Annotated in this window: 55 protein-coding genes (1 of these 55 cut by a window edge); 25 read left to right on the top strand and 30 right to left on the bottom strand. The window is 45.9% G+C overall.

Annotation, left to right across the window (positions count from 1 at the left end; all coding sequences use genetic code 11):
- Window positions 1-118: 118 nt before the first annotated feature.
- The 4 genes from HHX48_RS13115 to trmJ form a co-directional block, all read right to left on the bottom strand.
- A complete protein-coding gene (locus HHX48_RS13115; protein ID WP_191025831.1) occupies window positions 119-1,297 on the bottom strand; it encodes an IscS subfamily cysteine desulfurase in 1,179 nt (392 codons plus the stop codon).
- Complete coding sequence (gene iscR, locus HHX48_RS13110) at window positions 1,297-1,773, bottom strand: Fe-S cluster assembly transcriptional regulator IscR (RefSeq protein WP_191025829.1); 477 nt, start codon at window positions 1,771-1,773, stop codon at window positions 1,297-1,299. The genes HHX48_RS13115 and iscR overlap by 1 nt, the downstream gene beginning before the upstream one ends.
- A 103-nt stretch (window positions 1,774-1,876) precedes the next feature.
- Window positions 1,877-2,701, bottom strand: coding sequence for a serine O-acetyltransferase (cysE, locus tag HHX48_RS13105; protein ID WP_191025827.1), 825 nt, complete (start codon window positions 2,699-2,701; stop codon window positions 1,877-1,879).
- A gap of 2 nt (window positions 2,702-2,703) precedes the next feature.
- Window positions 2,704-3,429 (bottom strand): tRNA (cytosine(32)/uridine(32)-2'-O)-methyltransferase TrmJ, encoded by a 726-nt coding sequence (trmJ, locus tag HHX48_RS13100; protein ID WP_191025825.1) that lies wholly within the window; start codon window positions 3,427-3,429, stop codon window positions 2,704-2,706.
- A 199-nt stretch (window positions 3,430-3,628) separates the two neighbouring features.
- On the opposite strand from trmJ, the gene suhB reads away from it, so the two are divergent.
- A complete protein-coding gene (suhB, locus tag HHX48_RS13095; RefSeq protein WP_191025876.1) occupies window positions 3,629-4,405 on the top strand; it encodes an inositol-1-monophosphatase in 777 nt (258 codons plus the stop codon).
- A 61-nt stretch (window positions 4,406-4,466) separates the two neighbouring features.
- Here the strand turns inward: suhB and HHX48_RS13090 are convergent, their stop codons facing one another.
- The 8 genes from HHX48_RS13090 to HHX48_RS13055 form a co-directional block, all read right to left on the bottom strand.
- The gene (locus HHX48_RS13090; RefSeq protein WP_191025822.1) at window positions 4,467-4,721 is read right to left on the bottom strand and encodes a hypothetical protein; all 255 of its coding nucleotides are present in this window, start codon (window positions 4,719-4,721) and stop codon (window positions 4,467-4,469) included.
- A 134-nt stretch (window positions 4,722-4,855) separates the two neighbouring features.
- A complete protein-coding gene (locus tag HHX48_RS13085; protein WP_191025820.1) occupies window positions 4,856-5,755 on the bottom strand; it encodes an aspartyl protease family protein in 900 nt (299 codons plus the stop codon).
- Window positions 5,756-6,637: 882 nt separating this feature from the next.
- Complete coding sequence (secF, locus tag HHX48_RS13080) at window positions 6,638-7,579, bottom strand: protein translocase subunit SecF (protein ID WP_191025818.1); 942 nt, start codon at window positions 7,577-7,579, stop codon at window positions 6,638-6,640.
- A 12-nt stretch (window positions 7,580-7,591) separates the two neighbouring features.
- Window positions 7,592-9,436, bottom strand: coding sequence for a protein translocase subunit SecD (secD, locus tag HHX48_RS13075; protein ID WP_191025816.1), 1,845 nt, complete (start codon window positions 9,434-9,436; stop codon window positions 7,592-7,594).
- A gap of 60 nt (window positions 9,437-9,496) precedes the next feature.
- Window positions 9,497-9,832, bottom strand: coding sequence for a preprotein translocase subunit YajC (gene yajC, locus HHX48_RS13070; protein WP_191025814.1), 336 nt, complete (start codon window positions 9,830-9,832; stop codon window positions 9,497-9,499).
- Between the two features lie 24 nt (window positions 9,833-9,856).
- Window positions 9,857-10,969 (bottom strand): tRNA guanosine(34) transglycosylase Tgt, encoded by a 1,113-nt coding sequence (gene tgt, locus HHX48_RS13065; protein WP_191025812.1) that lies wholly within the window; start codon window positions 10,967-10,969, stop codon window positions 9,857-9,859.
- Between the two features lie 134 nt (window positions 10,970-11,103).
- A complete protein-coding gene (gene queA, locus HHX48_RS13060; protein WP_191025810.1) occupies window positions 11,104-12,138 on the bottom strand; it encodes a tRNA preQ1(34) S-adenosylmethionine ribosyltransferase-isomerase QueA in 1,035 nt (344 codons plus the stop codon).
- A gap of 211 nt (window positions 12,139-12,349) precedes the next feature.
- On the bottom strand, window positions 12,350-12,628 hold the full coding sequence (locus HHX48_RS13055) for a DUF6471 domain-containing protein (protein WP_191025874.1): 279 nt from the start codon (window positions 12,626-12,628) through the stop codon (window positions 12,350-12,352).
- Between the two features lie 169 nt (window positions 12,629-12,797).
- Between HHX48_RS13055 and HHX48_RS13050 the strand changes: the two genes are divergently transcribed.
- The 9 genes from HHX48_RS13050 to HHX48_RS13010 all read left to right on the top strand — a co-directional run bounded on the left by HHX48_RS13050 (window position 12,798) and on the right by HHX48_RS13010 (window position 19,470).
- A complete protein-coding gene (locus HHX48_RS13050) occupies window positions 12,798-13,187 on the top strand; it encodes a DUF2170 family protein (protein WP_191025808.1) in 390 nt (129 codons plus the stop codon).
- Between the two features lie 21 nt (window positions 13,188-13,208).
- On the top strand, window positions 13,209-13,889 hold the full coding sequence (locus tag HHX48_RS13045; RefSeq protein ID WP_191025806.1) for a PspA/IM30 family protein: 681 nt from the start codon (window positions 13,209-13,211) through the stop codon (window positions 13,887-13,889).
- A gap of 246 nt (window positions 13,890-14,135) precedes the next feature.
- Entirely contained in the window at window positions 14,136-15,188 is a 1,053-nt protein-coding gene (locus HHX48_RS13040; protein WP_191025804.1) for a potassium channel protein, read from the top strand.
- Between the two features lies 1 nt (window position 15,189).
- Entirely contained in the window at window positions 15,190-15,840 is a 651-nt protein-coding gene (locus HHX48_RS13035; protein ID WP_191025802.1) for a YjfK family protein, read from the top strand.
- 10 nt (window positions 15,841-15,850) lie between these two features.
- Window positions 15,851-16,267 carry a DUF350 domain-containing protein gene (locus HHX48_RS13030; protein ID WP_191025800.1) on the top strand — a complete coding sequence of 139 codons (417 nt, stop codon included), beginning with the start codon at window positions 15,851-15,853 and terminating at the stop codon, window positions 16,265-16,267.
- Between the two features lie 12 nt (window positions 16,268-16,279).
- Window positions 16,280-16,897: a DUF1190 family protein gene (locus HHX48_RS13025; protein ID WP_191025798.1), complete on the top strand. Its 618-nt coding sequence runs from the start codon at window positions 16,280-16,282 to the stop codon at window positions 16,895-16,897.
- Between the two features lie 5 nt (window positions 16,898-16,902).
- Window positions 16,903-18,066: a glutathionylspermidine synthase family protein gene (locus HHX48_RS13020; RefSeq protein ID WP_191025796.1), complete on the top strand. Its 1,164-nt coding sequence runs from the start codon at window positions 16,903-16,905 to the stop codon at window positions 18,064-18,066.
- On the top strand, window positions 18,063-18,623 hold the full coding sequence (locus tag HHX48_RS13015) for a rhomboid family intramembrane serine protease (RefSeq protein ID WP_191025794.1): 561 nt from the start codon (window positions 18,063-18,065) through the stop codon (window positions 18,621-18,623). The genes HHX48_RS13020 and HHX48_RS13015 overlap by 4 nt, the downstream gene beginning before the upstream one ends.
- 139 nt (window positions 18,624-18,762) lie before the next feature.
- A complete protein-coding gene (locus HHX48_RS13010) occupies window positions 18,763-19,470 on the top strand; it encodes a VC0807 family protein (RefSeq protein WP_191025792.1) in 708 nt (235 codons plus the stop codon).
- Between the two features lie 141 nt (window positions 19,471-19,611).
- Here the strand turns inward: HHX48_RS13010 and HHX48_RS13005 are convergent, their stop codons facing one another.
- Together HHX48_RS13005 and HHX48_RS13000 are read right to left on the bottom strand one after the other, a co-directional pair.
- Complete coding sequence (locus tag HHX48_RS13005) at window positions 19,612-21,042, bottom strand: alkaline phosphatase (RefSeq protein WP_191025790.1); 1,431 nt, start codon at window positions 21,040-21,042, stop codon at window positions 19,612-19,614.
- A 221-nt stretch (window positions 21,043-21,263) separates the two neighbouring features.
- A complete protein-coding gene (locus HHX48_RS13000; RefSeq protein ID WP_191025788.1) occupies window positions 21,264-21,461 on the bottom strand; it encodes a hypothetical protein in 198 nt (65 codons plus the stop codon).
- A gap of 279 nt (window positions 21,462-21,740) precedes the next feature.
- On the opposite strand from HHX48_RS13000, the gene HHX48_RS12995 reads away from it, so the two are divergent.
- The 4 genes from HHX48_RS12995 (at window position 21,741) to HHX48_RS12980 (ending at window position 27,886) form a co-directional block, all read left to right on the top strand.
- Entirely contained in the window at window positions 21,741-23,336 is a 1,596-nt protein-coding gene (locus tag HHX48_RS12995; RefSeq protein ID WP_191025787.1) for an isocitrate lyase, read from the top strand.
- 169 nt (window positions 23,337-23,505) lie between these two features.
- Window positions 23,506-24,462, top strand: a complete 957-nt coding sequence (locus HHX48_RS12990) for a LysR family transcriptional regulator (RefSeq protein ID WP_191025785.1) — start codon at window positions 23,506-23,508, stop codon at window positions 24,460-24,462.
- Between the two features lie 80 nt (window positions 24,463-24,542).
- Window positions 24,543-26,735, top strand: coding sequence for a malate synthase G (locus HHX48_RS12985; protein WP_191025783.1), 2,193 nt, complete (start codon window positions 24,543-24,545; stop codon window positions 26,733-26,735).
- Between the two features lie 263 nt (window positions 26,736-26,998).
- Complete coding sequence (locus tag HHX48_RS12980; protein WP_223858351.1) at window positions 26,999-27,886, top strand: PEP-CTERM/exosortase system-associated acyltransferase; 888 nt, start codon at window positions 26,999-27,001, stop codon at window positions 27,884-27,886.
- A 190-nt stretch (window positions 27,887-28,076) separates the two neighbouring features.
- Here HHX48_RS12980 and HHX48_RS12975 read toward each other — a convergent pair whose 3' ends face one another.
- The 3 genes from HHX48_RS12975 to HHX48_RS12965 form a co-directional block, all read right to left on the bottom strand.
- Complete coding sequence (locus tag HHX48_RS12975; RefSeq protein ID WP_191025781.1) at window positions 28,077-29,093, bottom strand: NAD-dependent epimerase; 1,017 nt, start codon at window positions 29,091-29,093, stop codon at window positions 28,077-28,079.
- 12 nt (window positions 29,094-29,105) lie between these two features.
- Complete coding sequence (gene tviB, locus HHX48_RS12970) at window positions 29,106-30,380, bottom strand: Vi polysaccharide biosynthesis UDP-N-acetylglucosamine C-6 dehydrogenase TviB (RefSeq protein ID WP_191025779.1); 1,275 nt, start codon at window positions 30,378-30,380, stop codon at window positions 29,106-29,108.
- A gap of 80 nt (window positions 30,381-30,460) precedes the next feature.
- Window positions 30,461-31,231, bottom strand: coding sequence for a S1 family peptidase (locus HHX48_RS12965; protein WP_191025777.1), 771 nt, complete (start codon window positions 31,229-31,231; stop codon window positions 30,461-30,463).
- A gap of 190 nt (window positions 31,232-31,421) precedes the next feature.
- On the opposite strand from HHX48_RS12965, the gene HHX48_RS12960 reads away from it, so the two are divergent.
- From HHX48_RS12960 to HHX48_RS12930, 7 genes are all read left to right on the top strand, one after another.
- Complete coding sequence (locus tag HHX48_RS12960; protein ID WP_191025775.1) at window positions 31,422-32,282, top strand: ThiF family adenylyltransferase; 861 nt, start codon at window positions 31,422-31,424, stop codon at window positions 32,280-32,282.
- Window positions 32,283-32,439: 157 nt separating this feature from the next.
- Entirely contained in the window at window positions 32,440-33,186 is a 747-nt protein-coding gene (gene pepA / locus HHX48_RS12955; protein WP_191025773.1) for a flocculation-associated PEP-CTERM protein PepA, read from the top strand.
- 223 nt (window positions 33,187-33,409) lie between these two features.
- A complete protein-coding gene (gene pepA / locus HHX48_RS12950; protein ID WP_191025771.1) occupies window positions 33,410-34,162 on the top strand; it encodes a flocculation-associated PEP-CTERM protein PepA in 753 nt (250 codons plus the stop codon).
- A gap of 223 nt (window positions 34,163-34,385) precedes the next feature.
- A complete protein-coding gene (gene pepA, locus HHX48_RS12945; RefSeq protein WP_191025769.1) occupies window positions 34,386-35,135 on the top strand; it encodes a flocculation-associated PEP-CTERM protein PepA in 750 nt (249 codons plus the stop codon).
- Window positions 35,136-35,277: 142 nt separating this feature from the next.
- Window positions 35,278-37,860: an XrtA/PEP-CTERM system TPR-repeat protein PrsT gene (prsT, locus tag HHX48_RS12940; protein WP_191025767.1), complete on the top strand. Its 2,583-nt coding sequence runs from the start codon at window positions 35,278-35,280 to the stop codon at window positions 37,858-37,860.
- 104 nt (window positions 37,861-37,964) lie between these two features.
- Complete coding sequence (locus HHX48_RS12935) at window positions 37,965-39,026, top strand: acyltransferase family protein (RefSeq protein ID WP_191025765.1); 1,062 nt, start codon at window positions 37,965-37,967, stop codon at window positions 39,024-39,026.
- A gap of 182 nt (window positions 39,027-39,208) precedes the next feature.
- Window positions 39,209-40,189, top strand: a complete 981-nt coding sequence (locus HHX48_RS12930) for a sulfotransferase family protein (protein WP_191025763.1) — start codon at window positions 39,209-39,211, stop codon at window positions 40,187-40,189.
- 26 nt (window positions 40,190-40,215) lie between these two features.
- On the opposite strand, the gene HHX48_RS12925 is transcribed toward HHX48_RS12930, so the two are convergent.
- The 5 genes from HHX48_RS12925 to HHX48_RS12905 are packed head-to-tail and all read right to left on the bottom strand — an operon-like array spanning window position 40,216 to window position 45,694.
- The gene (locus HHX48_RS12925) at window positions 40,216-41,712 is read right to left on the bottom strand and encodes a right-handed parallel beta-helix repeat-containing protein (RefSeq protein WP_191025761.1); all 1,497 of its coding nucleotides are present in this window, start codon (window positions 41,710-41,712) and stop codon (window positions 40,216-40,218) included.
- 37 nt (window positions 41,713-41,749) lie between these two features.
- A complete protein-coding gene (locus HHX48_RS12920; RefSeq protein ID WP_191025759.1) occupies window positions 41,750-42,646 on the bottom strand; it encodes a glycosyltransferase in 897 nt (298 codons plus the stop codon).
- Window positions 42,647-42,686: 40 nt separating this feature from the next.
- On the bottom strand, window positions 42,687-44,015 hold the full coding sequence (locus tag HHX48_RS12915; protein WP_191025757.1) for an O-antigen ligase family protein: 1,329 nt from the start codon (window positions 44,013-44,015) through the stop codon (window positions 42,687-42,689).
- Window positions 44,016-44,021: 6 nt separating this feature from the next.
- Window positions 44,022-44,573, bottom strand: a complete 552-nt coding sequence (locus HHX48_RS12910; protein ID WP_191025755.1) for an arsenate-mycothiol transferase ArsC — start codon at window positions 44,571-44,573, stop codon at window positions 44,022-44,024.
- A complete protein-coding gene (locus tag HHX48_RS12905) occupies window positions 44,570-45,694 on the bottom strand; it encodes a glycosyltransferase (RefSeq protein ID WP_191025753.1) in 1,125 nt (374 codons plus the stop codon). Before HHX48_RS12905 ends, HHX48_RS12910 begins: the two co-directional genes overlap by 4 nt.
- 118 nt (window positions 45,695-45,812) lie before the next feature.
- Here HHX48_RS12905 and HHX48_RS12900 point away from each other — a divergent pair, with 118 nt between their 5' ends.
- The 4 genes from HHX48_RS12900 to HHX48_RS12885 are packed head-to-tail and all read left to right on the top strand — an operon-like array spanning window position 45,813 to window position 49,619.
- Window positions 45,813-46,970, top strand: coding sequence for a carboxylate--amine ligase (locus HHX48_RS12900; RefSeq protein ID WP_191025751.1), 1,158 nt, complete (start codon window positions 45,813-45,815; stop codon window positions 46,968-46,970).
- 5 nt (window positions 46,971-46,975) lie between these two features.
- Window positions 46,976-47,959, top strand: a complete 984-nt coding sequence (locus tag HHX48_RS12895; RefSeq protein WP_191025749.1) for a polysaccharide deacetylase family protein — start codon at window positions 46,976-46,978, stop codon at window positions 47,957-47,959.
- Between the two features lie 34 nt (window positions 47,960-47,993).
- Complete coding sequence (locus HHX48_RS12890) at window positions 47,994-48,836, top strand: hypothetical protein (RefSeq protein WP_191025747.1); 843 nt, start codon at window positions 47,994-47,996, stop codon at window positions 48,834-48,836.
- Window positions 48,837-48,839: 3 nt separating this feature from the next.
- Window positions 48,840-49,619 carry a sulfotransferase family protein gene (locus HHX48_RS12885; RefSeq protein ID WP_191025745.1) on the top strand — a complete coding sequence of 260 codons (780 nt, stop codon included), beginning with the start codon at window positions 48,840-48,842 and terminating at the stop codon, window positions 49,617-49,619.
- Window positions 49,620-49,655: 36 nt separating this feature from the next.
- Here the strand turns inward: HHX48_RS12885 and HHX48_RS12880 are convergent, their stop codons facing one another.
- The 8 genes from HHX48_RS12880 to HHX48_RS12845 form a co-directional block, all read right to left on the bottom strand.
- Window positions 49,656-50,477, bottom strand: a complete 822-nt coding sequence (locus HHX48_RS12880; RefSeq protein ID WP_191025744.1) for a hypothetical protein — start codon at window positions 50,475-50,477, stop codon at window positions 49,656-49,658.
- Between the two features lie 42 nt (window positions 50,478-50,519).
- Complete coding sequence (locus tag HHX48_RS12875; RefSeq protein ID WP_191025742.1) at window positions 50,520-51,425, bottom strand: hypothetical protein; 906 nt, start codon at window positions 51,423-51,425, stop codon at window positions 50,520-50,522.
- Window positions 51,418-52,278 (bottom strand): glycosyltransferase, encoded by an 861-nt coding sequence (locus HHX48_RS12870; RefSeq protein ID WP_191025740.1) that lies wholly within the window; start codon window positions 52,276-52,278, stop codon window positions 51,418-51,420. Before HHX48_RS12870 ends, HHX48_RS12875 begins: the two co-directional genes overlap by 8 nt.
- Before the next feature lie 11 nt (window positions 52,279-52,289).
- Window positions 52,290-54,116 carry an ABC transporter ATP-binding protein gene (locus HHX48_RS12865; protein ID WP_191025738.1) on the bottom strand — a complete coding sequence of 609 codons (1,827 nt, stop codon included), beginning with the start codon at window positions 54,114-54,116 and terminating at the stop codon, window positions 52,290-52,292.
- A gap of 44 nt (window positions 54,117-54,160) precedes the next feature.
- Window positions 54,161-54,910: a glycosyltransferase gene (locus HHX48_RS12860; protein ID WP_191025736.1), complete on the bottom strand. Its 750-nt coding sequence runs from the start codon at window positions 54,908-54,910 to the stop codon at window positions 54,161-54,163.
- Between the two features lie 8 nt (window positions 54,911-54,918).
- Window positions 54,919-55,764, bottom strand: a complete 846-nt coding sequence (locus HHX48_RS12855) for a glycosyltransferase (RefSeq protein WP_191025734.1) — start codon at window positions 55,762-55,764, stop codon at window positions 54,919-54,921.
- 251 nt (window positions 55,765-56,015) lie between these two features.
- Entirely contained in the window at window positions 56,016-57,272 is a 1,257-nt protein-coding gene (locus HHX48_RS12850) for a glycosyltransferase family 4 protein (RefSeq protein ID WP_191025732.1), read from the bottom strand.
- 5 nt (window positions 57,273-57,277) lie between these two features.
- Window positions 57,278-57,671 carry the end of a glycosyltransferase family 4 protein gene (locus HHX48_RS12845; RefSeq protein WP_191025730.1) on the bottom strand. The gene runs 752 nt beyond the window's last position, so only the last 394 of its 1,146 coding nucleotides appear in the window; its start codon lies beyond the right edge, outside the window; it ends in the stop codon at window positions 57,278-57,280.

The following is a 57,671-nucleotide window of genomic DNA, read 5'->3' as shown; positions in this document are numbered from 1 at the left end:
TCAAGTATTTGAATGCCGGCGCTGTTGCAGATACAGGCAGTCTAAACCCTGTCTGCGCAAAGCGCGGCGGATCATGCCCCAACCGCCCTGAATATTCAACGCGCAAGAGGCGTTTGCGCTAATTGTTACCGTCTTTACCCGCCTGGCGAAGCCGTTGAACAACGTCGGTCACTTTATCGATGGTGTATTCCACATCCTCATCGGTGGTAAAGCGCCCGACTGAGAAACGAATACCGCTATGCGCCGTTTCTGCATCACACCCAATGGCTTTTAAAACATAAGACGGTTCAAGACTGGCAGACGTGCACGCTGAGCCGGAGGATACGGCAATATCGTTAAGTGCCATCATCAGACTTTCGCCATCACAGCCAGAAAAGCTGACATTCAGATTACCTGCCACGCGAGCAGTGCTATGGCCGTTTAATTTAACATTATCCAGTTTGCTGAGGCCTGACCACAGTTTGTCACGTAGTGTTGTCAGCCGCGCCTGTTCTGCTTCAAGTTCGCTGGCGGCCAGTTCACATGCCATCCCCAGACCAACAATCTGATGGGTCGCAAGTGTTCCTGAACGCATATTGCGCTCATGCCCACCGCCATGAATCTGCTCTTCAATATGCACCTTTGGCCGACGTCTGGCGAATAACGCGCCACTGCCTTTCGGGCCGTAAAACTTGTGCGCGGATATTGAATACAGGTCCACGGGCAGCGTACTCAGATCAACAGGCAACTTGCCGACGCTTTGCGCACCGTCGACGTGAAAAACAATGCCACGTTCGCGACAAATCCCGCCAATCCGCTCAATATCCTGGATAACGCCAATCTCGTTATTAACGTGCATCACTGACACGATGATCGTGTCGTCGCGCAATGCATCAGAAAATGCATCAATGTCGATCAGACCCTGTTCATCTACATCCAGGTAAGTGACCTCAAAGCCCTGCGTTTCCAGATACTTGCAGGTATCCAGAACTGCCTTGTGCTCGGTGACAACCGTTACAATGTGGCGACCTTTATCTTTGTAGCGCTGTGCAGCGCCTTTTAATGCCAGATTATTGGATTCGGTCGCCCCTGACGTGAAAACAACTTCCCGCGGATCGCACTGTAGCAGGTCAGCCACCTGATTACGGGCGACATCAACCGCCTCTTCTGCCACCCAGCCATACCGATAGGTGCGCGAGGCCGGATTACCGAAATTGCCATCCAGTGTCAGGCACCGCATCATCTGCTCAGCCACTCTCGGATCCACCGGCGTGGTCGCTGCATAGTCTAAATAAACGGGTAAAGAAGAACGGGCCATCAGAGCTGCACACTCACTGTGATATCCTGGTTTTTCAGGGCGATTTTGTCCTGACGGTTGGCAACTTCCAGTACATCACGCTGCGCCATCAATTCACCCAGCGTTATACCGTTTAAAAAGACACTGATTCGATCACTTAAGTCCTGCCAGAGACTGTGCGTCAGACAGCGCTCACCGCCCTGACAATCAGCATGGCCACTACAGCGGGTTGCATCGACGGTTTCATCTACCGCACGAATGACCTCACCGATAGCAATGTCGGTAGCGTCGCGTCCCAGCAAATAGCCGCCGCCCGGCCCTCTGACACTGTCGACGAGTTTTTCTCTGCGTAATCTGGAAAACAATTGTTCGAGATAAGACAGTGATATTTCCTGACGTTCGGAAATATCGGCAAGCGGAACTGGTCCCCTGGTAGAATGAAGGGCCACATCGAGCATGGCAGTGACTGCGTATCGCCCTTTAGACGTAAGCTTCATAAGGTTCCCCACTGAGATTCTGATGGCAAAATTGTTCCATACCTGACTAAAACGGTCAACTATTAAACCTTAAGCTTTAGTCAGGTATTATCGATTGCCTGCTTCAGATTTTCGGGTCAAAGGCGTCCTGATTATCGCCCTCATCATAAATGACCGGATCAATACCCGTTTCGGCGAAATCTTCCTTACTCAGGGAGCTGAGATTGTCTGTACATACATTGCCGCCCATGCTGCGAATCACACCACACATCTCTTCTACCTTGTGGTCCATCTGGTGCATATGCTCGAGCATGATGCCCATGGCGTTAGCCACCGGATCGGGGTTATCCGGAGAAATAGCGTACGCATCAAAGCCATATTTTTGCGCGATACAGTTCCGTTTATCACTGTTTTCAGCGGCTTTCTGCTGATTGACCGGTGAGGTAACAATGCGACCGGGAATGCCCACAACTGTGGCGCCAGCTGGCGCGTCTTTAACCACCACCGAATTGGAACCAATTTTTGCACCAGCTCCGATGGTGATAGGTCCCAGTACTTTTGCTCCGGCACCGATTACCACATTATTTTCCAGCGTGGGATGGCGTTTACCAGATTGCCAGGAAGTACCGCCAAGGGTGACGCCATGATACAGCGTGACATCATCGCCAATTTCCGCCGTTTCCCCAATGACTACACCCATACCATGGTCAATAAAAAATCGCCGCCCGAGTTTTGCACCAGGATGTATTTCCACACCGGTCAGCCACCGGCTGAACGTGGACAGTGAGCGCGCCAGCCATTTGAAATTTGCCCGCCACAGGCGGTGCGCAATACGATGGATCCAAATCGCGTGCAGGCCCGGATAGTTGGTCAATACCTCAAACGTATTTCTGGCGGCAGGGTCGCGGTGAAACACCCCCTGGATATCATCTTTTATCCGTTCGAACATGGTTAGCGCTTACCTGGTTTTGTGGCCTTATCAATCGAGGACAATATTCCCCGTAGGATATTTAATTCCTGCGCCTCAGGGCGTGAGCGGTTAAACAGACGGCGCAATTTAGTCATTACCATGCCAGGATGATTTTTTACAATAAATCCTGTGCCCTGCAGCGTTGACTCAAGGTGCGTATAAAAACGCTCAAGATCATCATTGATTGGATATTCTGTTGGCTCAGAGGCTATTGTCTGGCGGGACAGCCATGCCATACGAACTTCATAACTGAGCGTTTGCACGGCCATCGCCAGGTTCAGTGAACTGTAGTCAGGGTTAGCCGGAATACAGACATGGTAGTGGCATTGCTGTAATTCTTCATTTGTCAGACCGTTATTTTCGCGGCCAAACACCAGTGCCACAGGATAATTTGACACTTCGCTGATCATCTTCTCGCCGCACTCTCTGGGCTCAAGCATCGGCCAGGAATGAGTACGCGAGCGTGCAGATGTACCAACTACCAGACCGCAATCGGCCACCGCTTCTTCCAGCGAACCTACGGTGGTGGCATTACCCAGCACATCACCGGCGCCGGCAGCCAGCGCGCTCGCTTTACCATCCGGTGCCTGGACGGGGTCAACCAGCCACAGGGTGCTTAGCCCCATAGTTTTCATGGCGCGGGCGGCAGAGCCGATATTTCCCGTATGCGATGTATTTACCAGCACGATTTTTATATTACTTAGCATTTGATAACGATTGCCTGTCCTGTTTGCTCGCGATAATAGCACAGTAGAGCTCTAGATGGCTATCTCTGCACACGCTTCGCACCATACCGTCAATTACGTCTATGCATTGCATATTGGCAGGCGAACGGGTACACTTCGCGCGTTTTTTAACCCAGAGCTCCTCTCTGCGGTATCGATCTTTTACAATTGGTGGTTATCTATGCATCCGATGCTGAATATCGCGGTTCGCGCTGCGCGCGTTGCCGGTTCTCTTATAGTTCGTGGTTTTGAACACCGCGACGATTTACAATTGCAGTCCAAGGGCGACAATGATTATGTTACCCACATCGACAAGGAAGCAGAAAAAGCGATCATCAACAAGATTCGTCAGTCATACCCAAACCACAGCTTTCTGGGTGAGGAAAGTGGTGAAACAGAAGGTACTGACAACGAATTTCAGTGGATTATTGACCCGCTGGATGGCACCACCAATTTTATCAAAGGCATTCCTCATTTTGCCGTTTCAATAGCACTTCTTTATAAGGGTCGTCTGGATCAGGCAGTGGTTTTTGACCCTATTCGCGGCGAGCTGTTTACAGCAAGCAGGGGCAAAGGTGCTCAGTTAAACGGCTATCGTATCCGTGCGACTAAACCACGGGATCTGTCCGATACTATTCTGGCAACCGGCCTGCCGTTTAAAAACAAAACTCAGTACAGCGAATATGCGTTGAGCCTGAATAAAATTTTTCATGAATGTGGCGATATTCGCCGTGCAGGTAGCGCCGCGCTTGATATGGCATATGTCGCAGCAGGTCGTCATGATGGCTATTGGGAGCGTGGCATCAAACCGTGGGATATCGCTGCCGGTGAGTTACTGGTGCAGGAAGCGGGCGCGCTGGCAACCGACTTTAAAGGCGGAAATGATCCTTTATACAAAGGTGAGATTGTCGCTGGTAGTCCCAAAGTGGTACAGGCATTACTTAAACACCTTAAGTAATTTTGCCGTTTTTCCGGTGACTCAAAAAAACGGTGCTTACAGCACCGTTTTTTATTGCCTGTTAATGCGTTTTTACCGGCACTTCAATACAATCCGGCGAAAGAAAAAACGAACGCGTGCATCGCAGTCTCGTTGTCGGTACGCATGTCAGTACACGCCCTTCAAGTTCGACCGAAATGATTTTATGTGACCGAATAATATCCGGCGAGGCCCAGACTGACACCCGCCCTTCCTGAAGGGTCGCATCAAACTTGCCCAGATGCGCATCATTCCCGCGTAAAGTAACCGTGTGAGTTTTAAGTGGATTGCATAGCACCGACGTTCTCCTGATGAATGGTTCTGTCGCTGATTACGCCAATAAAAAATGGCCGGTTCTCACCGAATAACAAAACACTGTGCTTTTCTGATGCCGTCGAGCTGGTCATACTTTTTAGTGAATATATTTCACACTTACTCGTCAGGCAGCCCTACATGCATTTGTCCCCGGGCATAGTCCATTGTCAGCACAAAATGTTTAAGCACATCAAAGCCGATAAGCCCGGATACGCGCTTGCCATTTATCCGGGTGCCTGTCTGGCTGTACTGATTTTTCAGTCTGATGCTGTTGCCTTCGGCATTAAACGAAATCAGCACATTTTCCAGGGTAAACGGGCCAAACTGCATTTCCTCAACGCGAGTTGATTCTACGTGGATGCGCTTGGTTGCTCCCCGGGCGCCTGCGATGCCATTTTCCTGCTTTATTAATCCCATATCCTGCGCCAGGGGTCGCTCTATGACCACACCGGCACTATTTCCCGTATCCAGTATCAACCAGATATTTTTTCCCTCTATTGTCACCTGCACCAGTGGCATGCCCGACCCTTTCTGATCGACCATCCTTATGTTTGTAAACTCATTTAGTGCCATGGCATCCCGGGTGACAAGCCGAAGACGTTTGCCCGGATAATCAATCTGCATGATATTGCCGTAAAATAATGGCGCGCCGAGCAGTAATCCTTTTGAGTGATGGCCTAACGCAAGCCCAACGACCTGATCAAAGGTAGTTTCGGCGCCAAATAGCCCCACCGGCAAGCCGGACAATTTGTCCTGTACCGCTTCGCCAAACGCGCCCTGAACCCGAATTTTACCAACACGGTTGAAGCTTAGGTTGTGCTTGCCCATAAATGCAGTATTAATCGCATTGAATTGCGCACCGCTATCGAGAATAGCATGGGTGGGAATGCCACTGACTGTTGCCGGGAGAACGATATGACCGCGACGCAATTCGAATTCGAGCCACTTAGTGACGCCGGCTGTCGCGGTTACCGAGAACATGACAGTCACGATAAATGCAGTGATTGCAGCTTTCATTATCAATCCTTTGAAAGAAGATCCGGCTTCTACGCTACCATATCGTTTCCAACGTTGAAATATTGTGACAGGTCTCATAACCGGCACATCACACCCGGCCACATTTGTTCAGTGAAATCGACGTACCAGAAACAAACCAGTACGTTTAATATTGATCTGGCCCATTCTATGATAAAGATCTGACAGGCCAGTTTTCCTGTCATCAATCTGGTGGGTTCTGCTGAAAAGAGCGTTATACCTCTAGCCTGAATCGTGCGGTTTCTTTTATTTCCGACGAATTGGCATTGCGCCGCAACCTACTGTCGTGAGTATCATCAATGTGGCGTGAAAGCGTGGTTTCACCTTTCCCTGTTAACCCGCTCTGGATAATAATGCATTGCCTATCTCTAAAAATCTTGCTGCATTTCTTCGTTTTATCGAAGGGGAATTCACACCATCAATAAATAACAAATACCGGGCCTCAGGTCAGCGTACCTCAACAGGACAGTCTTTAGCCGGATCGTTCGCCATTACACATTATCTAAAAAATTCCCCCGTTTTGGCGCTAAACGATCGTTAGTCCGGGTTTATGGAAAAACGAAGAGCATCTGCTGCCACGTGACATTCCGGCACTATCAGACAATAAACTTATTGCCGCTGCCGGTGGCAAAGAGAATGACACCATGGCAAGGCGCTACATATGGCGATTTATCATGCCTTTAAAGCATCTAGCAAACACGAACACCATGCGGAGTAACGTCAGCAAAAAACTGCTTCTGGCTATTAAAATAAAGGTGGTAAGCCTTAACTCATTATTGAAGGCGTATTTCAGGACGGGACAGCGCCAATAAAAAAGGCCGCTGTCATCAGCGGCCTTTTAATATTGTCAGATAACCATCAACGTTACGGCATCGGATCCAGGTCTGCGCCTTCTTTTTCCACCTGCGGTGGCATCAGGTCTTCTTTACTGATACCCAGTGCCAGTGCCACTGAGCTGGCAACATAGATAGAAGAGTACGTACCAATAACCACACCGAAGAGCAGTGCGGTCGCAAAACCGTGGATAAGCGCGCCGCCTTTATAGAAAAGCGCCACCAATACCAACACTGTGGTCAGTGATGTAATGATTGTCCGGTTCAGCGTCTGTGTCAGGGAGATATTTACAATTTCCGTTGGTCCGCCTTTTCTGATTTTGCGGAAGTTTTCACGAATACGGTCACACACAACAATTGTATCGTTAAGCGAGTAACCGATAACCGCTAACACCGCAGCCAGCACCGTCAAATCAAATTCAATCTGCAGAACAGAAAACAAACCCAGTGTTAACAGAACATCGTGCGCCAACGCAGAGACCGATCCCAGTGCAAAACGCCATTCAAAACGCATTGCCACATAAACCAGAATACACAGCAGCGCCACCAGCATCGCCAGACCGCCCTGCTCTGTCAGCTCTTCACCGACATTAGGCCCGACAAACTCGATACGACGCATCTCGACATTGTCGCCGGAGCTTCGTAACGCGGAAACCACCTGATTACCAATTTGCGCCGACTTCACACCTTCACGGGGTGCGATTCTGATCAGGACTGCTTCACTTGAACCGAAGTTCTGAACAATCGCATCTTCAAAGTCAGCACCGTTTAACGTTGTCCGGATTTCAGATAGATTGGCAGGCTTATCATAACCCACTTCAATCAATGTACCGCCGGTGAAATCCAGTCCCCAATTGAGACTGTTCACTGCCAGCGAGACAACAGAACCAATCAACAAAACAGCAGAGAGCACCATCGTGATAGTGCGCAACTTCATGAAGTTGATGGTTTCAGATACTTTAACTAATCGCATTGATAACGCTCCTTAAATCGCCAGCTTCTTCACGCGACGGCCACCCCAGACAGCGTTAACAATAACACGGGTTAGCAGAATAGCGGTGAACATGGATGTGGCGATACCAATCATCAGCGTAATTGAGAACCCTTTAATGGGTCCCGTGCCTACTGCAAATAAAATCAATGCAGCGATAAACGTCGTAATGTTAGCATCCATAATGGTTGAAAAGGCACTGTCATAGCCTTGGTGAATTGCCTGCTGCGGGCTTCTCCCATCACGCAATTCTTCGCGGATCCGCTCAAAAATCAGCACGTTGGCATCAACCGCCATACCGACAGTTAATACGATACCGGCCATACCAGGTAACGTCAGTGTGGCCCCAGGAATCATCGACATGATACCAACGATCATGACCAGGTTAGTGGCAAGAGCGATGTTAGCAACAATACCAAAGGCTTTGTAGTAAAGAAGCATGAAAGCCAGTACCGCTATCAGACCATAGATGATTGCCTGCATACCCAGTTCGATATTCTCAGCACCCAGGCTTGGCCCGACAGTACGCTCTTCGACAATCTGGATGGGAGCAATCAGCGCACCGGCACGCAGCAACAGCGCCAGGTCACGGGCTTCTTTAGGCGAATCAAGACCAGTAATTCTGAAACTACTGCCAAGTTGAGCCTGAATAGTAGCAACCGAGATGACTTCTTCATGCTTTTCAAAGACCAGCTTGCCTTCATCGGTCTTCTCCCCGGTCGCTTTATATTCGATAAAGACCGTTGCCATGGGATTACCGATATTCCCGCGCGTCCCGCGGGACATTTTATTACCACCTTCAGAGTCCAGTGATATGTTGACTTGCGGGATACCGTATTCATCAACACTATTATTCGCATCGATAATGTGGTTACCCGTCAGCATAACCTGCTTTTCCAGAAGCTGTGGCTGACCGTTTTTATCATTAATTAACTGTGTGCCTGGCGGTACACGGCCATTGATGGCATCGCGAACATCGTGTTCTCTGTCCAGCAGACGAAACTCCAGGGTCGCCGTTGCGTTAAGAATCTCTTTTGCTCTTGCAGTATCCTGTACGCCCGGTAGCTGCACTACGATGCGATCTGCACCCTGCTTTTGAATCAGCGGTTCAGCAACACCCAATTGGTTAACCCGGTTACGCAAAATAGTGATGTTTTGCTTCACCGCGTAATCGCGAATTTCTTTCAGCTTATCTTCAGAAAATGAAGCCCGTAATACCAGGTTGTCCTGTTCGGTAAACAACAGATCGCGGTTACGGTTTCGCAGAAAGAACTGCGCGCTCTCCAGCGTTTCTTCGTCCCGAAACTTGATATCGACATATCCATCACGCACGTTAACAGCGCGATAACGCAAATTTTCTTCGCGCAGTGCGGTACGAAAATCACTTTCAGCATCTTCCAGCGACTTGGCAATGGCTTCACTCATGTCCACTTCCATCAGAAAGTGAACACCACCACGCAAGTCCAGACCTAGTTTCATCGGTGATGCACCAAGGTCCTCAAGCCATTGCGGCGTATCAGCAGCAAGGTTCATTGCGACCACATAGTCATCACCTAACGCACGCTCCAGATTTTCACGCGCTTTAAGCTGCGCTTCAGAATCTTTCAGACGAACCAGAATTTGTCCGTCTTCGAACTCTATACGTTTCGTATCGATTTCATTGGCATCCAGCGTATCGCGCACCTGAGCGACCATTGATTCGGTCACAGTGGCATTTCTGCCGGCTGAGATTTGAACGGCGTTGTCTTCACCGTAAAGATTAGGAAGCGCATACAACGCGCACATCGCAACGATGAGTACGGCGAGCAGTACCTTCCAGACAGAATTCTTGTTTAACACGGACAAATTCCTTTTAGCCGGTCGCCGGAACTAATATATCCGGCCCCGGCGTAGAAACGTTTAGATTGCTTTCATCGTGCCCTTTGGCAGAACAGCAGTCACAGATGACTTTTGCACAACGATATTATTGGTCTCGTTCAGTGCGATTTCGATAAAGTCTTTTTCTTCTGATACCTTGGTGATGCGCCCTACCAGGCCACCCTGAGTAAGTACTTCGTCACCTTTACCCAGCGATGACACCAACGCTTTGTGTTCTTTCACGCGCTTGGCCTGCGGACGGTACAGTAAAAAGTAAAAAATCAGACCAAACACGCCCAGCATAATCAGCATTTCAAAGCCGCCACCCTGTTGGCCGCCCGCAGATTGTGCGTAAGCGTTAGAAATGAATAAGCTCATAATCTTCCTCTATCTTCGTTGTTGTTATAGTGCCGGTACCGGCATATCTTTTTGTGCGTAAAATTCTTTAACAAAACTATCCAGCTCACCGGCATCCAGTGCATCACGTAGTCCCTGCATCACACGCTGGTAATACCGAAGGTTATGAATAGTATTCAAACGCGCGCCAAGAATCTCATTGCATTTATCCAGATGATGTAGATAAGACCGCGAATAGTTTTTACAAGTGTAACAATCACAATTTTCGTCCAGCGCGGCGGTGTCATTGCGATGTTTGGCATTGCGGATTTTAACCACACCCTCAGTCACAAACAGGTGGCCGTTACGGGCATTTCGGGTCGGCATTACACAATCAAACATATCAACACCACGACGTACCGCCTCAACGATATCTTCTGGCTTGCCCACGCCCATCAGATAGCGTGGTTTGTCGTCGGGTATCTGATGCGCTGTATGATCAATGATGCGGATCATATCTTCTTTGGGCTCACCCACTGATAAGCCGCCAATCGCGTAACCATCAAAGCCAATCTCTTCGAGCCCGGCCAGGGAAACATCCCGCAGATTTTCGTACATGCCGCCCTGGATAATACCAAACAGTGCTGCCGGACTGTCACCATGGGCTTCTTTGCTTCGCTCGGCCCAGCGCAGTGACATTTCCATCGACAAACGCGCTTCCTGCTCAGTGGCAGGGAAAGGTGTGCATTCATCGAAAATCATCACGATGTCTGAGCCCAAATCGCGCTGCACTTCCATGGATTTTTCCGGCGTGAGCAGAATCTTTTCACCATTGATAGGTGAGCGGAACGTAACCCCTTCTTCGGTGATCTTGCGCAAATCGCCGAGACTGAAAACCTGAAAGCCCCCTGAGTCAGTCAGAATTGGCTTATCCCAGTGCATAAAATCGTGCAGATCACCGTGCTGTTTAATGATGCTCGTACCCGGACGCAACATCAGGTGAAAGGTATTCCCCAGACAAATATGCGCACCACTGTCTTCTAATTCCTCGGGCGTCATTCCCTTCACGGTGCCATAGGTGCCAACCGGCATGAAGGCGGGTGTTTCGACCACGCCCCGGTCAAATACCAGACGACCGCGTCTGGCTTTACCTTCTGTCTTTAACAACTCAAATTGCATGAATGCGAATATCCTGATCTCAGGCGCTAGCGCGCAGACTCTAAATAAAATTGGCGGCGATTATACCAGTTCTGACACTCAGATCATGTCTGAAAGAAGTCAATCATGGTAAAAAGATGCCCGCGAACGACTTTTTATGCTTTTTCGATAAACATACTGTCGCCGTAACTAAAGAACCGATATTCCTTTTCAATAGCTTGTGCATAGGCATTCATTACATTGTCACGCCCGGCAAAGGCGCTTATCAGCATCATCAATGTGGATTCTGGCAAGTGAAAATTGGTGAACATGGCATCCACGACTTTGAACGAGAAGCCCGGATAAATAAAGATATCGGTATCGTCAAAAAACGGCGCTATCAACTGCTCGCCCGCTGCTTTTGCTGCCGACTCCAGTGAGCGCACTGACGTTGTACCTACCGCGATAACCCGTTTGCCGCTGGCTTTCGTCTGGCGAACCTGCTCAACCACGTCATCCGGCACTTCTGCATACTCTGCGTGCATCTGATGTTCAAGAATATTATCCACCCGCACCGGCTGAAATGTCCCTGCACCGACGTGCAAGGTTACAAAGCCGGTCTGTACGCCCTTATCGGCCAGTTTCTGCAAAATGGCATCATCAAAATGCAAACCCGCGGTGGGCGCAGCAACTGCACCGGGCTTTTGGTTATACACGGTCTGATAGCGTTCTTTATCACTGGATTCATCAGGCCGGTCTATGTAAGGCGGAAGCGGCATATGCCCGTACTTTTCCAATAAAGACAGCACCGGTTCATCATGGTCGAAGCGCAAAAGAAATAAGGCATCCTGTCGCCCGGTAACGGTGACATTAACGGCATCTTCAAGAATAAGCTGTGTATCCGGTTTAGGGGCCTTGCTTGCTCTGACATGCGCGAGAACACAATTGTTATCCAGAATTCGCTCAACAAGCACTTCCACCTGTCCGCCCGTTGGCTTCTTGCCTTTGAGTCTGGCAGGAATAACCCGCGTATTGTTGAATATCAGTAAGTCGCCGGGCTCCACCAGCGCCAGCATATCGGCGAACATACGATGCCCGACCTCGCCGCTTTTACCGTCAAGATGCATCAGACGGCTAGCACTGCGCTGTTCGGTAGGATATTTGGCAATGAGGTGTTCAGGTAACGAGAAGTTAAAGTCGCTTAATTTCATGGGTCCAGGCACTACTTTTTCAGGCAATAATATCAGTACTCATCGGATCGGTTTACATATGAATACCATTATATAAATCACGATACGCACAAAAAGTACACAAACAAACTTAAACGGTTAAGATAAGTGCAAATAGAGATGATGTTCTCCCATACTTATCCTATTTCCCTTAGGCCCGGTATTTTGCCGGGCTATTTTAATGGCGCACAGTTTACCTGTCTTTGGCCTGAAGATCAGCGAGGATCTCGGCTAAATTATCAGCGTCGACTCCCTTAGCATTCAGCACCATCAGAATTGCCAGTAACAAATCTGCCCCCATTATCCCTTTATTGACTTTATTACGAAGGTTATCTGCGCTCTGAGTAATACCGATGCCTGCCAATCGATCGCTTAGCATCTGATACTTCACGCCCCGGATGGACATTTGCGACTTTACAAGCCTTTGAACGACTTGCCGCCAGTGTGTTTGCTCAACCAATTTAGCCACCATTTGTGAACAATGATTCACGAAAAAATATTTTATTACACATTTGAGTGCTTTTATTATTGACCATTCACCGCCTCTATGTCTACACTAACCTTGTGAATGTTGGCGTATCGCTGCTTTATGGGTAAAGTGGCTGCGTAATCATTCGCTTAATATGCAAAGGAGAGACACTATGACATGGGATCTTGCGCAACTTGAATCCCTTTTGACGCAATACGACGATTTTGTAGTTACCCGTGAGGAAGGGTGTCTGCTAATCGCCAATCAGGATGGCATCGATGCGTGGCTGGCAATCAGTGGCGAACAGATTTTAGTTGAAAGCCTGCTGTTCTCAGCCGACCAGGTAAAAGATAAAGCTGCTCTTGATCATGAGATTTTGTCATCTCATATGGTATTTCCACTCACCACGGTTGGTATTTCAACCATCAATGAGCAGGAATACTACACCGCGTTTGGCGCACTCAGTGCACAGTCAAAAGCAGAAAGTATTGTCATTGAGGTGGAAACCCTGTTTCAGAATGTCGCGTCGTTTCTTGATGCGTACGAAACCCACCTTCAATAATTAGTAAAGCAGGAGAAGCGAATGTCTGTTTGGAAAAAGCTTATTACAGCGGTTAAAGGCGGTGCGAACGAAGCAGCGCAGGCAGCAGTGGATAGTCAGGCGATACGAATTCTGGAACAGGAAATCCGCGAAGCAAAAGAAGAGTTACGTAAATCTGATCATGCTCGCACCCAGATTCTGGCTAAGCGTAAACTTTCACAGCAAAAAATTGATAGTTTCAATGCTTCAATCAGTGAATATGAAGCACATGCGCGCAAAGCGATAGATTCTGATCGCCAACTGGCATTGGATTGTGCGCAGAAAGTGTCTGATTTAAAAGAAGAGCGTGAACAGGAACAAGCGTATCTTGATCAGTTCCATAAATCAGAAAAGCAATTGGCCGGTAATATTCAGCAGGCAAAGGCAAATCTGCGTCGACTTGAACAGCAGGTTGATATGGTCAAAGCCACAGAAAGCGTGCAAAAGGCTCAGGTCGCCGTGTCTTCCAGACACATGGGCGCCAACAGCAAGATGAAAACGGCCACGGAATCGCTTAGCCGTATTCAGGAAAAACAGAAGATGCGCAGCGCTGAGCTTGAAGCAGCTGAAGAGCTGGCCAGTGAAGATAGCAACACGGATCTGGAAAAACGTTTGTCAGAAGCAGGTATAAAAGGTGGTAAATCATCGGCGGATGATGAACTGAGCCGGATTCTGGGCAGCTAAAGTAAAAAAGCAGAGCATGCGCTCTGCTTTTTTATGTAAGGCACCTGTTAAGCAACCCTGTGTTGCAGCCTTATGCCATAAGTGCACTTTCCGGTGTCTTCATATCCTTGCTCAGCCTGCAAGTTTCCCAATTAGCTTTTATTATCCCTTAGACGCATTTATGTTCGTCGCACACGCTTGCCCGTGCTGATTGCCACAGGCATACTACTACTATAACGATAACAGAAACAGGATGTTACCCGGCTTATGGCCTCCTGGACAAAGCTTCGTCGATTAATGCTTCGCTACTTCAGCGAATCAAGATGGTACACCATTGTACTGATCACCCTAATTTATGGGCTAATGAGCTGGTCTTTGCTCAGCGCAGCAGGTGAGCAGGCGCTTATCAGTCAGGTCGAATTCATTTACTGGCTGGCCGTGACGGCGTCAACGGTAGGTTATGGCGACCTGTCCCCGGTTACTACCGCCGGCAAAGTCATTGTCGCATTATTCGTTATACCTGTTGGTCTGAGTATATTTGCCATGGTAATAGGGCGAATCGCAGCCTGGGTAAGTGACCAGTGGAAAAAAGGATTAACCGGAATGAAAACCCTTCATGTAAATAATCATATTCTGGTCATTGGCTGGAATGAAAAAAAGACTATGCTGCTGTTAGACCTGTTGCTCAAAGAGCGTGAGGATTTAGCGGTTAAACCAGACATCGTATTATGTGTGAAAGCGGATATTACCAACCCTCTGCCCGGCCAGATTGAGTTCGTTCATGTGGAATCATTTAATAAAGATGATGACATGGATCGGGCCTGCATTGCCGAGGCCGGTGTCATTCTTATCGACAACCCGTCTGATGATGTGACCCTGACTACCGCCCTTTATTGCACAAAGCGTAATCCGGATGCGCATCAGGTGGCTTATTTCAGCGATGATTCTTTGGTGTCATTGCTGCAAACCCACTGCCCTAATGTAGAATGCACACCCAGCGTGGCCGTTGAAATGCTGGCCAAATCTGTCTTCGATCCGGGTTCCAGTATGCTGCATCATGATCTGATAAGTGTGGATGCCGGACAGGCCCAGTTTTCCGTCGCAGTGCCGGAAGACTGCGACACACTGACCGTGGGCCAGCTTTTTATCAATATGAAAAAGCATTATGACGCAATCTTTATTGGCTTTGCGCCGGGCGGGGTGTATAAAAATATGGTGGTAAATCCTGATTCTGCGGTAACAGTGTCAGCGAATGATACAATTTTCTATATCGCCAGCGCGCGTATGACCGACATTGACTGGCAAAAACTGGGGAGCTGATATGTTCAGTAAGCTTTTTGGCCGTAAATCTGCCGCACCCGCCGCTCCCAAATCACCTGAAATCATGGGTTTATATCTGGGTGGTTCTTTTGAGCTTGATGCACTTAAACTGAAAGTACTTACGCCTGACTTAATAATCGAAACATGTGCCACGTCACAGCTTATACAGGCCGTTGGCCACGCCCAACTGGATTCAGGCGGGAATCTACTGCGGTTTTATACTGATGATGACGGTTTTTTACAGGTGGTGACCGATGGCGGCCTGACCGAAAACCATATTACCGATGTGAAATTGTGGCACTTCTACGATACCAAAACCATAGGCAATGATGCACAGTGGAATGAGTGTCTTAACTCGCTCATTTCACAGCCTACCTACGAGATTGAGGGTAAAACCTTCACCCGCGTATGGGATGCGGTTGGCGATAATTCTCCCCCGGTGGCTGTTACTGAAAAAACCTATGAAGAAGATGGTGATGTAAGTACCACCGATCAGTTTATGATGCTTTATGAACGCCCGCTTGATGATGAGCGTTTCGAGTCGCTTTTAGTGGTGGGCGAAGAAAAAATAATTAATAACAATAAAGATCGTTGCCTTGTGATAAGCACTGGCTTCGACGTATTACCAACCGATATTCAAATTAACGGCTAGAGGATTAAGCATGGATTCAATAATGGCATCACTGGCAGGACTGGATAATTTCGCCCTGTATTTTGTAATTTCGATCGTTTTTCTTTTTATTTTCAAATTCGTGTATGCATTCGTTACGCCCCATGATGAATGGAAGCTGGTAAAAGAAGAAAAAAATGTTGCCGCTGCAGTGGGCTTTGGTGGTGCGATTATCGGTTTTGCACTAGCCCTGTCAGGCGCCGCGGCGAACTCCTTATCAGTCATCGATTTTGCCATTTGGGGTATCGTCGCCATCATCGCACAGTCTCTGGCATTTGCCTTGCTGCGATTTACCTTCATGCCACGCATCGCCGAGCGAATTACCAATAACGAAGTGTCTGCCGGCGCTATACTGGCTGCTATGTCAGTAGCAGTGGGTTTGCTCAACGCCGCGTGTATGACGTATTAAGCGGGGGAAATTATGGCTACGCAAAAACGCACCAAACACATAAATCTCACCCGCATGCGCAAGTCACTGGCAGTCAAACCATTGGCAGTAGGTGTCGCGGGTATGTTTCTCAGTGCTTGTAGTGACAACCGGCAACCCGCTGATATTTATACATCGGTGGACGATTGTACCAGCGACAATCCGGATGCGGCGGACGAATGTCAGGCGGCTTATCAACAGGCCATAGATGAGGCGGCCCGCACCAGCCCAAAATTTTCATCCGTTGCGGATTGTGAATATGAGTTCGGGCCAAACCAGTGCCGGCAGATTGCCACCGACAATGGCAGTTTCTTCATGCCTTTCATGGCTGGTTTCATGGTCAGTCAGCTGATGTCACCACGATCCTATTACTCTCAGCCGTTATTTACCTCGTATTCGCCTTACTCACCGTTTCGTTCACGCTGGGTAACATCTGACGGTTACATTTTTGACGGGGATATCCGAAAACGCAAATACCGGGTCAAATCGTCCACTTTCAAACCCAAGCCAACCGTGTCGCGCACTATAAGCCGGGGCGGTTTCGGCAGTTCAGTCAGAGCGAAGTCATCGTGGGGTAGCAGCCGGTCTCGTTCCGGCGGCTGGGGCGGTTAACGCAATTGTTCCGCCGACCGATTACGCCCAGGCCTGACTGGCAACAGCAGGCCAAAGAATACGGTTTTCATTTTCACACAATGTATGGCCAGCCGTACTGGGATGAAACGGCTTACTACCAGTTTTCTTTGCAACAAATTGAAAACGATATAGAAGATCCCACCGCCGAATTGCATCAGATGTGTCTGGCGGCTACCGAACGAGTGGTCAACAGCGAAGCGCTTTTGACCCGCTTTGCCATTCCACGGGCATACTGGGATTTAGTGCATACCTCTTTTCATCAACGTGAACCGTCTTTGTATTCACGACTTGATTTGGTCTACGATGGCACAGGGCCAGCCAAGCTGTTGGAAAACAATGCCGATACGCCAACTTCATTGTACGAATCTGGCTTCTGGCAGTGGTTATGGCTTGAGCAAAACGTCAATAACGGGCAACTCCCCCGTCAGTCTGATCAATTCAACTCACTACAGGAAAAGCTGATTTTTCGGTTCGCCGATATCGCCCGACAAAAGCATATTCAACAAATGCATTTTGCCTGCTGTAAAGACACCGATGAAGATCGCGGCACAGTGCAATATCTTCAGGACTGCGCCAGCGAAGCGGGTCTTGCAGCAGATTTTGTGTATATCGAAGATATCGGACTGGCCGACACTGGCGTATTCACCGACTTGGATGATGCGCCAATCACGGATTGTTTCAAGCTCTATCCATGGGAATTCATGCTGGCCGATCCCTATGGAGAGGCACTGATTAATGCGGATGTCAGCTGGATCGAGCCCGCCTGGAAAGCGGTGATCTCAAACAAAGCAATTTTACCGCTGTTGTGGGAAATGTTCCCTCATCACCCCAACCTGCTGGAATCGTATTATGCAGATGCTCATCCATCTCTTCAGGGGCGTGAATGGGTTAAAAAGCCGCTGTTTTCCCGTGAAGGCGCCAATATTTCGCTTATTAACGGAGAGAATGAACGTACCTTATCTGATGGTCCATATGGTGAGGAAGGGTTTATTATTCAGGCTTTTCATCCACTTCCCCGCTTTGACCGTAACTACACGTTAATAGGAAGCTGGTTGGTAGATAATTTACCTGCTGGTATTTCAGTCCGAGAGGATTCGTCTTTAGTTACACAGGATTTGTCGCGGTATTTACCGCATATAATTTTATGAGCCAATTACCCAGATTACGTTCACAATTTCGCCTGATTGCTATAATCGGTGCCGCACTAATACTGATTGAGATTATCAATCTAATTACTCTTAACAGTTTAAATAGCCTGGGGATTATGCCCCGCTATCTGCCATCACTGTTGAATATCATTACAGCACCGTGGGTCCACCAAACCCCTGCCCACCTGATCGCCAACTTACTACCTTTACTGTTGTTCATATGGTTAACGCTACAGTGGGGAAACAAGACCTTTATCAAAGTGACGCTGACCGTCTTTCTTGTCGCCGGGCTGGGTGTCTGGTTATTTGGTCGCTCGGCTGTGCATCTGGGCGCAAGTGGTATTGTGTATGGCTATTTCGGGTTCTTACTATGGGCTGGTTTTAAGACCAAAAAGATCCCCTATATGATTATCTCCGTACTGGTGGCAATCCTCTATGGCGGATTGATCTTAGGTGTGCTGCCCGGTCGTGAATTTGTTTCTTATGAATATCATCTGTTCGGCTTTGCAGCCGGTTTGCTTGCCGCCTGGCGCTGGGGTGCAACCAGCACCGTGTGAGTCGTGTCTTATCACTGCTAACTTTAAGTTGAAGAAATTCAGTACCTTCACAAACTGATACACAAATTCTCTTTAACAGACGTTGGCAGTGACGACCAATTTCTTATAATGCAGTTAAGATAAGTGAAGTGAAGTATTCATGACCTCCACCAATCAAAGTAACCAGAAACAGAACCAGGGCTTTTTCGGTAACCTGGCATTCAACATTGTCATCCCCGTTGTGATTATGAGCTACACCAGCTCGGATGATTTGCTCGGGCCAGCCTGGAGCATTGTTGCTGCGCTGATTTTTCCCGTGGGTTATGGTTTCTGGGATTTGAAACAATCAGGAAAAGTTAACGGTTTTTCTATTCTGGGCATCATCAGTGTCCTGCTTACCGGCGGTATCAGTTTGTTGAAATTACCAGCTGAGTATATCGCTATCAAAGAGGCTGCCATTCCTGCACTTATCGGTATAGCAGTACTGATTACCCAATACACCAAGAAACCGCTGGTAAAAATGCTGATCCTCAACGACCAGATCATCAACTGGAATGCATTAAATGACGCGCTGGCGCGCAAAGGAAAAGAGCGTGAGTTTCGTCGTAAAGTCGCCAACAGTTCTTACATCGTGGCGGCGTCTTTCTTTGTTTCTTCTGCGCTGAATTATATTCTGGCCAAAGTTATCCTGGTGAGCGAACCTGGTACCACCGCGTACACAGAAGAATTGGGACGGATGACGGCGCTCAGTTACCCGGTTATTGTGATCCCCAGCATGATTCTACTGGTGACCGCCCTGTGGTACCTGTTCAGTCAGATTGGAAAAATTACCGGCGAAGATCTGGATAACTTTTTGAACCATCAGTAAATCTTTACTTTAGCACCCTGCCCGCTCTTAGCAAGATTCATAAGGGGTTAAAAACGTTAACCGCCGTTACGCACTTAAACACTATTACGGAAACAAAAAAAGGAGACATATATGTCTCCTTTTTTTGTTTATCGGTACCTGTTATTCACAATGAAAATCTTTTTCAAAATTACAGGTATCATCGGATGGCACCACAACAGGTTCATCACTGGTGGAAAGCTGTCGCGCCTTACCACTTACAAACGCTTTCATCCGTTTTGCGATATCCGTATTGTCCATTTGGCCAACAAATGCGTGGCTGCCTGCGCCAAATGAAAAGACTTCAACATCTACTCCGGTATGACCAGAGGTTGTCCATCCTGTGTTGCTTTTCATATCTAAAAACTTTTTCAGGCCTGCCTCACGTTGAACCACATCCTCATGCTCAAGCACCTTATTGAGAATCGTATGGTCTTCTTCTGTAAAGGCAAAGCCGAGTTGCTGACTGATATATGCCAGTGGCTGGTCCATATCCGGCATATTTTGCGCAATAGTATGCACAGATGACTTCATGTCTTTTAAAAATTCAGGAGACCAGCGGTAATCGCCATTCGCGCCTATGGTCAGGCCGCCAGTGCTGTGGTCCGCGGTTAAAACCACCAGCGTATCAGGATGGTCTTTGACGTAGTCTTTCAGGTAGCTGATGGTTGCAGCCAAATCATCCATCTCCGCCATGGCTGAGCCGATGTCATTTGCATGACCCGCCCAATCCACCTGGCTGGCTTCCACAAGAAGAAAAAATCCTTCCGGGTTTTCCAGGTGTTTTATTGCATGTTCGGTCAGATACGACAGACGATGCTCTCGGGTATCATCCAGTGCAGGAGGTAAACCTACAGGTGCAAATAATCCCAGAACGTCAGAGCCGGCCGGTAATGTTGCCAGCTTATTGTAGGTATCAACATACTGATAATCAGCATCAATAAATTCGGCAACCAGGTCGCGATCGTCTCTTTCAAAATACTGGGTACCACCACCGAGCATAACATCCGCCGTTATCTCGCCGTTGATACGATCATCGAAAAAACTGTCGGCAAGCGCATCATAATTCTTGCGACTCTCATTGTGCGCTATATAGGATGCAGGCGTCGCGTGGTTAATTTGTGAAGTAACCGCCACGCCAGTTCGCATCCCTTGCTTTTTCGCAAGCTGAAGTACTGACTCTACGTTAACCTTGTTATGATCAACGCCGATTGCACCGTTGTAAGATTTCTCGCCACTGGCCAATGCTGTGGCAGAGGCAGCTGAATCAGTCACATAACCGGACATATGATGCGGATAGGTAGAGGCATTACCGGTAAGAATATCGTCAAAAACGACCGTTTCGACGACGTCGGTTGTCGGGTCATCCATATAGTTGCGATATGCTGTTGTATAGGCCGGGCCCATCCCGTCAGCAACAACCATAATAACATTTTTTGGTGTATCTGCTTGCTGCATGGTGTGCTTAGCATCATTAGCGGGGTTCGCTGACGACATACAACCAGACAACACAGCGGCGCTTATCAGCGATAAAATGGATACTTTTTTAAGCATGCTCGCGTTCCGTATTTGAGAATTCCGTAACAAAAGATAATGTAGAGTGTAAATCAGCCTCTGTTCAGTCACAAAAGGTATTCCACAACTGACGCATTTTAAACGATTAAACTCTGCCGGCTAAGCAACATGCGATCTCCTGATGTTGTTATATTCATCACTTTTTACTCACGAGAAAATTCGTCAGCTTGCACGTGCACCTCATAGCGGCATTGTGCTTTTTACAGCAAAAAGGTTTCAGTCTTATTGCAATAGGTGGTCGTTGAGGTTTGGGCAATAAAACGAAGGTCAGTAATAATGCTGCGTATCTGCACCCTACTATTCATCTGCGTGATGATGATCAGAAAGTTTGCTTTAGCTAAATAATCAAAACCAAGTCTCACTTGCCCCGTAATATTTCTGGCAAATCCGTCTTTCACTGTTCGCCAGCCTGGCGTCTGCTTTACACAGTTAACGCCAAGACTTGTTATTGCGCAATAGCTTTATTGGCGGTCAACCACTATGGTCTACCCTCGCCCCCAAGCCCGTCAAAAAGTCATAAGCTACCCCACCATACAATTCACACCATGAATGGCGATAATGCAAATTATATATTTACGTTATCTTAAAATTCACCCTAGGATGAAATGGACCTTACAAAATTTGTTGCCCTACATCGGCCAGCAAGAACAAAACAGATAACATAATGGAGAACGAGCATGTCGCAATATCAACAAGACATCGACGCGATCGCAACGTTGAAATCTACCCAACAAGGTAAGTGGGATAGCATCAGCCCTGAATATGCAGCCAGAATGAAAGCACAAAATCGTTTCAAAACGGGTTTGGACATCGCTCGCTATACGGCAGCAATTATGCGTCAGGATATGGCCGATTACGATGCTGACAGCGCGCAGTACACACAGTCACTGGGTTGCTGGCACGGCTTCGTGGGCCAGCAGAAAATGCTCTCCATTAAAAAGCACTACGGCAATACTAACAAACGTTATCTTTACCTGTCTGGCTGGATGGTAGCAGCACTTCGTTCAGAGTTCGGCCCGCTGCCAGACCAGTCTATGCACGAAAAAACTTCCGTACCTGCTTTGATTGAGGAACTTTATACCTTTTTACGTCAGGCCGATGCACAGGAGCTGGGTAAACTATTTAAACAGCTTGATGCAGCGAAAGACAGTGGGCAGGACACATCTGCCATCCAGTCACAGATTGATAATTTTGAATCACATGTTGTGCCCATTATTGCGGACATAGACGCCGGATTCGGTAACGAGGAAGCAACATACCTGCTGGCCAAGAAAATGATTGAAGCAGGGGCGTGCTGCATCCAGATAGAGAACCAGGTATCAGATGCCAAGCAGTGTGGCCATCAGGATGGTAAAGTAACGGTTCCTCATGAAGATTTTCTGGCTAAAATCAATGCGGTTCGCTATGCCTTCCTTGAATTAGGTGTGGACGACGGTGTTATTGTTGCACGTACAGATTCACTGGGTGCTGGCCTGACCCAGAAAATTCCGGTATCACAACAGCCCGGTGATCTTGCCTCTCAATATAATGCATACCTTGATACGACCGAGGTAAATGACGCTGGCGACCTGAATGAGGGTGATCTGGTTATTAAACAGGACGGCAAACTGGTCAAACCGGTCCGCCTGCCTAATGGCTTATTTAAATTCAAGCCCGATACAGGCGTAGATCGAGTAGTACTTGACTGTATTACCTCATTGCAAAACGGTGCCGACTTACTGTGGATTGAAACTGAAAAACCTCATGTTGGACAGATTGCCGATATGGTTAACCAGATTCGTGATGTCGTACCTGATGCAAAGCTGGTTTACAACAACTCACCTTCCTTTAACTGGACACTGAACTTCCGTCAGCAAATTTTCGACCAGTGGAAGTCAGAAGGCAAAGACTTATCGGCTTATCAGCGTGACAGCCTGATGTCATCTGAATATGATGATTCAGAACTGGCTGCTGAAGCAGACCAGAAAATTCAGAGCTTCCAGCGAGATGCGGCACGTGAGGCGGGTATATTCCACCACCTGATCACATTGCCTACCTACCATACCACAGCATTGTCTACCGACAATCTGGCCAAGGGTTACTTTGGTGAAGAAGGTATGCTGGCTTATGTTCGCGGCGTACAGCGTAAAGAAATTCGCGAAGGCCTGGCGTGCGTTAAGCATCAGGCGATGGCAGGCTCGGATTTGGGTGATACCCATAAAGAGTATTTTTCTGGTGAAGCCGCGCTCAAAGCGTCAGGCAAAGATAACACCATGAATCAGTTTGATGTGTAAATCCTTTTAACAGGGCGCCACGCCCTCCCCTTCCCAACACTGGCTCCTTCGGGAGCCTTTTTTATTTGCTTATGCTATTTCCAAGCATAAGACTAAATGACTATCTGACTTCTGTGCAGCTTGCCTTTATAATCATTCATTACGTTTTTTGTCACAGGGCATTAAAAGAATGAATATAGCCAAAGTGGATTTGAATCTTCTGGTTTATCTGGATGTGCTGTTGCGGGAAGGCTCAGTGACTAAAGCCGCTAATCAGCTTAGCATCACCCAGCCGGCGATGAGCAATGGTCTAAAGCGCTTACGCGATTTATTTAAAGATCCGCTCCTGGTCAGAACCAGTGATGGCATGACGCCAACAAAGCGCGCGCTGGAACTGCAGCCAGTCATAAGGGATGTTCTGAGCAGACTGGAAAGCTCGATTCAGCCGGAGACCGATTTTGAGCCTGCCACCAGTCGGCGCACATTCAGGATCATGACCAGTGACTACGCCGAAAGTACCCTGCTACTGGGGCTGTTAAACGAACTGGCCGTGCAGGCGCCCAATATTACGCTGGATCTTATTACTCCTTCCGATGTGACGTTTCACGATGTTGAACAGGGTAAGGTGGATATGGCGATAAACCGCTTTGAGGAACTGCCTTTATCTTTCCATCAGAAAGTTATCTGGTATGACACTTTCAGCTGTGTCATGAGTGCACAGCACCCGTTAGTTGATAACTGGGATTTGCAGGGGTATCTGAATGCCCGCCATGTCTGGGTGAGTAAAACGGGTTTTGGTGTGGGTGTGGGCATCGATCCCAACGAGGTTCAGAAACTGGGCTGGGTAGATGCGGAATTAGTGAAGCTGGGTAAGCACCGGGATATCAGAGTATTTACCCGCCATTATCACGCGGCACTGCAAATCGCCAAAACGCAGCATTTAATCGCCACGCTCCCAACTAAAGCGGCCAGGTTGTTTAGTGACGATCCCACTGTTGTGCTCAAAGCGCCGCCGTTTGATATCCCCCCCATCGCGCTGAAGATGGCCTGGAGCGCGCTGTTACATCACGATGCCGGACATATCTGGTTACGTCGCCTTATTGGCGATGTTGCCCAGCGAATGAATGAAGGCGAGACATTCAGCTAATTTATGACAAAGATACAAATCATAAATTAAAAATAAGGTGGCAGGCCCTCTACACTGGTATAAAAACTAAGGAGAGAAAAATGGCTGATAACACTAATCAGAGCTACGTCGCTAAGGGCCGCCTTCATATCGCCTCTACCCTACACACGTTTATTAACGAACAGGCGTTACCGGGCACCGGTATTCAGCCCGCTCATTTCTGGCAATCTTTTGAATCGATTCTGACCGACTTAACTGCGCAAAATATTGCATTGCTGGGAAAGCGTGAATCACTGCAACAACAAATAGATGACTATCATCGTGCGGGTAAGTCTGTCAGCGACGAGTCATACCAGGCTTTTTTACGAGATATTGGCTACCTGGTGAATCCGCCGCAGGAAGTGACCGTTACTGTTGATCGAGTGGATGATGAAGTTGCAACCATGGCTGGTCCCCAGCTGGTAGTGCCTATCAATAATGCACGCTACGCATTAAATGCTGCCAATGCGCGTTGGGGCAGCCTGTATGATGCATTTTACGGTACCGATGTGATTGAACAGGACGGCGAACTGGCGCCGGGCAGTTCATACAACGAAACGCGTGGCGCCGCTGTCGTTCAAAAGGCAAAAGCGTGGCTGGATACGGTTATTCCCCTTCAGACGGGCTCACACCACGATGCAATAAGCTACTGGATAAAGGGCGATAAGCTGACTGTTAAATTTTCTGACGGCAGTGAAACAGAGCTTAAAACGCCCCAATTACTGGCAGGGTACCGCGGGAGTGCCCAGACACCCGAGGCATTGCTCTTCATTCATAACCAACTGCATTTCGAACTCCAGATTGACAGAGACCATCCGGTTGGCAAAACCGATAAGGCTGGCGTCAGCGATATTCTGATGGAGGCGGCGTTAAGCACCATCATGGATTGTGAAGATTCGGTAGCAGCGGTTGACGCTGAAGATAAAACTGTGGTTTACAAAAACTGGCTGGGCCTGATGAAAGGCACACTGTCTGTCGAGGTGTCGAAAAACGGGCAGTCATCCGTACGGAGATTAAATCAGGACAGACGATATCTTCGCGCCGGAGACAACTCATCGTTTACGCTGCCTGGCAGAAGCCTGATGTTTGTACGTAACGTCGGTCACTTAATGCAAAATGATGCCATTCTGGTGGACGGCGAGCCGGTATTTGAAGGGTTGATGGATGCCATGGTTACCGCGCTAATCGGCATTCATGATTTAAAAGAAAATGGCGAATACCGTAATTCAAGGAAAGGCAGTATTTACATCGTCAAACCTAAAATGCACGGGCCGGATGAAGTGGCATTTTCTGATACCTTATTCAGACGTGTCGAACAGGCCCTGGGCCTGACTGAAAATACATTGAAAATGGGTATCATGGATGAGGAGCGTCGCACCAGCGTTAACCTCAAGGCGTGTATCGCCAGAGCACAGCACCGGGTAGTATTTATCAATACCGGCTTTTTGGATCGAACCGGTGATGAAATTCATACCTCAATGCTGGCCGGCGCCTTTGCGCCTAAAGCGGAATTGAAAGAACGACCCTGGATTGGAGCGTATGAGAAAGCCAATGTGGTCACCGGTCTTGAGTGCGGTCTGGCGGGCAAAGCGCAGATTGGTAAAGGTATGTGGCCCATACCGGATAATATGGCAGCGATGATGAAAGCAAAAATCGGCCATCCTCAAGCGGGCGCATCCACAGCCTGGGTTCCCTCACCCACTGCGGCCACTCTGCATGCTTTACATTATCATCAGGTGGATGTGTTCGACGTCCAAAAATCCTTGCAAAACAGTTCGTTTGATGGACTGTCAGATATTTTAACAATTCCTTTAATGGCGCAAGATTGCACATTATCCGACTCGCAAATTCAACGCGAGCTGGACAACAATGTGCAGGGTATTCTTGGTTATGTGGTGCGCTGGGTTCATCAGGGCATTGGCTGCTCCAAAGTGCCGGATATTGATAATGTCGGCTTGATGGAGGATCGCGCCACATTAAGAATATCGTCTCAACACATTGCGAATTGGCTGGAACATGGGGTCGTCTCTAAAACGCAGGTCGAGGACACACTGGCGCGAATGGCTGCACTGGTTGATGAACAAAATGCCGGTGATGATGCTTATATTCCGATGACCCCAGACCTGCATAACTCCATCGGTTACCAGGCTGCCTGCGACCTTATTTTTGAGGGCACGCGCCAGCCAAGTGGCTACACCGAACCACTGTTGCATCAGCGTCGTCGTGAAATGAAGGCGAAGCTGGCCCAAGCCTGATGTATTAAGTATGTCCAAACTACAGGTGATGTAAGTTTGAAAAAGCCGCCTTAACCTGGCGGCTTTCTAATTGTCTCGCGCTTTTGAGTAAAATTCACCGACAAATCTTTAAGGTATTATCAGCTATACTTGTAGCGAAGATAATAAATCAAATTCTGCTTGGAAAATGTGCAAACTGATGCAACACTTATCGACAAGCTCCATATAGTACGTACTAGTCTGCCATCCGGTAGATATGGCGTGAGATGAGAAGTAGTAGCATTATGGCCAACAGACCAGCATTCATGGGAAGCCTTTCCCGTAAAGTTAACGGCACTAAATTAGGCAAACTGATTAAGGGCTATAAGCAGCTTCGTGAAGCTAATTATATTTCTTCTCACTTTGGCACCTATCTGACGCCTATCATGGCCAGAGATCACGAAATGCGTAATGCTGCGTTTCAGATTCGGCACAATGTGTATTGTGAAGAACTGAAATTTGAGCCTGTCGCGCCTGACGGGCTGGAAGTTGATGAGTTTGATCAATTCTCCCGCCATTGTCTTATCCGGCATTTAAATAGCGGTAGTCTTGCCGGTACCGTTCGCACCGTTCGTCCGTTGCAGGACCATGAGTTGCTGCCCATTGAGAAATATTGCTTATCCTCTATTACCCGGCACGATCTCAACCCGCAGAACTTTGACCGTAAAGAAGTGTGTGAAATCTCCAGACTTGCAGTACCCGCGCAGTTCAGGCGGCGTCAGATGGACCGATTTGCGGGCGCAGCGACGGGTGTTATTAACCAATCCGCCTATTCCGAAACAGAATTACGCTGCTTCCCATTCATCGCTATCGGATTGTATTTTGCCGCGGCTGCGACAGCCATTGAGGGTGATATCCGCCATGCCTTTGTCATGATGGAGCCAAGATTAGCCCGCAGTATGAGTTTTGTCGGTATCCGGTTTGAGCAAATCGGACCTGTTATCGATTATCACGGTAAGCGTGCCCCGTATTACATCAATAAAGAGCTCTTGATGGATAATTTGAAGCCTGGCTTCAAATCAATGCTCAATACCATTCGTGGCAGTATTCGTGAACAGCTTCCAGAGGTCGAAACATTCTATCGCAACGAGGTTGCGCCTAACGCGAAGGCACTGCAACGCCACGCATACTGACGTAAGAGATGCACGCTGTTAAAAAGCCTGACACATTTTATTCCTTATAAAACAGCCTTTTATTTTTTGAGCCAAAACGAAACGCTGTCATCACAAAAAGACAGCTTGTGTAATCTGCTTTTCTTATAGAAATAAAAAAAAGGGGCGTATTTCACGCCCCTTTTTATCGCATGTATTAATCAGCTAAATATCAGACTTTGTAATAGTCCCGATACCACTCTACAAAGTTATTTACACCTGTTTCAATGGTGGTAGTAGGTCTGTAACCAGTATCTTTTACCAGCGCTTCAACATCAGCAAAGGTATCCGGTACATCGCCCGGTTGTAGTGGCAGTAACTCTTTCTCAGCCTTCTTACCCAGCGCATTTTCCAGCGTCTCGATATACGTTAGCAGGTGTACTGGTGTTTGTGCACCAATGTTATACACTTTCCACGGCACCTTGCTGGAACCTGGATTTGGCTTTTCACCTGTCCACTGCGGATCAACCTGTGCAGTGTTATCCAGAGTAGCGATAATGCCTTCTACAATATCGTCGATATAGGTAAAGTCACGGCGATGATTACCGTGGTTAAATACCTTTATAGGCTCATCTTCCAATATTGCCTTGGTAAACAGGAACAGCGCCATATCCGGGCGGCCCCAAGGGCCATATACCGTGAAAAAGCGTAAACCCGTAGTCGGCAGGTTATACAGATTGCTGTATGTATGCGCCATCAGTTCATTGGCTTTTTTACTGGCAGCGTACAGCGACATTGGGTGATCGACATTATCTTCCACCGCAAACGGCATACTCTCGTTCGCCCCATAGACTGAACTGGAAGATGCATAGACCAGATGCTTGATTTCGTTATGGCGGCAACCTTCAAGAATGTTCATGAAGCCGACAATATTGGAATCGATATAGGCATGCGGATTTTCGATAGAATACCGAACGCCGGCTTGTGCAGCCAGATGAACAACTTTATCAAACTTCTCTTTGGCAAAGAGCGCTTCCATGCCTTCACGATCTTCAACCGACATCTTTACAAAACGGAAGTTATCGGCACTGGGTAGCGCATTAATGCGTTCAAGACGCGCATCTTTTAATGTGGGATCGTAATAATCATTAAGATTATCCAAACCGACGACCTCATCGCCCCGCTCAAGCAGGTACATGGATACGTGTGAACCTATGAACCCCGCCGCTCCGGTAACAAGCACTTTCATTTTAAGCGTTCCTTATAAGCGTATATCAACGCCTGTTTTATCAAACATATATTTTAAATCAAAAATCACGCTTTCGTCTTTACAGAAACTACGCAATTCTTCCGCTGACCAGGCTTTGAACTGGTTATGCGCCACCGCACCGATGATAGCATCATATTTGCCTTTTTCGGGTGAGTCAGTCAGCTCCAGGCCGTACTCATGCAAAACCTCTTCCGGGTCTGCCCATGGGTCGTAGATGTCCAGATTAACGTTGTATTCACGCAATTCTGTTGCGATATCAACGACTTTAGTGTTACGGATATCCGGACAGTTTTCTTTAAAGGTGATACCCAGAAGCAACACATTTCCGCCATTTACCATTATTTGCTTTTTAAGCATGGTTTTAACCAGACGGGAAACGACATACTCTCCCATCTTGTCATTGATGCGGCGTCCTGCCAGTATCACATCCGGATGGTGGCCCAGCTCCTCTGCCTTATGAGTAAGGTAGTAAGGGTCGACACCAATACAGTGTCCGCCAACCAGGCCAGGGCGAAATGGCAAAAAGTTCCACTTACTGCCTGCCGCTTCCAAAACTTCTTCCGTATCAATACCCGCTCTGGCAAAAATCATTGCCAGTTCGTTTATCAGGGCGATATTCAAATCGCGCTGTGTGTTTTCAATCACTTTTGCCGCCTCAGCGACTTTGATTGAGGAGGCGCGGTGAGTCCCCGCGGTGATAATTTCGCGATACAGGGCGTCAACTTTATCGGCAATCTCCGGCGTGCTGCCTGAGGTGACTTTTACGATGGATTCCAGGCGATGTTGTTTGTCACCCGGGTTGATGCGCTCCGGGCTATAACCGGCGAAGAAGTCCTTGTTAAAAGTAAGCCCGGATTTCTTTTCGATAATCGGAATACAGTATTCTTCTGTTGCGCCCGGATATACCGTTGATTCATAAATAACAACCGTGTTGGCTGTAATGACCTCGCCAATCATTTCACTGGCTTTGTGCAGTGGCGTCATATCAGGTTGTTTATTGCTATCGATGGGCGTAGGAACCGTAACAATAATCACATCACACCCGGACAGCGCAGACTTGTCATCAGTGAAGCTAAGAGAAGAAGCAGCCTTTAATTCTTCTTCGGTCACTTCCAGCGTGTGATCTTTATTTTCCTGAAGTTCTTTTACCCGCTGAGAGTTGATATCAAAGCCAACGGTGGTGCGATATCGCCCGAATGCTACAGCCAAAGGTAAACCTACATAGCCCAGACCGATAACGGCGATTTTATTAAATTCTACTGACATACACTTACAACGCTCATTTTTTAATGATGTTTGCACATTTTATTTTGCAAGGAAACGACTATCTTGCCTACGGGCAAGCTCTACTGCAACGGAATGTTATGCTTGCGAGCCAGCGCAATAATGTAGCTGGCCGGTATAGCATAAGTAATTCCACTGGGACGGATAATTGCCGACTCTTTGGTTTCTTTTACAAATACTTTATTTACTACAGCGAACACGTCTTTTGTGTCGGCGCGATACACCGGGCTACCACTGTTGCCGGGATAAGCAACAACGTCCAGCTGATATACCATAAAAGGATTACGCAAACGTTGCAGGAATTGTTCAGATATCTGTGAGGTGTTTTTCGCCGCGATGATATTGGGTGTGTATGCGGCGACGATGCCTTTATGGGTAGCCGGATATAGGCCTAGCACCCCGCCAATGGGAAACCCTGTTACGGCAATATCGGTACCATCGCTAACAGGCTCGGCCTCATTATAAAGTGGTAGTGCAGGTAACGCGGTGGGAATTTCGAGGATCGCCAGATCATGCTCTTCATCCCTGAAAATGTTTTCAACCGGTAAAATCTGGCCTTTTTTTCCATGCCCGGCAAACACGGTGCGCTGATATTTTACATCGTCAGGTACCTGCATATCGATAACATGCGTATTGGTGACCACGTACTTACCGTTGCCAATGACAAAACCGGTTCCCTTTAACTGGTGACTTACTGTGGCCAGTGGCGCAACAAGCCCTACACCCACTACCGATGGCTTAATCTGTTTAACCGTATCAGCAAGCGTTGCAGCCAGTGCTGAATGACAGAGGCCCATCAGCAATAAAACCACTGCAAATTTCCCTGCGACCATCTTTACCACCCTTTATTGTTAAATCCTTTTGCCGGACCGCATTTTAAATTGCCCGTGTGTATAATAGTATGCATCAATAATAAAAAGTAAGCACTATCATGCTGACATCAGTGTTTAAAACACTCGCCTTCTTTTGTGTCAGCAACATACTTATCTTGGCATTAACGCGAATAGTAAGAGAGATTTAGCAGTGTTTGATTACGATACCGCATTTTCCAGAAATATCGGCTGGGTTACTCAACAGGAACAGTCACAGTTACGCCAGAAACGAGTCGCGATTGCCGGATGCGGTGGTGTGGGCAGTATGCATGCCCTCACTTTGGCGCGTTTGGGTATTGGCAACGTGAACTTATCGGACTTTGATGAATACGATGTCCATAACTTCAATCGTCAGGCTGGCGCGTTTATGTCTACGGTGGGAAAAAACAAAATGCATGTCATGCATGACATGCTTAAAGATATTAACCCGGAAATGGACATTCGCGATTTTGGCGACGGCGTGAATGCCGACAACGTGGATGACTTTCTTAACGATGTCGACCTATATATAGATAGCCTCGATTTTTTTGCATTGGATGCCCGCAAGCTGGTTTTCCAGAAATGTTATGATAAAAATATTCCGGTGGTCACGGCCGCTCCCTTGGGGATGGGCTGTGCCCTGCTCTGCTTTATGCCCGGCAAGATGACCTTTGAGGAATATTTTCGCTTTGAGGATAAGCAGGACACGGAAAGCCAGCTTATTCAGTTTCTGATTGGCCTTTCTCCGGCCATGCTGCAGCGAAATTATCTGGTGGATGAAACCGCGGTTAGTTTTAAAGAACGGCGGGGCCCTTCTACGGGAATGGCGGTAAACCTGTGTGCTGGTATGGCAGAAACTTATGCCCTTAAAATATTGCTTAACCGGGGCGAGGTATTATGTGCCCCTTATGGCCTACACTTCGATGCTTACCGCAATAAACTTACCCGCACCTGGTGCCCGAAAGGAAACCGCGGCCCGATTCAGCGGCTTAAATTTAAGATTGCGGCAAAAATAGTAACAAATAATGAGTGATTTTCTGTCAATAACTTTTACACATCCTTTTTTATGAGATGGCGAAAAACAACAATCTCCTTAAAAATCAATAATTTGCAAAGTTGGCATCACAAGTGCATTACTTCTAGCGTGGATTACTCAGCCACTTTTAAATTGGAATATGGAGATTGGAAACATGAAAATTAAAACTTTAGTAAAATCATTGGCACTAACTGCTGGTATCGCGGCTTCTTTCTCAAGCCACGCTGACTTCCTGGACTTCCAGGTTGACGAAACTCCTTACGGTGGTGAAGTAATCACTGCTGATAAGCTGAATGGCGGTTATAAAGAAATCATCGATTTTGATGGTAACGGCAACTTCACTGCTACAGCGTTTGCAAACATGAACCAACTGTTCAGCAACGAAGGTGGTGACAACCTTGGCGCTGCTTCAATGATCGGTTCTAACTATAGCCTGTATGCAACATTCTCTGCATCTGGTTCAGTAATGACTCCGGGCGTTGACGGTTCAATTTCTTCACTGTCTGCTGACCAGGGTTCATTCCAGCTGTTCATCGATCCAAATCGTGACACTACAGCTGCTGATGCTGACCTGAGCCTGTCTAACACTGCAGATGACATGATGTTAGGTGAGAGCGTGAACATTGGCCGTAACGTAGGTCTACTGTATGGATTCGGCGGTGTGTTCGATTTCATGTTCAGTGACTTTGAACTGACTGCAGAAGGCGATTCATACTTTGTATCACCTACTCCATTCTACATGTACGTTAACGTAGATGGTGACTTTGATACTTTCCCTCTGGAAGGTCAACAACGTGTAACAGGTGATGTAAGTGCGGTATTCGTACCAGAACCTTCTACACTGGCTGTTCTTGGTCTTGGCCTGTTAGGTCTTGGCGCAACTAGCCGTCGTAAATCTTAATATCGGTTTACACCAAATTTGAAAAAGGCGACCTTTAGGTCGCCTTTTTTGTTGCATGAAAATTAACCAGGAAACTGTCAGCTTTATTTACACCTCTCTCTATTTGCAGTTTCCTTTATACACCATTTCTGATTTAAATCATGCAGATAACGATCTGGCATCATAACTGCAATTCTCTTGTCCGTGGACTACTCAACCACTTATTTGGAATATGGAGATGGTTATGAAAATTAAAAACTTGGTAAAATCTTTAGCGTTAACTACGGGTATCGTAGCTTCTTTTTCTTCTCACGCTGACTTCCTGGATTTCGAGATCGATGAAACTCCATATGGTGGTGAAGTAATCAAAGCTGATAAATTAAACGGCGGTTACAAAGAAATCATCGATTTTGATGGTAACGGTAACTTTACTGCATCAGCGTTTGCTAACATGAACCAGCTTTTCGCCAACGAAGGTGGTGACAACCTGGGTGCTGCATCAATGATTGGCGCGAACTACAGCCTTTATGCAACTTTTAATGCATCAGGTACGGTGACCACGCCAGGCATCAACGGCTCAATCTCTTCACTGTCTGCTGATCAAGGTTCATTTCAACTGTATATCGATCCAAATCGTGATACCACTGCAGCAGATGCTGACCTGAGCCTGTCTGGTACTGCTGATGATATGCTGTTGGGTGAAAGCCTGACCATTGGTGACAATGTTGGTCTGTTATACGGCTTCGGTGGCGTGTTTGATTTCATGTTTGAAGATTTCCAAATGACAGAAGCGGGTGATTCATACTTTGTATCGCCAATGCCTTTCTACATGATGGTTAACGTTGACGGCGATTTCGATACTTTCCCTCTGGAAGGTGAACAACGCTTGACGGGTGACGTGAGTGCAGTATTTGCAGTTCCAGAACCTTCAACACTGGCTGTTCTTGGTCTTGGCCTGTTGGGTCTTGGCGCAACAAGCCGTCGTAAAGCTAAATAATAGTTTACCAGTATCTGAAAAAGCGACCATATGGTCGCTTTTTTTGTGTTCTAAAAATAAAAGCAATACTGTCGGGTTATTTTACAAAGACTAATACTTTATTATTAAATATTTCAATATTAGCTTTAACTATCAGTCACTTATAAAATTGGCACCATACCTGCTACGTCGAGGCAGATGAAATTCGTAGTTTTGTAATTGGAATACACTGATGGAAGTAACAATGAAAATTAAAAACCTGGTAAAAACCTTAGCGCTAACTGCGGGTATCGCAGCATCATTCTCTGGTCAAGCTGCTTATCTTGATTTCAAAATTGATGAAACCCCTTACGGTGGCGAAGTCATTACTGCTGATAAAATAAATGGCGGCTATAAAGAAATCATTTCTTTTGATGCTGAAGGTAACTTCACAGCAACTGCTTTTGCATCTTTAAATCAGCTTTTTGCAAACGAAGGTGGCGATGACCTTTTATCAGGCTCTCAAATTGGCTCCAACTATAGCTTGTACGCGACATTTTCAGCCCAGGGTGGTCTGGCCGATCCTACAGAAGATGGTGCCTTTGGTGCCCTGTCAGCTGACCAAGGTTCATTCCAGCTATATATTGACCCTAACCGCGATACAAGAGCGCTAGAAGGAGATTTCAGCCGCATCAATACTTCAGACGATTTACTACTTGGTGGTAGTGAAAGCATCGGCAGAAACATCGTTAACTTCTTCTCATTTGGTGGTCTGTTTGATTTCATGTTTTATGACTTCGAATTGAACGAAAATGGTCAAAACTTCTTTGTTTCACCAATGCCTTTTTTCACGTTCGTAAATGTTGATGGGGACGTTGACAGATTCACGTTTGAAGGCACACAACGAGTTACTGGTGATGTAAGTGCGATCTTCGTACCAGAACCTTCTACACTAGCTGTTTTAGGCCTTGGCCTGCTAGGTTTGGGCGCATCAAGCCGTCGTAAAGCTAAGTAATCATCTTACTAAAACTTTTAAAAGGCGACCGTGTGTCGCCTTTTTTGTGCCTGATCAAAAAAGTGCTGCATACGTATATGCTTTAACTTTTTTAATAAACCGCTTACAGTACAGCGGGTGCCTTATAAAAAATGACGAGTCTATGAAAAAAACACTATCTAAGAAATTTCTTATCGCTGCCCTTCCACTTGCAATCATGGCTGGTTGCGCCGAACAAGATACTGGGAAACAGTTAGAGCAGGCACAAAGTGCACTTAATAACAAAAACTACCAGGAAGCGTTGGTGACATTAAAATCAGCGGTACAAAATTCCCCTGATAGTGCAGAAGCCCGTTTGCTTTTAGCACAAACCTATTTTGAAATGGGTGACATGGAAAATGCGGTGAGTGCTTACGACCGCGCCATGGATGCGGGCGCATCGACTGTAAAATTAACTGACAACTACGTTAGTGCTACTTACGCTTATGCCGATAACGCTGCGACGTTACAGGCAATTGAACAGCTACGACAACGAGACGACTTTCAACGTTCTGATTTTGTAGATATTATCGAAGCACTGGTGCTGGGTCGTCAGGGCGACAAATCTGAAGCCCAGGCGATATTGGCTGAGCTTGACAGTGCAAACCTGGCTCAACGTGAAGCTACACTGCTGACGCTGGTTGATCACTTTGTCGTTAATACGCAGACAGCAAACGAAGAAATTCTTCAACGTGCTGCAGCTAAAAGTTCCGATGACTGGGTGACGCAATCGCTAATCGCAGAGATCCAGTACGGCATGGGCAAAACGGAAGTGGCACTGGAAAACTTTCGCCAGCTTCTGGAGAAAAAACCCGCCTTTTTACGCCTGAACTTTAATATTGCTGAATCACTAATTCGTCTGCAACAGTTTGAAGAAGCTAAACCCTACATAAACGAAATACTTAAACGTTACCCCAATCAGGCTCTGGCGAACCAACTATCCGCAATAGTTGCAATGTCTGAGGAAGACTTTGAAACCGCTACACGCCGTATTGAAAAGGCGCAGAATGCGGGGTTGAGCTCTGCCCTCACCCACTATGTGGCAGGCATGTCTCACTTCAAACTAAAAAATTATGAGCAGGCCATCGCGAATCTTGAGCGTATTGTGAATCAGGTTCCGGCAAATCACCCTGCTAAACAAATGTATGTCGCGGCCAAATTACAAACCGGTGCCAGCAATGATGCACTGGAAATTTTCAATCGCAGTCCTGAGATGGTTGAAGATAACACGGAGCTTTCCGTTGTTACGGGCATGCGCCTGATCCAGGATGGGTTTTCCTCCGGCGCTAAACAAATCCTTTCTCAGGTTGACGCAGAGAATATTCAGACAGAGCAGCAACGCCAGGAAGTGGGTCTGTTCAAGTTGATTGCCGGTGATGAAACCGGCATGGAAATGGTTCGTCAGTCATCACAGCGTATTCTGTCTCAGGAAGCCGAAGGCAATACCAAACAGGCTAAGCTTATTCTCCTGACCATGACAGCCAATGAAGATGGCGAGGAAGCGGCTCGTGCGCAATTACAACAATGGCAGGAGCAGGAGCCTGATAATATTGAGAATTATTTGATTGCTGCTGAGTTTGAAAAATATCAGGGCAACTATGATGCGCTGGATGCGATTTATGACAAAATTGCGCAGCTAGACAGCGGCAACAGTGCGGCGCGTAATCATAAAGCAGCCCGCGCACTGGAGCAGGAACAATACGACGCAGCCTTTTCACAATTTATGGCGATTTTGTCTGACTCTCCCAACGATGAACCTGCACTTCGCGGAGCTTTCCTGTCGGCACAGAATAGCCAAAACGCAGAGGCCAATGTTAAAAAACTGGTATCTGAGATGACTGGCAATGACGACGCGTCCCAATACACCAAAATGTATACCTATGTACTGACCGGAGATACCCGCCGCGCTATCGATATCGGCAAAAATGCAAACTTCCCGATGGAGACCAAACCAAAAGCAGAGTTTTTGCTGGCACGCGCATTTTTACAATCAAATCAGTATCAAAAAGCCGAATACCGCCTGAATAAACTGGTTGAAAACGAAATGTCGACGCCGGCGGTTTACTATATGCTGGGCCGCACACAAGCACTGCAGGGCGCACACGATACAGCCATTCGTACACTTAAACCGCTGATTGAGCAGGATTCTAATGTGAGTGATAGGGCAATATTGCTTACAGCGGACATCTATCTGTCGAAAAAGCAACCGCAACAAGCCCAGGCCACGCTTGAAAAGCTATCGGATGCTCAGCGCCAAACAGCCGCTGCGCGCCTGATTCAGGGTAAAGTGGCAATAGCCAATGGAAACGCCGGTAACGCAATCGATGGCCTTCGACAGGCTTATGAAACATCACCGAACAATAGTACTGTTCAAACGCTTTACCGCGCTTTGAAAGCCGATGGTCAACATGAAGCAGCATTGAGCCTGCTCGATTCCCATTTACAAAATACCGACAACGCTGGAGATACTCGCGAGCTTTACGCTAACGAGCTGGCAAAATCAAATCCTCAGGCATCTATTGAGCAATATCGTCAAATTGCCAATGATGACAAATCTAACTGGCGTGCAATGAATAATCTCGCCTGGTTACTGAATCAGGAAGGTCAGCAGGACGAAGCCCACAGATGGATTCAGCAGGCGTTAAAGGTAAAGCCCAATCAAAGCGCACTTTTGAATACTAAAAAAGAGATTGAAGCGCAAATGTAGTGATTAGCGAGCCCGATTTTTTAGGCGGGCTTGCTTTTTGTCTATTACACTTTGTTATCTCCCACTCTTACCATCCCTAACCTCATAAAAAAGTATATCCGCATATGAATCAAAGCCAGCAGTTTAGCGTTAGTAAGGAACGTCTCCCAGGGCTAGACCTGGTCAGAGTATTGGCGGTTTATTTTATTATTCTCAGCCATGCAGGCTTTGAAACATTCCGGGGTATAGGTGTCCCTTTTCTTTTAGCGCTATCAGGCTTTCTTATCACTAACTCTTTGCTTAAAGAGATTAATGTAAAAAAATCGATAAATACTCCCAGATTTTGGAGGAATCGATTTTTGAGAATCGCTCCTGCTTATTACACATTTATAATCGCAGCTTTTATTCTCGACACGGTAATCCTAGGGGACTCATGGGAAAACAATCTACTTTTCTTTGCTGCGACACATACTGTTAATTACTTCAACGCTCTACATGGCCATGGTTCAGGTATGGTTGCTCATCTGTGGACACTCTCAACGATGGAGCAGTTTTATCTTGTCTATCCCCTGCTACTCATCGGTGCATTTAAATCATCCAGACCTGTTACTGTATTGATCACTTTTGTCGCATTGAGTATTGGTTGGCGCATGTTGATATATACTGAAATTGTCTCTTTTGACAATAAGATACCCTGGATTTATAACGCGCTTGATACGAGGATTGACTCATTATTAATTGGCTCTCTTGCGGCATTCCTTCTAACTAAAAAGCCTTATGCTTCTTTTTCATTACCCAATTGGAGCTGGTTATTAGTAATGTTCACTGCTGGCTATGGACTTAATCTATCTAAATCTTTGCCTGACTTTCATTACACCATTGGCTTCGCGTTTGAAGGCAGTCTCGCTATAATTGTAATGCTATGTATTATGAAACTATCAGAAGCGAAATGGTTGAGCATAGTAAATGGCAAACTCATTACGAACCTGGCAAAGATTTCTTACCCTATGTACCTCTATCATCCAATCGGCCTTGGGATAGGTTTCAAGCTTTCCGATAATTTTCTTTTTGGGATGTTGTTAGGCACCGTTAGTATTTTAATTTTAGCAACCATATCATTCTTGGTTATTGAAAAACCGTTCATGTATTTACGTATAGAGCATAATGTGAAAGGCGCATTTCGCTAAAACCTAGTGTTTCGCCTCCCCTTCTTCTGTTAACGCCTTCCCATTGACAACCCCTTAATAATTAACACTTACCTGTTCATTTACTAACCATTTAGTGCTATTTTTAGTTACATCACTGCTGACCGCCCTTTAATCATTTACTCGATGCGGTCTCGATTAATAGCACCTAATAGGTAAAAAGGATGAAAGTATCCAAGGATTTTATACCTGTATTTGTTGTTGGCTCAGCACGCTCAGGTACTACTATGATGGCGAAATTGCTCTCATCTCACTCTTCGTTTTATGAATACCGAGCCGAGACTTTAATTTTAACGGTTTGCAGAAAAAGATATGGTGATATTTTTGGTAACGAAGAAAAAAAGCTGACTTTTTTGAGTGACTGGTTTGAATCGCGGCAGTTTGAAAGGTCAAATCTAAGCAAAGAGCAATTTATTGATATCCTGAATAAAAGTACTAGCTACCCTGAGTTGCTTGTTCGCTTTTTAAGTACTATGACGAACAACGCCAATAAACACTTTATCGTGGATAGTACACCGGCTAATGTGAGGTATGTTAAGGACATTTTGAAGGTGTATAAAAACGCAAAGTTTATTTGGATGGTAAGAGATGGACGTGATGTCAGCATATCTCAGGAGCGTCTTGGATGGGTAAATCCGCCCTTTCCTTTTAGAGCCAAAAGCGACAGGTTAAATTATACCCTAATTAACTGGAAGCTCATCAACGCAAATTGTATTAACCACAATAATAGCAGTATATTTCGAATCAAGTACGAAGAGTTTCTAAATGATCCCTACCATTATGTTGAACAAGTTTCAGAATTTTTAGGCACAGATCCATCGAAATACGATGTAGCAAGCGCGCTCAACCCTCAAAAGTCGAACAGTGCATTTAGCGACGTACGCAAACATGGTGTTTTTAAACCCGTGGAGAGATGGAGAGAACTGGACGCTACGCTTGTTAATGATTTTACTTACGGTTGTTCAAACTTTTTCAAGATGCTGGAATATTCTGTTCCTTCGTCGGCGATAAGCTTTAGAAGCTTTTTCAGGTATTACTATTTTTTATTCCATCTTAAAGCAAAGAAAACCCTCAGTGATTATCATATTTTTTCAAGAAAAACGACTGAGACACTTGAAATAAGACGACAAAAAAAGGCGCCTTGATAGCGCCTTTTTTGTGATAAGACTATTTAGTCTCTTTTGTATCCAACTGCTCCTGAGTACTCTTTCGCATAGCCAACAAGATTACCCTCAGTATCTGCTATAAAATCTGCCGAGGTACCTGTAAGGTTTGGATAGTATGTCTTAGTAATAGAAGTATTAATTGGCTTATTACTAACAACAACATTCCCATCGAACATATATTTATTTTTACCCTCGAAACGGATCCATGTGATGCCGTTCACAAAGGTATTTCTATAAATATACGAGTTGTAATGCTTGCCGTCCCAAGAGCTTTGCCCAGCGAATCGTAACGCATTAGCTCTGTCATATTTACCATTAAAAACAATTTTATTCCAGGCAACTTCATGGTCATGAGGAATCTCAGGCGACTCTTTCCCATACCCTATACATATACCGCCACTAGTTACATTGTCGTAGACATGATTATCCCGAATCGTGACAAAACTAGTCGTGCCTTTTGCCCAAAACCCACAGGAATTATCACTGTTCTTTGCTCGATTGCCTTCTATTAGCACATAACTTGAGTAGTAAATATCTACATAAGAACCGTTACCACGACCATTATTAAACTGATCGTGAAGGTTATCTTTATATAGAATGTTCTTTTTATGAGATCTTCTGTCAGAAATGAATACGCCGGCAGGATTGTCGTTGCCAGCCGTTCCCATGCCATGATTGGTGAATGTATTTCTCCACCAGGTGGCTCGGGTGACATTGCCAATAGCCCAAAAGAAATGCGCATTGCTAACATCCTGGCGGGAGTCGGTAAAATGCAAATCCGCTATGAACAGATCTGTCATCTTTCTGGGGTCAGTAAAAATTTTTGCTTTTGACGCGTCTATAACAGGTAATTCGCCGGGAAAGCCGATCAAGGAAGGAGTCTTCGAACGTGAATCGAGTCTCACATTTCCATTAGTATCTTCACCGCCGATGAGACTATATTTGCCATCCCTGAACACTATGATTTTATTGTGATATTTTTTATCCCCCCTATCTCCCTTATACCAGTCACTGACATCTTCAAGTGGCTGCTCAATTGTGCCTTTTTTATCTCCTGTATAGCCGTCTTTGATAAACACAAATTTGCTATTATCGATGGTCACTGACCAGGTTAAGTCTACCGTATTGCCAACCTTATCTGACACTCTGACACGAAATGACGTCTTGCCACTGGCAGCAGATTCAGGGTCCCAGGATATAACGCCATAATTATCTGAGCCCTGCGTATTACCAATTGTTGCACCTTCTGGCCCCTCTACTAACGTGTAGGTAAAAGGCCAGGCTCCCCCCTGAACACCTACGGGAATTTCATAAGGCATATCCGTATGTGCCCATCGGTGGCGAGCGTAAGATTGTGTTTCACAATCAGGCCGCGGATAGACAGGGTGCATTGGCATCTTTGCCTCATAAGACCACTCTGTAATTTTATCTTCAGCATGCACAGTAAGAGATAGTTGAAAAGAAATTAATACTGCCAGGACAAAGGTACCTAGTAATTTCATATAGACTGCCTTAACAATTTTTAAAGGGGTGATTCACTTAAGTTGACTCAAGTGTAGACAATACATTGCTTTTTGCACGGTCTAAACGACTGTTGTAGCTCATTTTAAACTGGGTTATGTTATCTGCTGCGTTAGTTAGCAACGCTTCGTCGATACTACGATTCAACGCACCACTGTTGTTTTTAGTATAAAAGGCTGCATTACCAAATAACTCACGATTTACCGGGGTATCAGATAAGATAACTTTCTGAGAGGCTGAAATTGCCTCGTAAGCACCACATACCAAACAATCTTCCCGTTCTGTCAGGTCAACAATTGCTTTGGCATCATGAAGTAGCCCAACGTATTCATCCTCATCCACGAAGCCCGCTAAAATAATATTGTGAGGTAAATTTTTTAAGTCTGCTTCACTAAAATATTTTCGAAAATTTCCGGAAAAAATAAAGTTTAAGTCTGAGCGGGCTTTCGCTACTTCAATATAGACTGAAATTGGTTCATCTTCGGCCCAGGAACATACCACGAAAACAAAATTTGAGTAGTCCGGCTTTTTAGGCATCGTTAAGTCTGGTAAAGGATCGCTGACAACCGCACTGAGTATTCCTTTTTCCGTCAAATAATGTTTCAACGGTTCATTCGTGACAATAACGCAGTCTGACGCCCTGAGGATTGTAAGATTAAACCATTGAAGAACCGGATATTTCCCTTCCTTTGGTCTAACGCCGGCATTATGTGCATCGATAATCAACTTATACCCAAAGATCGGTTTTGCAATCACCGCAAGCGCAGACAAAACGATTGAAGGATTTTGGACAAACACAAAGCGATATCCGCTTTTGAAGATTTTCACCGTCTCTGTAATGCAGTGAAGGTATCGGAAAAAACGTTTCCGGGAAGACAACACCTGCTTATAGTCTGCGTCAAATAATTTAGCCATTGAACGGTTTCGAGGTTGCCGTTCCCATGTTATCCATACCTTATCGTACTTCATTGCTTCTCAACTTATATTGTGGCTCCACCAGCGAATCTGTTCTCTTATTGCTCAAGGAGTTAATTAATGCAGTTTGAAATGCGATAGAAAGCCATAAGAAAGGATAGTAGCCCACCGTTACAAACTGCCCTGCTATAACAAAGCCGACAATACCAACCTTTAAAGCAGGCCATAAAAAGTGGTACACCTCATCTTGTTTAGTTTGATCGCGTTGCGATGAAATAAATGTCACTCTCTTCTTAAGCAGTGCATTAGCTATGAGCAATAAATATGCAAAGAGCCCAGCGAAACCGGCATCCGTCCCAATTTGTATAAAAATGTTATGTGGTAGCTCTGCATAATCGTAAAGAACATCTTCCGGATAATAGGTTTCGAAATAGGGCCTGAAATTAAAATAGCCTACACCCAACGCAGGATGGTCTTTCATCATCTCCCAACCGTTTTCCCAATATAGCTGCCTTTGCATTGATGATTTATCAGTACCAATGGTCGTATAGCGATCCTTTTGCTCTTGGGGAAGCACCTGCCACCCTATATAGCCTGTAATTAATATTCCGATAATAACTTTAGGTTTAAAAATTTGTCGCCAGAACATTAATAGCAATTGTACTACGAGAGCTATTTGAGCGCCTCGACTACTGGAGCCAAGAATCGTTAGCACTGGACATATAGTGGCAGCAAGTAGAACTATTTTTTCCCATTTCCCAACATCACCTTTCAAGGCTTTATAGAGATAAAACCCTATAGGAAATAGTACTAGCATTAAAATCGCTAATTCACCGGAGTTTTCGAAGTAGCCGGACGGCCCTTTTAATCCCCAGGATGTGAACCCAAAGCCTCTCATCGCCCAGTTTTTTGTTGTGCCAATAGCGATTTTCAAAGCACACAAAAAGAACACAAGGAATAACGTATAAAAGCGCTCTCTGGTAGTTACTATTGTAGTAATAAGAAGAAATATTATTACCCATTGTATGAAGTATATATAGTACTGTATCGACCAGCTAATATTGAATGCTGTAACCATAGATAAATGTAAGATAACAGTGAAGAGGAGAAGCAGTGCATGCGTCCCAGTAAACCGGAATTTAGCTTTGCTATCTGAAAACAACCCTACAAAACTGAGTAATAAGAAAAACTGCGCCCAGGGCATGAAGTCTAAAAACGTAAATATTGACTGGGGCCGGAACATTTCCACAAACATATACCCACAGATGCTTTTGAACGCCAGAGATTCCGATTTAAAGTAGGACCATAAGTTTTTTACTTTTAGAAACAAAAAGTCTGAGTCGTGGAAAGTTTGCGCCTTGGTTTTCATAACGTTCTACTTCTTAATTGTAGTTATTAGCGACAATGTGGCTTCTTCAATCTGTTGCATACATTTATCGAAAAAGGCTTGATTAGTATTGAAGGGATCGTGCAAATACACCGTCTTATTTGACGCAAACTGCCCTATAAGCACTTTATTTACGTTCGGGTAAAGCGCGTTCAGCTCATCCAGGTGGGCCGGTTCCATTACAATGAGTAAATCACCCTTAAGGGGCGTGTAGTCAACCATTTTAGTGGAACGGTGACGTTCCAGGTTGTAACCATGGCGTTTAGCGTAGTCCAGCGTTTTATCGAAGGCCGGATCGCCTCCACGGCAATGCAAACCAAATGAGATAGCCGGAAAGCCAGCTTTCAGACTGACAGCCTCACCAAAGGGACTGCGGCATATGTTGCCACTACACACATAGATTAAACGTGTTGTGTCTTTTATATTGTTGCCATTTGCACTTTTGTAAGCGCCTAACCGCTTTTTGATATTGAACTTAACGTAACGGGCAAGGCCTCGTTTGGAACCATAGGTATCGGCGATATACTGACTGTAACTCAAGAGATTGGCTCCACATTTACTGCTTGCGAAGGAAAAGATGTGTCTACGGCAGCATAGAGCTGCGCGTAGGCATTTACCATGGCCGGTTGAGAAAACGCCTCTTGTACACGCATTATTGCCTGCTGGTTCACTTTACTTTCCTGCCAGGTGCTTACGCTGTTCGCAATGGCATCGGCTAATGCGTCTGCATCAATGTCCACCAATGCGCCCTGCGCTTCATTCTGAATAATTTCCTGCGGCCCGCCACACTTGGTGGCTATAACCGGTAGGCCTGTGGCCATCGCTTCGATAGTACTAATGGAAAACCCTTCAGCGTCTGAGCTTAATACAAAACCGTCGAGGTTTTGCAAATATTCTGCCGTGTCATCAATAAAACCAATAAAGTGGATATTGGTCACGCCCAGCGACTGCATTTGTGCGTCCAACTTTTCTTTAATTGACACTTTCGGGTCGCCGGCAATAACCACCGCTACACGTATGCCGCGCTGATTCAGGCGGTGTACGGTATCAACCAGAATATCATAGCGCTTCGACTTTCTTACATTGCCCAGTGCGCCCAGTAAAAAGGTATCGCTACTGATAGCCAACTCACGCTTTAACCGGGTAACCCGGGCTGTACTATACAGGCTGGTATCAATACCATTATAAATGACACTGGTACGTTCAGGCACTAACAGGTTATGCTCCTGGATCTTTTGCTGAAGCGAGTGACTTACTGCCACAAACCGTGCGATGCCATTTCGCATAAACCACAGTTTCAGGCGTTTAAAACGTTCATTGGGCGACACATCCACCATGCCGTGGTAAGTTGCCACAACGGGCGTTCGGGTAATTAACCCGACGATACTAGCATACACGTTGGAGCCCAGCAGGTGTGACTGGATAAGGCCTATATTGTGCTTTTTTATCAACTGACACAACGACTTAATAAAGCCAACATTAAAGCTGCCTTTTGAGTCAATTATGATCGGTTCTATACCTTTGGCGCGTAATTGCTTTGCCACGTATCCCTCGCCACGAATAACGGCGACAGAATCGGTATTGAGGCCTCGTATTTTATCGGCTAATGTGATGAACACATCTTCAGCCCCTCCCGGGCCGGTTGTGTCAATCAAGTGCATAATTTTATAGGTCATAATGAGGTGTAAGGCGTTAGCCGAAAAACTTCCTATTTTTTACTACTAAAGACAAGGATAACAAGCAAAATCCTTGCTGCATACTGGACATTGTTGTAACGCCATGGAAAAAACCGCAGTATTAATTTTTGATGCAGCACAACGAAGTGCACTGGCCACCACCCGCGCATTGGGAAAGCGTTCTGACATTCAGGTTTTCACCACTGACAGTCACGAACAGGCCTTGGCGGGATGCTCTCGCTACAGTCATCAATACCTGACGTGCCCAAATCCTTCTGATGATACGCAGAAGTTCCTCAACTGGGTTAATGATACCGTAATAAAGTATGAGATTGACTTTTTATTGCCAGTTACGGAAGTCACCAGTCGCACGCTGGTGCAGCACCGTGATGCACTGCCTCCCTGCAAACTCCCCTTCGCTGATATCGATACGTTACTGTCTTTAAGTGACAAGTCAGCCCTGAATCATCTGGCTGAATCGCTTGGTGTTCCTGTGCCTTTTTCCCAGTATTGTCAGCGCGCGTCGGATATCGACCATAGTGCCATCAGTTTTCCCTGTGTGTTAAAGCCTGCCCTTTCAAAGGTGCTGGTTGATAACCAGTGGCTGGAAACCCAGGTCCATATTGTGCATAACGCATCGCAATTACAGCAATTAACTGAAGACAAGGTGTATTTCAATAACCACCCCTTTATGGTGCAGCAATATATTGATGGCCATGGTGCCGGCGTTTTCTGCTATTACCAGAAGGGCGAGGCAAAAGCGTTTTTTGCCCATAAACGTCTGCGGGAAAAGCCGCCTTCAGGCGGTGTGAGTGTATTAAGTGCCAGTGCGCCAATTAATCCTGATATGGAAAAGCATGCCAGAGCGCTGCTCGACGCGGTGAACTGGCACGGTGTGGCCATGGTGGAGTTTCGCGTGGCAGCAGATGGCACGCCTTATCTGATGGAAATCAATACCCGCCTGTGGGGCTCATTGCAACTGGCCATTGATGCAGGCGTCAGCTTTCCGGAACTTTTGTTTGATGGCGAATATAAAACGCTCGAACGACACCGTGGATTCAAAGAAGGCGTGCAGCTTCGCTGGTTATTAGGCGATGTGGATAACCTTTACCTACAACTGAAAGATAAACATCTCAGCACCAGCGAGAAACTTAATGCGGTAGGCACATTTTTAACACCTAAGTTCAGTAACCGCCGTCACGAGATCAACCGTATGGATGATATGGGCCCGTTCTGGTTTGAACTTAAGCATTATCTGTAAGTATTATGATTAAGCAATTAGTAAAAAATACGTTGTCGTTTGCAGCCGGCACACTTGGCTGGTCGATGGTCAGGCGCGGTAACAAGAAGCTGATAATTCTGATGTATCACCGCGTATTGCCGGAAAATGATCCTCGCTATCAGCGCGAAGAGCCGGGTATGGTGGTGTCGGATAAGACCTTTGCCATGCATATGCAAACCCTGCATGATGAAAAAGTGCCGGTTATGACAGTTTCTGACTGGCTGGCGCAACCGGAAATCACCCGCGCGCCGCTGACTGTCGCCATTACATTTGATGATGGCTGGCTGGATAACTATGAGTTTGCCTTTCCGGTGTTAAAACAGTTTGGCTTTCGCTCTACCCTGTATGTAGTGACCGACTTTTTAGGCAAGCCTGCGCCCTTCTGGCCAAATAAGGTGCTTCAGTTATTGTTAGCAGAAGGTGCGCAGCCAACCGACGACTGGGGCCCACTATTGCGGCTAATTGATAAACGCATTTCGCTGCCCTTAAGCAGGGATGAAGCCGCCCGGGTCATTGATCATTTAAAACGCCATTCAGATCATGAAATTTATAACGCACTGGCGGCCATTCCGGCAAAACAGGATAGCCCTGTTGAGATGATATCTACTGAGCAGCTGCTTGATGCGAAAGCTGCCATGGGTGTAGAGGTTGGCAGCCATACCCGCCGTCACTACAGGCTTAAGGAAGGACTAAGCGAGACGCTTTTGCAGGAAGAGATTGTTGAAGCCCAGCAAATTTTGCAAGAAATGACTGGTGCGCCCGTTACCACATTTTGTTTTCCTAATGGTGACTTTTCAGAGCAGGCATTTGATATTGTAAAAGCGCATTACTCAGCTGCCGTTACCACAATGCGTGGTATTAATGAGGATGGCAGCTTGAATCCGCATAAACTACTTCGTATCGGTGTTCATAATGATATCAGCGATACGCCTATGAAATTCAAAGCCAAACTATCAAATTTCTTTTAGTTGTTAATTTTTAAGAAAAAGGAAACTCGTTTTAATGAGCGATAAAAATTTGAAGTATAAGTACGTTATTACCTCTGGGTGGTGGTGTGGCGATGACCCGAATGAAAAGCGAGTTCGTTACGGAAGCGAAGAAATACGATCAGTTTCCTTTTTTCGTAAGTGGAAAAAATCCGTGCTGAATAACACGCAGCCGCAGAAAATTCTCATTGTCGACAGCAACTCCCCGACGAAACCTGATCCAGAAGATCTGAACGATGTTGAATTTGTTTCGTTGTCTGAAAATGCGGGACACAGTACAGCACATACGGGGAAATACTGTGGCTACATGCGCTCAGTGATAATGGGACTGACTTACGCCTCTCTGTGCGACTGCGATTACTGGGTCTATGTTGAGCAGGATGCCTTGTTACAGGGTGAAGGGGTGATTGAGCATTGTATTTCTAAAATGAATACGCCATTTATGTTTGGGAATGCAGCCGGGGTTCCACAGCTTTTACAGCAAAGCCTGATTATCATTCGCCGGGATGGGTTCGAGGATTTTCTGAAATACCTGAATAATATTGAACTTGCCGACAATCAAATGCCTCCCGAAACAAAGTTCGCGCTGGCCGCAAGTCCTAAGCTGCGCAAGCTTCCGCGAATCCTGTTTATGCCTAACACTAAAAACAGCTGGATGCGCAAAAAGATGCGCCCATTAATTAGGTTTCTCGTCGCTCGATTACGTGGCTATGAAGATTTGCCTATAGGGTATGGACGTGCAAGACCCATAGATTTTAGTGATACCTATCTGTATTTCCAGCATGCAAGTGAAGAAGAGCTTTCAGCGTATTACACACAAAACGAGGATCATAAAAACCTCGACCTGGTGAAGGATTAAAACGTGGTAGATAAAAACTTTATTTTTTTAGCGGGTCATCATCGTAGTGGCACGTCTTTGTTACATGAAATTATCAGAAATCACGATGATATAACCGGCCTTACTAACACAGACGTCCCAGAGGATGAGGGGCAACACGTGCAAAGCGTGTTCAAAAGTGCTAAACATTTTGGCGGCCCCGGTAAGTATATTTATGAAGCTGAGTCTTATATGAATGAGACTCACCCACTTGTATCTAGTAGCTCTGCGCAGCAAATCTGGAATGACTGGTCACGTTACTTTGAAACTGAATCATCTCACTTTATTGAGAAAAGCCCGCCAAACTTAATTCGATCGCGGTTTCTTCAGGCCTTATTTCCAAACAGCAAATTTATTGTTATTTTGCGGCATCCTGTGGCGGTCTGTTATGCAACACAGAAGTGGAGCAAGACATCTACACAGTCTTTGATTGAGCATACATTGCGTGGCTACGAAATTTTTGCTGAAGATGTCCGTCATCTGGAATCCGTATATGTATTACGATATGAAGACTTTGTCTGCTCACCCCAAGCTAACATCAATAAAATTTTCTCATTTCTGGGAATGACCCCCGTTACGGTAACGCATGATGTCAGACCAAACGTCAATGAAAAATATTTTGATATGTGGAGAAAAGAAAGAAAATCGATTTGGAAAAAAGTCAGCTTTCCTGTTTCCACTAAACTCGAACAGCGATTTCAGCGTTTCGGGTACAGTCTTAAAGATATTGAGGCACTGCCGGATAGCAATCTCTTGACACGGTAATCATAGTTCATAGGGTTGATTAACATATACCACTATTCAAAGTTGTGGCTTTGAATAGTGAATTCCCGCTCTTTCGTAAATCCGAAAAATCATTCTCTCATTCTTCTCTATATAGTTCAGTGCTTTAGGCGTCCATATTTTCTCTCGATCTTCAGACATTTCAGTAACATTCATACGCTCTTTAGATTTCGCATAATCACTATATTTTTTTGCATAACCATGAGCGGTGAGCAAATTGGCAAGCTGATTATTCAAATCTTCCTGCTGTATAAAATGGATATCCGCAATGTCATCAAATGGCTTTTCACTATTGATATACTCTCGAGAAAGGCTTGATAAAGTTTTTTCAGGTTGCTTGAAAAACATCTGAATAAACTGAACAGTCTGGTCCCCCACTCCCTCAATATTTTTTCCTTCCAACCGGCCGTGGATCATAGCCATTTGCATCAAATCCACGTACTCATCTAATGAAAGATCGGGAAAATTTGGAAAATTTTTCTCTAGTAACTCAGCTTTTAAGGGGGGAAATTTCTGCCACCACTTATAAGTATAAGCGGACATGAAGCGAGAATAAGGGTTTCTGATAATCGTGGTAACTTTTTTATCCCGATATTTGTGCGGTATCTGACAGAAGCACCCATGTTGGTCTTTGGGACGCTTTACGTGCTTCACCTTGATATTGGGCAGCATTAATTCCTCAAAGAAAGGCTTTGATGTAACGTGCAAAGCATCGGTTATCTTCCTTGTGAAGCTTCGGTCTGCTAACTGAAGCTCGTGAACTTCTTTTAGAACGGCTCTGGCGAAGGTGCTACCAGTTTTGGGGTAATTAATTAATACAAATGAGTCCGTTATTACCATAATTAATCCTTAGTAAAAGCTTAGAGTCTCCTCAGTGGTAGATTATCGAACAATGATGCCAGGCCATCTGATGTCAATTTCATCCAACTCCTGCCTGTATCGTTGTTGTACTACCTTTTTTTGAACTGGTGTAAAGAAGCTGAATTTCTGTTCATCGGTCTCTGCAGAATACTTTCGGTAAATATCATCGCATTTACTTTCCCACTTTGAACCGCTCTCCACCACGTTTTTTTCATCTACAATTAGTTGCTCGATATTGACTATCGCGGCTTCGCTTGGCGTCACTGTTTCTCGGGGCCTTTCGATAACAGGAACATGTTGTTTCGGACGCTCAATAAAATGGCGAATTACATCAGAAGAAGCATTTTTATAATGCTCCTGCGTCCACACACTTAACGACGCGTTTGGTAAACTGTTTTTCAATCGCTCAATTAGAGGAATCCATGAGGGATAAATATCTTCATTAAACGCATTCTGCAACTTTTCTTTAGCAATAAGCGCTTCTCTTGGATGGTATTTTAAGGCAGTGCAGTAAGCTCCCGACAGCACAGAATCAAAACTTCGGATACTTAAGAATAATTCTGTCGGCGCTACTTTTAAAAGCGTATTAAGAAACGTGAAATCTATGAACGCAAACGGTTGGATATCACAAAGATGTATACAGTCACCAAGAATATTTTCTTCGGATAAGAGCAAAACCGAATCATTGTCACAATCTTTCATTAAGTCTTTAATTAGTGTGCGATTCTTGAAAAACTGAAGTCGATGTTGTTTTAGGCGCTTTCCCCGGGCAAGCTTTCTTATAATGGGTCGGTAATGCTCGCGTTCAAGATAGATAATATTTTCATTTTTTAAAGTTGGAGCAAGATGAGCAAGCGTATCCTGAAAATGTGTGGTGGCAGTTTTGTGCGCTCCGATGTGAGCACGGATGGCTTTTGGCTTACTCATTATCAAGTTTTCGCTGATTGTGCTGGCGAGCTGCAAGTAAATATCGAATTGCAGAGTTAATCTCAACTTTGGTCTTATGCAACGGTTGCTTGCGAATTTTGAAAAACCAGAATTTCAAGTATCTGAGTTTTTGTGTTTTACATTTAAATGCGCGCTTAGCGTAATAAGCACCACGGCCTATGTCATAGCCATAGCGCAACTTTTCCAGTTCATCCTGGGTTTTGCGCCCGTGATCGTGAGAAACAACAATAGAAGGTATATATTGCCCCTTCCATCCAAGCCGAAGACATTCAGCGACCGTGTCTACATCCTCACAAGGAAAAGCTGCCCCGGCCCCAAACAAGGCATCGAAGCCTTGCGCAGCCACCAGAGCTTCTCGTCTGAACATAAAATTAGCACCGTGAATCGCACCTGGCCGCATGACCTGTCCGGGAGTATAAAATTCCGGTGTTTCTGAAAGTTTGATTGTCACGGGCAGATCGTCGGGATCATGTAAAAGCACGCGGCCACCGGCAAACCCCAACTGCTCATCGTTAAATGCCGAAGCGATTTGTTCCAGATAATCAGCGGCCGGGTAGCAGTCGTCATCAGTAAAAGCAATGATGTCATAACTTGCCTGGGCAATACCCGCATTGCGTGCATTGCCTAATCCTTGCGCCTCTTCTTTTTTATAAACAACAGGGAAGGATGCCTGTTGAGCGAATTCCTCAATAACCTGTGCTGTGGCGTCAGAGCTGTTGTTGTCGACAACAATAAGTTCCCACTGATCATCAAAATTAAGCGCTTCAAAAGATTTAAGACACTGCAACAAAGCCGGGGCACGATTATATGTACAGACGATAATAGAAATCATCGACCTTTCCCCTATACATTATTTTCTAATTGTTTGTGCGCGTGCTCATCACCGTAGACCAGCTCCCGGAAGTAATCTGACTTTTCAAGTAGTTCATTGTAGGTACCCGCCTCGGCAATTTTTCCTGATTGAAAGACAAATATATTGTCACACTTTTCAACTGTGGATAATCTGTGAGCGATCATGATAATAGTCATCGACTCAGACAATGTTCTTATTTCCTTCAAAATATTACGCTCTGTAATATTATCCAGGGCACTGGTCGCCTCATCAAGAATCAGCATGCTGGGCTCACGATACAGCGCTCTGGCAATTGCCAGTCGCTGGCGCTGACCACCACTTAATAAATCACCATTCTCACCGACTTTTGTCTCATATCCGGCACTCATTGACTCAATAAAATCGTGGATATTGGCACGTTTAGCGGCCAGCTTTACTTTTTCTTCATCCACTTCCTCGTCCGGTACCCCAAACGTAATGTTCTTGGAAACCGTATCGTTTATCATGAAGATGTTTTGCGGTACGTAGCCGATAGAATGCTGCCAACGCTTGACATTAATCCCTTTTAGCGGTGTATCGTCGATGTCAATTTCACCAGAATCTGTCGTAATAAGGCCACATACCAGATTCGCGACAGTGGTTTTTCCTGCACCTGAACCTCCCACAAATGCAACAAGACTATTTGCAGGCACGGTAAAGCTCATGTTTTTAATGGCTGGCTTAGGTTCATTTGGATAGGTATAGGTAATGTCGTCAACCTTTAACGCATCTTTCAACGTCAGGCTTTCAACTTCCGCTTTATCTTTTTTCGTCGCGGTAAGCACGGCGTCATCAAATTCCTTACTTACGTCCCAGACTACCTTTCCATGCCCTTTTAAAATCGTTATTGATTTATAGATGCCCTGCGCTGCAGGCAATATTTTGTAGCCTGCCATCGCGTAGAAACTCAGGGTTGATACCACCGATGTGCCATTGCCTTCGGTAATCAACATATAAAGAGCCAGCGAAATTATCGCCAAAAAGATGACCGTTTCAACAATAAAACGCGGTAAGTCTCCGGCCAGAGAAATATAAGAGCTCGCATTCAAGCCACGTCGCGTCGTGCGATCTAAACGGTTTTCATACCAGTCTTCGATATGCATAAGTTTAACATCACGGATGCCGCGAATACTTTCCTGCAAAATTTCCAGTTTTTGCCGATTGACATTGGTAACTGTTTTCCCCGACTGAACCGTGCGTTTACGCACTACCATATAAATTACATAGTAGATTGCCCCCACCACAATGCCTGATACAAACGCCAGCATCGGATCCACTGCGAATAAGGTGACGATGATCATTAGTACGATTAAGAACTGAGAAACCAACTGCAGTGATGGCTGCATAACCATGTAGATCATTCGGGGTATCTGCCCGTTGATTTTATTGATCATGTAGCTTGGGCTGTTTTTCATAAAGTAGATGTATTGATTCGCCATATACAGACCAAATAAACGTCTTTGAAGCTGAGAACCAATTGACACAGAAACCCGAAAGGAAAACCAGAGCACTACAGCGGATATGAGGTTTCCAAAAAATATTACAAAGCAAACAATCGCGCCATAAAGTATTAAAAAATTAGTAAAACTGTCTACGCCAGAAAAATCATAAATCGCGCTGTATATAGGATGCGTTTCAACTAACTCCGGCGCTGTAATAATTGCGATAAATGGCGCGATACTACCGATTGTCGCAATTTGTGCTAAAGCAGATATAAAGAATAAAACCTGCAAAGCGTAAACTTTGACGCGCTGCCTTGTGTTAAGCAACCGAAAAAGTTCTTTCAAATCGTTAAACATGAAACTTAAACCTCAAACAATTGTATTGTTTTGCATGTTAAAAATTAAAATTTATCCAGTATAGATACAAGAACCGGGCTTTTAGAAAGTAATTTTCGCATCGCGGTTGACTTAAGCAATGCACTGTCTCGCTTAATCATTTTTAACCGCCTCCCCTTTAGCCCTGCATAATGAATAAAGTATTTACTGAAACGTTGATTAAAACTTCCCCACGCCTTTGTATAGTTAAAGGAACGATCTACATATTGCATTGGGATATTATGTTGATTAACACGATAATTGAAAATGCTCTGATCGTTGAGCCCCGATACCAAACCATTTTTCTTGGCATCTATCCACTTGTCTATTAACCCATCCGTAGTATTAAGTAGCGACTTATATTTGTCTGTGAATAAAACAACACCAGAGTTAAAATATTTGGCTGTCCACTCCACATCGCCTAACGTACTGTTAAGCGCATTTTTCTCATTCATCGCTGCCTTATAGACGTTTTCTACCTCAATAGCCATAACGCGGTCACCCTCGTGCAGCGAAAAAAGATCGGGCGCATCGGGCGACACCAATATGTCGGAGTCTATATAAAGTACCTTTTCGTACTCTTCGAAAAAATCAAAGATTTGATTTTTTTCATAGTACGGACTTAGCGTTTCTGAAATACCGGTTTTTCCCATTACTTTAAAGTCAGCGCCAACTTTTTGAGCATAGTCTCTCATAGTGGGGAGTGTATATTCTGCTAATGCTTCTATTTCTTCGCCGATGACCAGGGTCGTAATAAGAAATCGTTTTTGTGCCACAGGCTTACTCACTTCTTAAATTGCGACAGCGGGATATTGAAATGCTCAATACACGCCTGAAACTGTTTGTCGTTACCGCCACCGCCAACATTTTGCGGGCCCAGTTTAGCATCTTCCTGACTGCCTTCCGTAGTGGGATATTCCTCAAAATAGGGTCTGACCTTTACCGCACTCGTGTTGTTTATCAGCGCCATCGCCTTAAACCAGATGTCATCGGCTTTAGGGGATAACGTTTTAAATAGCGCTATGTTAGTGGCTTCCTGGTGCAAGCTGCCCGGCGGATAAAGTACACCACCGACTCCGGTGGGAAAAATACAATGATCGGGACCCACATGACCCTGTGCCAGCCACCCCCATTTAATATAGGGCTGCATATCGCCACTATTATCAAACTTAATATAGTGGGCGCGATGACAGTGAATAGCATCAGGGACCTTCAGATAGCTGGTAACCAGCTCCTGTAACCAGTGTTTTGGGTAAAGGGTGTCATCATCAGCCGTTACAACAACGGCATCAGGATAATGCATCAACGACGGCACCAGTTTAGTGTGCGGTCCAACATCCTCACACCGTCTGACTGTCAGACCGGCCTTTTCGAGCTGCTTCACATTGTCAGGCAGTTCCCCGCTGGTTTCAGACAGCCAAAGTATAATCTTTGACGGCTGTAATGACTGCGACAGCAACGAATGAATGGTTAAATCTATAAGGTGCAGACGCGACGCTATAGAGGTTAAAGAGACAATTAACTCTCTGCCATTTTCCAGCTTTCCGCCTGGCTTAAGCACTGACTTATCTTTTTGAAGTCGTCTGATAAGCATTGCGTCTTTGAGTTTTTTTAACTGCTTCCTGATCATCTATCCTTTTCTACCTCTTACATAATTGACCCGGCGGGTCTTCAACTTTCAGTCGTCAGCGCTCTTAGAAAGTTTTGTTGCTACGCTTTGAGCCCCAAGTGGCCTTGCCGTAGCTAAAAAATGTCCGCTGGGCATTAATGCCCGCGCAAATCTCATAAAAAATCATGAGTCAGATGTGTTATACAGCATGGCTGCTGTAAAAGACTTCCTGCTCGAAATAAAAATTGCGATCTGTTTAGGTGGCTTATCACCTATCGGATAATGTCACGATAGTACGCGTTCATCCGATCGCCAATTTTATCGGCACTGTAATGATGCTCTACCCACTGACGCGCTGCTGCCTGAATATTCAGCCACTCATCTTTTTTATTAATGACAGCATCGATTGCACTTGCCAGCGCGTCTGCATCCCTGTCCGGCACCAGGTAACCTGATTTGCCATCATCTATACACTCAGGGATACCACCGCTGCGCGTTGCTATGGTGATCAGCCCTGTAGCCTGTGCTTCCTGTAACACTACGCCCTGAGTTTCTTCATGAAAACCGTCCTTTGAGCGCAGGCTCGGCAGAACAAAAATATGTGACTGGCGATAAATCTCAGCCAACTGCTTGTCCGGAATCGCCGAGTGAATACGAATTCGGTCTCCTATCCCCAACCCGTCAGCTTTCGTTGCAATGTTTTCTTTTTCCGGCCCGCTGCCTACGATGGTGTACTGAATGTCATGCCCCTGATCCACCAGTTTTTTTACGGCATCAAGGGCGTAGCGATGCCCCTTATCCGGATGTAATCTACCAACGGTGAGCAGATTGACAGTGCCGTTTTCAGGAAACGGGCGCTGTTGCAATGGCCAGCGAGACAGGTCTATTCCCTGCGGTACAATGATGAACTTTTCTTCCGGTGCGCCCAGCGAAATATATTGTTGTTTGGCAAATTCCGTATTAACGAATATTGCTTCTGCTGTTGCGGTGTATTCGTTTCGCTGCGCATCGGTTATATGTGCCACACCTACAGGCGGCAATCCGTGAAACGTCATAACCAGAGGGGCTTTATTGGCCTGAATAAGCTTAATAAATCGTGCACCGGCTGGTTCGCTGTGAGAATGAATGATATCCGGATTGCAGGCAAATACCGGGCTACTGAGTTTATCAAAAATACGCATTTTGACTGAACGGTCTTTTGCGTTGTAATTGCGCATTAATTGTTGCGTTCGCTGACGCAGCGGCTTATCCGCCATTGCCTTTATATAATCGCGCAACAGCTCAATTTTATCGTCACCTACACACCAGTACTTTTCCAATAAATTGTTTTCAACAATAGCATCGGTAAAAACGGCTTTTTCTTCACGACGGGATACAATTCGATTGTCACCACCGTGACGAATAATCTGTACCAGGTGATTAACCAGCCAGGGCTGAATCAAGCTTGGGAATGAAGCTGCAATAGTGAGAACGTTCACCGCATCGCTATCTCTGGTCTCGGGAAAAGGCTGAAAAAAATTGTTGTTCATATCGCTTACCTGACTACTTGTTCCATGGCTTTTCGCAACGCATCATGCGTGGCTGCGAGTGTATAATGTTGCTGTATCTGCTCACGCGCGGCTTTGCCGTGCTGCTCCTGCCTGTCAGGCTTGCTGAGATAATCAGCAATGGCCTGAGCGGCGCTTTCAACGTTATCCTGCGAGTAAATCGCGCCGGTTTTACCGTCATCCGTAGCTTCACAAACAGAGGGATTATCCGGTACGATAACCGGTAGCCCTGCATACATATATTCTAAGATAGACAGCGAATAGCCGACCTCGCCTTTCGCTGGCTGAAACCCCAGATAACAATGACATAATATTTCACTGGCTTTATCTACTCTTCCCGGGAAATAGCAGTATTGTGTTATATCTAATTCTCTGGCCAGC

It is taken from the genome of Salinimonas profundi, from assembly GCF_014750655.1.
GTDB lineage: Bacteria > Pseudomonadota > Gammaproteobacteria > Enterobacterales > Alteromonadaceae > Alteromonas > Alteromonas profundi_A.
Note: the sequence above shows the minus strand (reverse complement) of the source record. Positions and strands in the feature narration are given on the sequence as shown.

What these genes read in the sequence shown, in the direction of transcription:
- tviB (WP_191025779.1), bottom strand. Translation starts at nt 30,380, where the DNA reads ATGTCAGTAGAATTTAATAAAATCGCCGTTATCGGTCTGGGCTATGTA.
- HHX48_RS13025 (WP_191025798.1), top strand. Translation starts at nt 16,280, where the DNA reads ATGGCTACGCAAAAACGCACCAAACACATAAATCTCACCCGCATGCGC.
- HHX48_RS12905 (WP_191025753.1), bottom strand. Translation starts at nt 45,694, where the DNA reads ATGCACTTGATTGACACAACCGGCCCGGGAGGGGCTGAAGATGTGTTC.
- HHX48_RS13055 (WP_191025874.1), bottom strand. Translation starts at nt 12,628, where the DNA reads ATGGTGGCTAAATTGGTTGAGCAAACACACTGGCGGCAAGTCGTTCAA.
- yajC (WP_191025814.1), bottom strand. Translation starts at nt 9,832, where the DNA reads ATGAGCTTATTCATTTCTAACGCTTACGCACAATCTGCGGGCGGCCAA.
- HHX48_RS12980 (WP_223858351.1), top strand. Translation starts at nt 26,999, where the DNA reads ATGGCCAACAGACCAGCATTCATGGGAAGCCTTTCCCGTAAAGTTAAC.
- pepA (WP_191025773.1), top strand. Translation starts at nt 32,440, where the DNA reads ATGAAAATTAAAACTTTAGTAAAATCATTGGCACTAACTGCTGGTATC.
- HHX48_RS12995 (WP_191025787.1), top strand. Translation starts at nt 21,741, where the DNA reads ATGTCGCAATATCAACAAGACATCGACGCGATCGCAACGTTGAAATCT.
- pepA (WP_191025769.1), top strand. Translation starts at nt 34,386, where the DNA reads ATGAAAATTAAAAACCTGGTAAAAACCTTAGCGCTAACTGCGGGTATC.
- queA (WP_191025810.1), bottom strand. Translation starts at nt 12,138, where the DNA reads ATGAAATTAAGCGACTTTAACTTCTCGTTACCTGAACACCTCATTGCC.
- HHX48_RS13005 (WP_191025790.1), bottom strand. Translation starts at nt 21,042, where the DNA reads ATGCTTAAAAAAGTATCCATTTTATCGCTGATAAGCGCCGCTGTGTTG.
- suhB (WP_191025876.1), top strand. Translation starts at nt 3,629, where the DNA reads ATGCATCCGATGCTGAATATCGCGGTTCGCGCTGCGCGCGTTGCCGGT.
- secF (WP_191025818.1), bottom strand. Translation starts at nt 7,579, where the DNA reads ATGCGATTAGTTAAAGTATCTGAAACCATCAACTTCATGAAGTTGCGC.
- HHX48_RS12870 (WP_191025740.1), bottom strand. Translation starts at nt 52,278, where the DNA reads ATGATTTCTATTATCGTCTGTACATATAATCGTGCCCCGGCTTTGTTG.
- HHX48_RS12920 (WP_191025759.1), bottom strand. Translation starts at nt 42,646, where the DNA reads ATGGCTAAATTATTTGACGCAGACTATAAGCAGGTGTTGTCTTCCCGG.
- HHX48_RS12965 (WP_191025777.1), bottom strand. Translation starts at nt 31,231, where the DNA reads ATGGTCGCAGGGAAATTTGCAGTGGTTTTATTGCTGATGGGCCTCTGT.
- HHX48_RS12930 (WP_191025763.1), top strand. Translation starts at nt 39,209, where the DNA reads ATGAAAGTATCCAAGGATTTTATACCTGTATTTGTTGTTGGCTCAGCA.
- HHX48_RS13035 (WP_191025802.1), top strand. Translation starts at nt 15,190, where the DNA reads ATGTTCAGTAAGCTTTTTGGCCGTAAATCTGCCGCACCCGCCGCTCCC.
- HHX48_RS12935 (WP_191025765.1), top strand. Translation starts at nt 37,965, where the DNA reads ATGAATCAAAGCCAGCAGTTTAGCGTTAGTAAGGAACGTCTCCCAGGG.
- HHX48_RS12890 (WP_191025747.1), top strand. Translation starts at nt 47,994, where the DNA reads ATGAGCGATAAAAATTTGAAGTATAAGTACGTTATTACCTCTGGGTGG.
- HHX48_RS13115 (WP_191025831.1), bottom strand. Translation starts at nt 1,297, where the DNA reads ATGGCCCGTTCTTCTTTACCCGTTTATTTAGACTATGCAGCGACCACG.
- HHX48_RS13085 (WP_191025820.1), bottom strand. Translation starts at nt 5,755, where the DNA reads ATGAAAGCTGCAATCACTGCATTTATCGTGACTGTCATGTTCTCGGTA.
- HHX48_RS12895 (WP_191025749.1), top strand. Translation starts at nt 46,976, where the DNA reads ATGATTAAGCAATTAGTAAAAAATACGTTGTCGTTTGCAGCCGGCACA.
- iscR (WP_191025829.1), bottom strand. Translation starts at nt 1,773, where the DNA reads ATGAAGCTTACGTCTAAAGGGCGATACGCAGTCACTGCCATGCTCGAT.
- prsT (WP_191025767.1), top strand. Translation starts at nt 35,278, where the DNA reads ATGAAAAAAACACTATCTAAGAAATTTCTTATCGCTGCCCTTCCACTT.
- HHX48_RS13010 (WP_191025792.1), top strand. Translation starts at nt 18,763, where the DNA reads ATGACCTCCACCAATCAAAGTAACCAGAAACAGAACCAGGGCTTTTTC.
- cysE (WP_191025827.1), bottom strand. Translation starts at nt 2,701, where the DNA reads ATGTTCGAACGGATAAAAGATGATATCCAGGGGGTGTTTCACCGCGAC.
- HHX48_RS13030 (WP_191025800.1), top strand. Translation starts at nt 15,851, where the DNA reads ATGGATTCAATAATGGCATCACTGGCAGGACTGGATAATTTCGCCCTG.
- HHX48_RS12915 (WP_191025757.1), bottom strand. Translation starts at nt 44,015, where the DNA reads ATGAAAACCAAGGCGCAAACTTTCCACGACTCAGACTTTTTGTTTCTA.
- HHX48_RS12855 (WP_191025734.1), bottom strand. Translation starts at nt 55,764, where the DNA reads ATGATCAGGAAGCAGTTAAAAAAACTCAAAGACGCAATGCTTATCAGA.
- HHX48_RS13040 (WP_191025804.1), top strand. Translation starts at nt 14,136, where the DNA reads ATGGCCTCCTGGACAAAGCTTCGTCGATTAATGCTTCGCTACTTCAGC.
- HHX48_RS12925 (WP_191025761.1), bottom strand. Translation starts at nt 41,712, where the DNA reads ATGAAATTACTAGGTACCTTTGTCCTGGCAGTATTAATTTCTTTTCAA.
- HHX48_RS12985 (WP_191025783.1), top strand. Translation starts at nt 24,543, where the DNA reads ATGGCTGATAACACTAATCAGAGCTACGTCGCTAAGGGCCGCCTTCAT.
- pepA (WP_191025771.1), top strand. Translation starts at nt 33,410, where the DNA reads ATGAAAATTAAAAACTTGGTAAAATCTTTAGCGTTAACTACGGGTATC.
- tgt (WP_191025812.1), bottom strand. Translation starts at nt 10,969, where the DNA reads ATGCAATTTGAGTTGTTAAAGACAGAAGGTAAAGCCAGACGCGGTCGT.
- HHX48_RS12875 (WP_191025742.1), bottom strand. Translation starts at nt 51,425, where the DNA reads ATGAGTAAGCCAAAAGCCATCCGTGCTCACATCGGAGCGCACAAAACT.
- HHX48_RS13045 (WP_191025806.1), top strand. Translation starts at nt 13,209, where the DNA reads ATGTCTGTTTGGAAAAAGCTTATTACAGCGGTTAAAGGCGGTGCGAAC.
- HHX48_RS13050 (WP_191025808.1), top strand. Translation starts at nt 12,798, where the DNA reads ATGACATGGGATCTTGCGCAACTTGAATCCCTTTTGACGCAATACGAC.
- HHX48_RS12990 (WP_191025785.1), top strand. Translation starts at nt 23,506, where the DNA reads ATGAATATAGCCAAAGTGGATTTGAATCTTCTGGTTTATCTGGATGTG.
- HHX48_RS12865 (WP_191025738.1), bottom strand. Translation starts at nt 54,116, where the DNA reads ATGTTTAACGATTTGAAAGAACTTTTTCGGTTGCTTAACACAAGGCAG.
- HHX48_RS12900 (WP_191025751.1), top strand. Translation starts at nt 45,813, where the DNA reads ATGGAAAAAACCGCAGTATTAATTTTTGATGCAGCACAACGAAGTGCA.
- HHX48_RS12880 (WP_191025744.1), bottom strand. Translation starts at nt 50,477, where the DNA reads ATGGTAATAACGGACTCATTTGTATTAATTAATTACCCCAAAACTGGT.
- trmJ (WP_191025825.1), bottom strand. Translation starts at nt 3,429, where the DNA reads ATGCTAAGTAATATAAAAATCGTGCTGGTAAATACATCGCATACGGGA.
- HHX48_RS12975 (WP_191025781.1), bottom strand. Translation starts at nt 29,093, where the DNA reads ATGAAAGTGCTTGTTACCGGAGCGGCGGGGTTCATAGGTTCACACGTA.
- HHX48_RS13015 (WP_191025794.1), top strand. Translation starts at nt 18,063, where the DNA reads ATGAGCCAATTACCCAGATTACGTTCACAATTTCGCCTGATTGCTATA.
- HHX48_RS12850 (WP_191025732.1), bottom strand. Translation starts at nt 57,272, where the DNA reads ATGAACAACAATTTTTTTCAGCCTTTTCCCGAGACCAGAGATAGCGAT.